Source organism: candidate division WOR-3 bacterium (assembly GCA_039803925.1).
Classification (GTDB): domain Bacteria; phylum Hydrothermota; class Hydrothermia; order Hydrothermales; family JAJRUZ01; genus JBCNVI01.
In genome coordinates this window covers 1-57671 of sequence record JBDRZL010000009.1, presented here as the reverse complement: position 1 = coordinate 57671, position 57671 = coordinate 1, and the positions used below count along the sequence as shown (strand labels likewise).

At 29.4% G+C, this 57671-nt stretch carries 52 protein-coding genes and 1 tRNA gene (1 of these 53 running past the window's edge); 36 read left to right on the top strand and 17 right to left on the bottom strand.

Annotated elements, in window-relative coordinates:
* A protein-coding gene (locus tag ABIN17_05255) for an amidophosphoribosyltransferase (GenBank protein ID MEO0284465.1) crosses the window boundary here: on the bottom strand, positions 1-578 show its beginning. Its footprint begins 757 nt before the window's first position; 578 of the gene's 1335 nt are visible here — the first part of the coding sequence; its start codon is at positions 576-578; the stop codon falls past the left edge of the window.
* A gap of 1 nt (position 579) precedes the next feature.
* Complete coding sequence (locus ABIN17_05250; protein ID MEO0284464.1) at positions 580-1599, bottom strand: GntG family PLP-dependent aldolase; 1020 nt, start codon at positions 1597-1599, stop codon at positions 580-582.
* A 38-nt stretch (positions 1600-1637) separates the two neighbouring features.
* On the opposite strand from ABIN17_05250, the gene ABIN17_05245 reads away from it, so the two are divergent.
* Genes ABIN17_05245 through ABIN17_05200 form a run of 10 tightly spaced genes read left to right on the top strand, consistent with a single transcriptional unit; the run spans position 1638 to position 11055 of the window.
* A complete protein-coding gene (locus ABIN17_05245) occupies positions 1638-2384 on the top strand; it encodes a ribonuclease Z (protein ID MEO0284463.1) in 747 nt (248 codons plus the stop codon).
* Positions 2385-2416: 32 nt separating this feature from the next.
* Positions 2417-3268: a DUF4388 domain-containing protein gene (locus ABIN17_05240; GenBank protein ID MEO0284462.1), complete on the top strand. Its 852-nt coding sequence runs from the start codon at positions 2417-2419 to the stop codon at positions 3266-3268.
* A complete protein-coding gene (locus tag ABIN17_05235) occupies positions 3265-4020 on the top strand; it encodes a hypothetical protein (GenBank protein ID MEO0284461.1) in 756 nt (251 codons plus the stop codon). The genes ABIN17_05240 and ABIN17_05235 overlap by 4 nt, the downstream gene beginning before the upstream one ends.
* Positions 4020-4592, top strand: coding sequence for a hypothetical protein (locus ABIN17_05230; protein MEO0284460.1), 573 nt, complete (start codon positions 4020-4022; stop codon positions 4590-4592). Before ABIN17_05235 ends, ABIN17_05230 begins: the two co-directional genes overlap by 1 nt.
* On the top strand, positions 4583-5596 hold the full coding sequence (gene ruvB, locus ABIN17_05225; protein MEO0284459.1) for a Holliday junction branch migration DNA helicase RuvB: 1014 nt from the start codon (positions 4583-4585) through the stop codon (positions 5594-5596). Before ABIN17_05230 ends, ruvB begins: the two co-directional genes overlap by 10 nt.
* Complete coding sequence (locus ABIN17_05220) at positions 5593-7269, top strand: methyl-accepting chemotaxis protein (protein ID MEO0284458.1); 1677 nt, start codon at positions 5593-5595, stop codon at positions 7267-7269. The genes ruvB and ABIN17_05220 overlap by 4 nt, the downstream gene beginning before the upstream one ends.
* Positions 7232-7834, top strand: a complete 603-nt coding sequence (locus tag ABIN17_05215; GenBank protein MEO0284457.1) for a hypothetical protein — start codon at positions 7232-7234, stop codon at positions 7832-7834. The genes ABIN17_05220 and ABIN17_05215 overlap by 38 nt, the downstream gene beginning before the upstream one ends.
* A complete protein-coding gene (gcvT, locus tag ABIN17_05210) occupies positions 7816-8928 on the top strand; it encodes a glycine cleavage system aminomethyltransferase GcvT (GenBank protein ID MEO0284456.1) in 1113 nt (370 codons plus the stop codon). Before ABIN17_05215 ends, gcvT begins: the two co-directional genes overlap by 19 nt.
* Positions 8925-9707 carry a regulatory iron-sulfur-containing complex subunit RicT gene (gene ricT, locus ABIN17_05205; protein ID MEO0284455.1) on the top strand — a complete coding sequence of 261 codons (783 nt, stop codon included), beginning with the start codon at positions 8925-8927 and terminating at the stop codon, positions 9705-9707. Before gcvT ends, ricT begins: the two co-directional genes overlap by 4 nt.
* Positions 9708-9720: 13 nt before the next feature.
* Positions 9721-11055, top strand: coding sequence for an acetyl ornithine aminotransferase family protein (locus ABIN17_05200; protein MEO0284454.1), 1335 nt, complete (start codon positions 9721-9723; stop codon positions 11053-11055).
* On the opposite strand, the gene ABIN17_05195 is transcribed toward ABIN17_05200, so the two are convergent.
* The 8 genes from ABIN17_05195 to secD are packed head-to-tail and all read right to left on the bottom strand — an operon-like array spanning position 11052 to position 21871.
* Complete coding sequence (locus tag ABIN17_05195; GenBank protein MEO0284453.1) at positions 11052-12566, bottom strand: BatA domain-containing protein; 1515 nt, start codon at positions 12564-12566, stop codon at positions 11052-11054. The two genes, ABIN17_05200 and ABIN17_05195, sit on opposite strands and share 4 nt — an antisense overlap.
* On the bottom strand, positions 12563-13423 hold the full coding sequence (locus tag ABIN17_05190) for a DUF58 domain-containing protein (GenBank protein MEO0284452.1): 861 nt from the start codon (positions 13421-13423) through the stop codon (positions 12563-12565). Before ABIN17_05190 ends, ABIN17_05195 begins: the two co-directional genes overlap by 4 nt.
* Positions 13420-14445 carry a chemotaxis response regulator protein-glutamate methylesterase gene (locus tag ABIN17_05185; GenBank protein MEO0284451.1) on the bottom strand — a complete coding sequence of 342 codons (1026 nt, stop codon included), beginning with the start codon at positions 14443-14445 and terminating at the stop codon, positions 13420-13422. Before ABIN17_05185 ends, ABIN17_05190 begins: the two co-directional genes overlap by 4 nt.
* Positions 14432-14917: a chemotaxis protein CheD gene (locus ABIN17_05180; GenBank protein ID MEO0284450.1), complete on the bottom strand. Its 486-nt coding sequence runs from the start codon at positions 14915-14917 to the stop codon at positions 14432-14434. The genes ABIN17_05185 and ABIN17_05180 overlap by 14 nt, the downstream gene beginning before the upstream one ends.
* Positions 14918-14924: 7 nt before the next feature.
* Complete coding sequence (locus tag ABIN17_05175; protein ID MEO0284449.1) at positions 14925-16070, bottom strand: tetratricopeptide repeat protein; 1146 nt, start codon at positions 16068-16070, stop codon at positions 14925-14927.
* Positions 16071-16097: 27 nt separating this feature from the next.
* Entirely contained in the window at positions 16098-19436 is a 3339-nt protein-coding gene (locus ABIN17_05170; GenBank protein MEO0284448.1) for a hypothetical protein, read from the bottom strand.
* Between the two features lie 3 nt (positions 19437-19439).
* Complete coding sequence (gene secF, locus ABIN17_05165; GenBank protein MEO0284447.1) at positions 19440-20321, bottom strand: protein translocase subunit SecF; 882 nt, start codon at positions 20319-20321, stop codon at positions 19440-19442.
* Positions 20322-20332: 11 nt separating this feature from the next.
* On the bottom strand, positions 20333-21871 hold the full coding sequence (gene secD / locus ABIN17_05160) for a protein translocase subunit SecD (GenBank protein ID MEO0284446.1): 1539 nt from the start codon (positions 21869-21871) through the stop codon (positions 20333-20335).
* A gap of 198 nt (positions 21872-22069) precedes the next feature.
* Between secD and ABIN17_05155 the strand changes: the two genes are divergently transcribed.
* The 6 genes from ABIN17_05155 (at position 22070) to ABIN17_05130 (ending at position 27768) form a co-directional block, all read left to right on the top strand.
* Complete coding sequence (locus ABIN17_05155; GenBank protein MEO0284445.1) at positions 22070-22627, top strand: 2-oxoacid:acceptor oxidoreductase family protein; 558 nt, start codon at positions 22070-22072, stop codon at positions 22625-22627.
* A gap of 12 nt (positions 22628-22639) precedes the next feature.
* A complete protein-coding gene (locus ABIN17_05150; GenBank protein MEO0284444.1) occupies positions 22640-24304 on the top strand; it encodes an NAD(P)-binding protein in 1665 nt (554 codons plus the stop codon).
* A gap of 19 nt (positions 24305-24323) precedes the next feature.
* The gene (gene porA, locus ABIN17_05145; GenBank protein ID MEO0284443.1) at positions 24324-25523 is read left to right on the top strand and encodes a pyruvate ferredoxin oxidoreductase; all 1200 of its coding nucleotides are present in this window, start codon (positions 24324-24326) and stop codon (positions 25521-25523) included.
* An 11-nt stretch (positions 25524-25534) separates the two neighbouring features.
* A complete protein-coding gene (locus ABIN17_05140; protein ID MEO0284442.1) occupies positions 25535-26461 on the top strand; it encodes a thiamine pyrophosphate-dependent enzyme in 927 nt (308 codons plus the stop codon).
* Between the two features lie 265 nt (positions 26462-26726).
* Positions 26727-26801, top strand: a tRNA-Pro gene (locus tag ABIN17_05135).
* Between the two features lie 520 nt (positions 26802-27321).
* Positions 27322-27768, top strand: a complete 447-nt coding sequence (locus ABIN17_05130) for a hypothetical protein (protein MEO0284441.1) — start codon at positions 27322-27324, stop codon at positions 27766-27768.
* An 8-nt stretch (positions 27769-27776) separates the two neighbouring features.
* Here the strand turns inward: ABIN17_05130 and ABIN17_05125 are convergent, their stop codons facing one another.
* Entirely contained in the window at positions 27777-28304 is a 528-nt protein-coding gene (locus ABIN17_05125) for an NTPase (GenBank protein MEO0284440.1), read from the bottom strand.
* 47 nt (positions 28305-28351) lie between these two features.
* Between ABIN17_05125 and ABIN17_05120 the strand changes: the two genes are divergently transcribed.
* Genes ABIN17_05120 through accC form a run of 6 tightly spaced genes read left to right on the top strand, consistent with a single transcriptional unit; the run spans position 28352 to position 36298 of the window.
* Positions 28352-28915: an STAS domain-containing protein gene (locus ABIN17_05120; GenBank protein ID MEO0284439.1), complete on the top strand. Its 564-nt coding sequence runs from the start codon at positions 28352-28354 to the stop codon at positions 28913-28915.
* Position 28916: 1 nt separating this feature from the next.
* Positions 28917-30356, top strand: coding sequence for a SpoIIE family protein phosphatase (locus ABIN17_05115; protein MEO0284438.1), 1440 nt, complete (start codon positions 28917-28919; stop codon positions 30354-30356).
* Positions 30353-31336 (top strand): tetratricopeptide repeat protein, encoded by a 984-nt coding sequence (locus ABIN17_05110; GenBank protein ID MEO0284437.1) that lies wholly within the window; start codon positions 30353-30355, stop codon positions 31334-31336. Before ABIN17_05115 ends, ABIN17_05110 begins: the two co-directional genes overlap by 4 nt.
* Positions 31333-32439, top strand: coding sequence for a hypothetical protein (locus ABIN17_05105; GenBank protein MEO0284436.1), 1107 nt, complete (start codon positions 31333-31335; stop codon positions 32437-32439). Before ABIN17_05110 ends, ABIN17_05105 begins: the two co-directional genes overlap by 4 nt.
* Entirely contained in the window at positions 32436-34952 is a 2517-nt protein-coding gene (locus ABIN17_05100) for a S8 family peptidase (protein ID MEO0284435.1), read from the top strand. Before ABIN17_05105 ends, ABIN17_05100 begins: the two co-directional genes overlap by 4 nt.
* Complete coding sequence (gene accC, locus ABIN17_05095) at positions 34949-36298, top strand: acetyl-CoA carboxylase biotin carboxylase subunit (GenBank protein MEO0284434.1); 1350 nt, start codon at positions 34949-34951, stop codon at positions 36296-36298. The genes ABIN17_05100 and accC overlap by 4 nt, the downstream gene beginning before the upstream one ends.
* Here the strand turns inward: accC and ABIN17_05090 are convergent.
* From ABIN17_05090 to ABIN17_05065, 6 genes are all read right to left on the bottom strand, one after another.
* Complete coding sequence (locus tag ABIN17_05090; protein ID MEO0284433.1) at positions 36295-38019, bottom strand: diguanylate cyclase; 1725 nt, start codon at positions 38017-38019, stop codon at positions 36295-36297. The genes accC and ABIN17_05090 overlap by 4 nt on opposite strands.
* A 256-nt stretch (positions 38020-38275) precedes the next feature.
* Complete coding sequence (locus ABIN17_05085; protein MEO0284432.1) at positions 38276-39490, bottom strand: SpoIID/LytB domain-containing protein; 1215 nt, start codon at positions 39488-39490, stop codon at positions 38276-38278.
* Positions 39487-40488 (bottom strand): dephospho-CoA kinase, encoded by a 1002-nt coding sequence (gene coaE, locus ABIN17_05080; GenBank protein MEO0284431.1) that lies wholly within the window; start codon positions 40486-40488, stop codon positions 39487-39489. The genes ABIN17_05085 and coaE overlap by 4 nt, the downstream gene beginning before the upstream one ends.
* A complete protein-coding gene (locus ABIN17_05075) occupies positions 40485-42128 on the bottom strand; it encodes a tetratricopeptide repeat protein (GenBank protein ID MEO0284430.1) in 1644 nt (547 codons plus the stop codon). The genes coaE and ABIN17_05075 overlap by 4 nt, the downstream gene beginning before the upstream one ends.
* 12 nt (positions 42129-42140) lie before the next feature.
* Positions 42141-42920, bottom strand: coding sequence for a zinc ribbon domain-containing protein (locus ABIN17_05070; protein MEO0284429.1), 780 nt, complete (start codon positions 42918-42920; stop codon positions 42141-42143).
* The gene (locus ABIN17_05065; protein ID MEO0284428.1) at positions 42898-43668 is read right to left on the bottom strand and encodes a hypothetical protein; all 771 of its coding nucleotides are present in this window, start codon (positions 43666-43668) and stop codon (positions 42898-42900) included. The genes ABIN17_05070 and ABIN17_05065 overlap by 23 nt, the downstream gene beginning before the upstream one ends.
* A gap of 60 nt (positions 43669-43728) precedes the next feature.
* Between ABIN17_05065 and ABIN17_05060 the strand changes: the two genes are divergently transcribed.
* The 14 genes from ABIN17_05060 to nuoF are packed head-to-tail and all read left to right on the top strand — an operon-like array spanning position 43729 to position 57480.
* Entirely contained in the window at positions 43729-43902 is a 174-nt protein-coding gene (locus tag ABIN17_05060; GenBank protein ID MEO0284427.1) for a Trm112 family protein, read from the top strand.
* Positions 43899-47621, top strand: a complete 3723-nt coding sequence (locus ABIN17_05055) for a C25 family cysteine peptidase (GenBank protein ID MEO0284426.1) — start codon at positions 43899-43901, stop codon at positions 47619-47621. Before ABIN17_05060 ends, ABIN17_05055 begins: the two co-directional genes overlap by 4 nt.
* The gene (locus ABIN17_05050) at positions 47608-47835 is read left to right on the top strand and encodes a hypothetical protein (GenBank protein MEO0284425.1); all 228 of its coding nucleotides are present in this window, start codon (positions 47608-47610) and stop codon (positions 47833-47835) included. The genes ABIN17_05055 and ABIN17_05050 overlap by 14 nt, the downstream gene beginning before the upstream one ends.
* A 1-nt stretch (position 47836) precedes the next feature.
* On the top strand, positions 47837-48340 hold the full coding sequence (nuoI, locus tag ABIN17_05045) for an NADH-quinone oxidoreductase subunit NuoI (GenBank protein MEO0284424.1): 504 nt from the start codon (positions 47837-47839) through the stop codon (positions 48338-48340).
* Positions 48337-48786 (top strand): NADH-quinone oxidoreductase subunit J, encoded by a 450-nt coding sequence (locus ABIN17_05040; protein MEO0284423.1) that lies wholly within the window; start codon positions 48337-48339, stop codon positions 48784-48786. The genes nuoI and ABIN17_05040 overlap by 4 nt, the downstream gene beginning before the upstream one ends.
* Positions 48776-49048 (top strand): NADH-quinone oxidoreductase subunit K, encoded by a 273-nt coding sequence (locus ABIN17_05035; GenBank protein MEO0284422.1) that lies wholly within the window; start codon positions 48776-48778, stop codon positions 49046-49048. The genes ABIN17_05040 and ABIN17_05035 overlap by 11 nt, the downstream gene beginning before the upstream one ends.
* The gene (locus tag ABIN17_05030) at positions 49038-50807 is read left to right on the top strand and encodes an NADH-quinone oxidoreductase subunit L (protein MEO0284421.1); all 1770 of its coding nucleotides are present in this window, start codon (positions 49038-49040) and stop codon (positions 50805-50807) included. The genes ABIN17_05035 and ABIN17_05030 overlap by 11 nt, the downstream gene beginning before the upstream one ends.
* Before the next feature lie 36 nt (positions 50808-50843).
* Entirely contained in the window at positions 50844-52595 is a 1752-nt protein-coding gene (locus tag ABIN17_05025; protein MEO0284420.1) for a tetratricopeptide repeat protein, read from the top strand.
* Positions 52522-53637, top strand: coding sequence for an aminopeptidase P family protein (locus ABIN17_05020; protein ID MEO0284419.1), 1116 nt, complete (start codon positions 52522-52524; stop codon positions 53635-53637). Before ABIN17_05025 ends, ABIN17_05020 begins: the two co-directional genes overlap by 74 nt.
* A gap of 46 nt (positions 53638-53683) precedes the next feature.
* Complete coding sequence (efp, locus tag ABIN17_05015) at positions 53684-54232, top strand: elongation factor P (GenBank protein ID MEO0284418.1); 549 nt, start codon at positions 53684-53686, stop codon at positions 54230-54232.
* Positions 54229-54699 (top strand): acetyl-CoA carboxylase biotin carboxyl carrier protein, encoded by a 471-nt coding sequence (gene accB, locus ABIN17_05010; protein MEO0284417.1) that lies wholly within the window; start codon positions 54229-54231, stop codon positions 54697-54699. Before efp ends, accB begins: the two co-directional genes overlap by 4 nt.
* A 1-nt stretch (position 54700) precedes the next feature.
* Positions 54701-55816: a PilT/PilU family type 4a pilus ATPase gene (locus ABIN17_05005; protein ID MEO0284416.1), complete on the top strand. Its 1116-nt coding sequence runs from the start codon at positions 54701-54703 to the stop codon at positions 55814-55816.
* Positions 55809-56246, top strand: a complete 438-nt coding sequence (locus tag ABIN17_05000) for an NAD(P)H-dependent oxidoreductase subunit E (GenBank protein MEO0284415.1) — start codon at positions 55809-55811, stop codon at positions 56244-56246. The genes ABIN17_05005 and ABIN17_05000 overlap by 8 nt, the downstream gene beginning before the upstream one ends.
* Positions 56233-57480, top strand: coding sequence for an NADH-quinone oxidoreductase subunit NuoF (gene nuoF / locus ABIN17_04995; protein ID MEO0284414.1), 1248 nt, complete (start codon positions 56233-56235; stop codon positions 57478-57480). Before ABIN17_05000 ends, nuoF begins: the two co-directional genes overlap by 14 nt.
* The last annotated feature ends 191 nt before the right edge of the window (positions 57481-57671 follow it).

The window sequence follows — 57671 nt, the reverse complement described above, 5'->3', positions numbered from 1 at the left end:
CCAAGTTTTTCAAGAACAATTGTTTCAGAAGTGATAGCTATTCTATTTTCATCATAGGAATAAAAAAGTGGTCTTATGCCGTAGGGGTCCCTTAAGGCAAATAAATATTTATCTTTAAAAATTCCAAGAAGAGAATAGCCACCTTTTAAATTTTTTAAAGAGCTTTCTGAAAATTTTAAAATATCCTTTTCCTTTTTAAATATTGAAAAAAAAGCAATAATATCTATTCCTGATTCAAAACCTGGGTTTCCAAATTTTTCAATAATTTCCGAAACATTATAAATATGGCCATTATGAACCATAGCAAGGGATTCATATTCAATTGGCTGAGCTTCTTCTTTTGTTTTTGTAGTTGGATACCTTGTCTGCCCTATAAAACCCCTTCCCTCTATACTCTTTATAACTTCCCTCCTAAAAACCTGGTCAACTGAACCTTGCCCCTTTATTAAATTCCCTTCAAAAGTATATATACCTGCTGCATCCTGACCTCTGTGCTGAAGCATTTCAAGGGAAATATAAGCAACTTCGCCTAAATCCTTTCTTTCTTTTTTTTCTAAATAACCTATTATTCCACACATATCAAATACTCCTTATAACTGAAAGGGCATACTCAATATCAGAGGAAGAAACATCCTTGTGAGTCACAAATCTTATTCTGTTTTTACCAAAGGGAAGAGCTAAAACACCTTTTTCTCTCATTCTTTTACATATTTCTTCCTCATTTCTTTCTGTATTAACAATAACAATATTGGTTTCAACATCTTCTGGATTTATCTTTATCCAGGATATTTCTGCAAGACCTTCAGCAAGCTTTTTTGCATTTTTATGGTCTTCTTCAAGTCTATCTATCATTTTATTTAAGGCAACTATTCCACAAGCAGCAATTATTCCCACCTGCCTCATTCCACCACCTAAAAGTTTTCTTACTCTCCTTGCCTTTTCTATAAATTCCTTACTACCACAGAGGACAGAACCAATGGGACAGGAAAGACCCTTAGAAAGACAGAACATCAAGGAATCAATATATTTAGTAAATTCCTTAACATCCCTTTTTAAAAAAACTGCCGCATTAAAGATTCTTGCACCATCAAGGTGGACGGGTATTTTATAATTTTCAGCAATTTCCTTTACTTCTTCTAAATACTCAGGGGTCAAAACCTTTCCACCCCAGTAGTTATGGGTATTTTCAAGACAGATAAGGGAAGTTCCAGGTGTATGCAATCCTTCCTTTTTTATGTTTCTTTTAATATCATCAGGATCAATGTAGCCTCTTTTGCTTTTTAAAGGTCTTGGAAGAACTCTTGAAATTTCAGCAAGATGAGCCACTTCAAAGTTATATATGTGGCACATTTCCTCTAATATTACCTCACTTCCTTCCTTTGTCCATACCTTACAGGCTATAGCATTTCCCATTGTGCCTGAAGGGACAAAAAGAGCGGATTCAAAACCTGTTTTCTCTGCTGCAAGTTTTTCAAGTTCCTTAACTGTGGGGTCATCTGATAAAACATCATCTCCAAGTGGAGCATTCTTAATTGCCTCATACATTTCAGGGGTTGGTTTTGTTACAGTATCGCTTCTTAAATCAACTATTTTATTCATAGTTTAAAAATAATAAGGTATTCAAGTATCATAAATAAATGAGAATAATATTTCTTGGAACTGGAACGGGTATTCCAGAAAAAAATAACTCTCCAAGTTCTTTATTTGTTGAATATAAAAATACAAAAATTATTTTTGATTTTGGTGAAGGAATAATGAAAAATCTTATAAGAAAAAATATAAGGATAAATGATATAGATGCAATTTTCCTCACCCATTTTCATATAGACCACATAATAGGTATTATTCCTCTTTTATTTGCCTTCAGGTACGAAGCAGACCCAAGGAAAAAAGAATTTTTTCTTTTTGGACCATCTGGATTTAAAGGATTAATGGAAGATATTTTTAAATTATTTGAAAAACAACTTGAACCCAAAAGCTATAAATTAAAAATTGAGGAATTAAAACCCGGAAAAGAATTTAAATTTAAAAACATAAAAATAGAAACTTTCAAAACAAAACACAGGGCTGAGAGTATTGGCTATATTTTAAATTTAAAGGGTAAAAAAATTGTTTATACAGGTGATACTGATTATGATAAAACCTATAGGGATATTATGAAAAAAGTTGATATTTTAATAACAGAATGCTCTGTACCCATTGATATTGAAAACCACATGAATCCTCAAAAAGTTTTAAAATTAATAAATGATATTTATCCTCATAAAACATACTTAATTCATCTTTATCCTGTTATGGATAGAAAAAAATTAAAAAAATACTTCCAAAATAATACGGATAAAAAAGTAATTATCCCGTTTTTATTTCATGAAATAAAAATTTGATTTTTTAAAGGTTTTTTACATATTCTTAAAATATGGAAAAGGCATTAGAGTGTGATTTAAAATATTTTTCATTAAGTGAAATTTTACAATTAATGGAAAAATTTAAAAAAACAGGCAAGATAGAGATATCTTACAGGGATAAAAAAGGAGAAATATTTTTAGAAGAAGGAAGATGTGTGCACTCCTATTTTAGTAATAAGGAGGGTATTGATGCCCTTTATGAAATGGCTCAATTTATTGAAGGTAAATTAATATTTCTCCCTTCTCTACTTTCAGATAAAAAAACAATATCAGCACCTTTTACAGTATTAAAGGATGAAATTGAAAAAAGAAGTTACGAAATAAGGGGTTTAAAAGAAAAATTGCCAGATCTTGATACTCGTATGGTAAAAAGTGATAAATCTCCTTCTCCAGAACTTACACTCAGAAAAACTGATTGGAAAATACTAACATTAATGGACGGGAAAAAAACTTTAAGGGAAATAATTGAGCAAAGTTCTCTTGGTTTGCTTGAAAGTTATAAAAGCTTAGTTTATCTAAAAGAAAAGGGGCTTATTGTTGATCCTGAAGAAAGTAAAAAAGCAAGAGAAAATTTAACAAAATTTCTAAATGAATGGTTAAAAGAATTGTCGGGAGAAATAGAAAGTGAAATTAATAAACAAAGTGAATTTATAATTGAAACAATTAAAAAAACAAATCCTGAAATAGGAAATTCAATAAACTTTAAAAAGGAATTTAAAATATCTGAAAATATTAATCTATCCTTTAAAGATATAGAGGAAATAAAAAGAAAACTTGATGAGATATTTTTGGGAAAACTTGAAGAAATATTTGGTAAAATCCTTGCAAGAAAAAAATATGAAACATTAAAGAAAAAATTATGAAGGAATTAATTGAAAAATTGAAAAAAGAAATTAATAATTTAAAAGGAATTGTAATATGTGATCTTAATAAAGAAGAAATTATTGAAAGAGAAGGAAAAACAGAACTCTTTGAGGAAGGAATACTTTTGATAGGTTCAACTGCAAAACTTGCGCTTGAGAAAAACATAGGAATGAATAAGTTTGATATAATTGAAATAGAACTTAAAACAGGAGAAAAAATTAACTTATTCATGAAGGAGAACCTTTTAACAGGTGTTATTGGTGAAGAACTTGATTTAAATAAAATAAAAGAAGTGATTACAAAATTTGAAACCCTTAAAGAAATAAAGGAGGAGAAAAAACCTGAAGAGGAAATAAGAGAAGAAAAACCGGAAGAAAAAGTTCCAGAAACAGAAATAAAGGAGGAAATTAAAGAATATATTCCCACACCTGAAGAAAAAATAGCCTTAAATAAAGTGGAGCAGATAAATGAATTAATAAAAGAATTTGCTCCTGGTGATGAAATAAGGTGGGCAAAAGTGGCAATTGCTAAAATAAAAGATACTTCCCCTGAACTTGCTCAGGTTATTTCTCAGGAGGAGAAAGAAATTAAAATAAATCTCCCCTTTAAAGAAAAAATAAATGAAGAGGAAATTAATAAGGCTTTCAGGGCTGTAATTGATATAATATGGAAAATGGCTGTCTCTAAATACGGGGTTGAAGAAGCAAGAAAAAAGGTAAAAAAAGTTGCTGAAAAATTAAAATTAATATAATGGAAAATTTAAAATTTGCTTCAATCCTTGAAAAAGGTAATTTAACTCCTTTAAGAGGAGAGTTAAAAGAAGAATATAGAAGAATTATAATTGCATTAAAAGAAGCCTGGGATTTTTCAGGACTTACAATCCAGAATTTAAAAATAGTTTTCAATGATGAAACATTAATTTTTAAGGAAGAAAATATGGATAAAATTCTTATTCTTTTCGGTAAAGGGGAGATTGATGTGGAAAGTGTAGAAAAAGAACTAATGGAGAAGGTAAAGGAACAAAAATTTACAGCAAAAGAAGTTCCCGAAAAAGCTCCTGAGAAAAAGGAAGTAGAGATTATTGAAAAACCACTTAATGAAGAAATTTTTGACAATGCTTTTGAAATTACAGTCAAACATTTATCCTTATTTGGCGAAATGGTCTTTGAAAATATCTTGAAGGAAATGAAAATAGATAAAAAAAATTGTACACCCCGGGTTTTTAAAAGGTTTTTAAAAAAGCTTGAAGAGTCAGCTCAGATGATTGTTGGTCCTTCAAAGGCTAAGGAAATGTCAAAGGAAATTGAGTCTCTATTAAAATGAAAATTCTTAACCCAAATTTAATTGAAGAGGATATATCCCTAAGCGAACTTTTAAGGCCAAGGAAACTAAAGGAATTTATAGGAAAAGAAAAAATTAAAGAAAATTTAAAAGTATTTATTGAGGCGGCAAAAAAAAGAAATGAACCACTTGACCATGTTATTTTTACCGGTCCTCCGGGACTCGGAAAAACAACTTTATCTCATATAATATCTTATGAAATGGGAACAAATATAAAGCTCGTATCAGGACCTGTTATTGAAAGACCTTTTGATCTTGCAGGAATTTTAACAAATTTAAATAAAGGTGATATTCTCTTTATAGATGAGATTCACAGATTACCAAGAAATGTTGAGGAGTATCTTTATTCTGCTATGGAAAACTATGAAATTGAGATAATGGTTGATAAGGGTCCAAATGCAAAATCAATAAAATTAAAATTAAAACCCTTTACTCTTATAGGTGCAACAACAAGAATGGGGCTTTTAACAAGTCCTTTGCAATCAAGATTTGGAATTCAGATAAGGATTGATTACTATGAGGTGGAAGAATTAAAAGAGATAGTTAAAAGATCTGCTAAAATTTTAAATATAAAAATTGAAGAAGATGCTGCCTTTGAAATTGCAAGGAGAGGAAGGGGAACACCAAGAATTGTTAATAGACTTTTGAAAAGAGTTAGAGATTTTGCTGATTATAAATTGAGGGAAAAAATTGATCTTGAAATTACAAAATATGCCTTACAAAAACTTGAAGTTGATGAACTTGGACTTAATGAAATGGATAAAAAAATCCTCTACTGTATTTATGAAAAATTTGGTGGTGGACCTGTTGGTCTTAAAACAATATCTCAAGCTGTAGGAGAAGATGTAGGAACAATTGAAGAGGTTTATGAACCTTTTCTTTTAAGAGAGGGATTAATAGAAAGAACTCCAAGAGGTAGAAAATTAACAAAAAGAGCATTAAAACACTTAAATATAAAAGAAAATACAATATTTGAAAGATTATGAAGGAAAAAATTTTAAAAAACTTTTTTTATGGATTTAGAAAAAAATTATTTTTAACCTTTTTCCCATACACCCTTATTATAATAATTTCCTTTGCTCTGTTTTTCCTATTTTATATGCGAGATACAGCAAGAAAAAATATTATAAATTATTCTGATACCCTTGCAAAAATTACAATTGAAAGAATAAAACTCTCCCTTTTATTTGAGGATTCACTTCTTATAAAAAACATTTTAAATGAACTCATTAAAAATGAAAATATAATATACATAGCAGTTTATTCAGGAGATTCTTTAAAAAAATTTTATGAAATAGGAGAAGAACCTAAAAAAACACACTTTGAAGGGCAAATGGGTAAGAATTGTGTCTCCTGTCACAGAAAAAAAGAAAAAAATGTATTCTCAGAAAAAGAAAAATATCTTGATATGATATATCCAATAATCCCACCTGAGGATAAATCTCCTATAGGATTTTTAAGACTCGTAACAAGCAAAAAAGATATTGTAGAAGCAGAAAAAAGAGCTAGTTTCGCAGCTTTTATCTTTTCAATCATTTTCCTTATGGTTGGCGGATTAATTTCCTTTATCCTTTCAATGATACTTATAAATCCAATCAACATATTTAAAAACAAATTGAAAGAAATTGCTGAAGGTGAAGCAGACTTAAGAGTTACAATTAAACTTGACGGGAAAGATGAATTTTCTGAAATGGCAATTTTCTTCAATGAATTCATAAACAAATTAAGGATTAATGTATCAAAAACTCTTGAAACATCAGAAAAGATTAGAGAATTTTCAGAAAACATTTCAAGTGCAGCTCAAGAATTGACAGCATCATCAAATGAGGTAACAGATACAGTTCAAAAATTGGCCTCCCTCGCTTCAGAAACTGCATCAAGTGTTATAGATGCTTCAAAATCCGTTAAAGAGATTTTAGAGCTCTCTCTTTCAACATCCGAAGAATCAAGGGAAATGGAGGAATTGGAAAAAGACGCACTTCTTTTTACAAGAAAGGGGAGAGAAGTTTCAGAAATGGTTATGCAGAAATTAACTGAAATGCAAAATGATATAACATCTTTAAGAAATAATATTGAAACCTTATCGCAAATGTTAAGGGGCGTAAGAGAAATAACTGAAAGTATTCAAGGGTTTATGAAAAGGACAAATCTTTTATCTTTGAATGCTTACATAGAAGCTGCAAGGGCTGGAGAATATGGAAAAGGTTTTGCCATAGTGGCTCAGGAGATAAGAAAATTGGCTGAAGATTCAAGAACTTCTTCTATAAAAATTCAGGAAATAGTGGAAAACATAAATCAGGGTATGCAAGAAACTTTGAATGCAATGAAAAAGGTAAATGAAACCCTTTTAAGTTCAAGAGATATTATATTTGAAGCAGTTTCTCAACTTAAAAAAATAGCTGACCAGACTGAGGAAACAATGGAAAGAACAAGCAAAATTGCTAAACTTTCACAAAAGGAAAGGGAAGAGATTGAGAAACTTGCTAAATTTATGGATAGAGTTGGGGAAATGTCGGAGAGTGTATCTGTATCCTCTGAGCAGATAGCTGCAAGTATGGAAGAACAACTTGCATCAATGGAAGAGATAACTGCAACGGTTTCGGAACTCGGGAAACTCGGTGATGAACTTAAACTTCTTCTCGGTAAATTCAAAGTTTAAAAAAATCCTTTTGCTTTTTACTATTTTTATCTCATGTAAAAAAGGAATATTAGAGAATTTTTATTTTGAATATTATGACCTTGAAGGTAAAGCTGAGTATTTAAATGAAAGGGGAGAAATTGGATTAATTTACCCAATAAAGGACACATTAAAAGCAGAGGAAAAGTTTAAAAAATTTATTTTTCTTGATGAAACAAAAATTTTAAAAAGAAAGGAAAATTTATTATATGAATTAAAAAAAGTAAAATTCTATTTTCAGGATATTGTAGTTGATGAATTTATAGTCCCATTTCTTGATATTTTACCGATTGAAGGAGAAAAAATTAATTTTAATTTCAGCAAAAAATATTTAATGGGAAGTGATACACTTATATATAAATTTGACAGGTTAATAAGAATAGAAAAAGAAGAAGAAAATTTTACAGCATATCTTTTTGATACTGAAATAAGTATTTTTGAAAATAACACCACAATAAAAAAGGACTCTTTTTCTCTCACACTTGAAGCTCAAAAACTTCCTAAAACAATAAAAAAAGGAGGGAAAACATGGAAGAGAAAAAATTAAGAAGAACTCCCTTCTATGAATTTCATATAGAAAGTAAAGCCAAAATGATTCCATTTGCAGGATATGAGATGCCGCTTCAGTATGAGGGAATAATAAAAGAAGCAATCCATACAAGAAGGGTTTTATCAATATTTGATGTATCTCACATGGGAGAAATTGAAGTTGAGGGAAAAGATGCTCTTAATTTTTTATACTATATAACTTCAAATGACCCCTCAAAATTAAAATACGGAAAAGTCCAGTATTCTATACTTTTAACTGAAAGGGGAACTTGTGTAGATGACCTTTTAATTTACAGGATGGAGGATAAATTTCTATGTGTGGTAAATGCAGCAAATAGATTTAAAGATTTTGAGTATATGAAAGAAATGAGTAAGAATTTTAAAGATGTTGTAATAAAGGATAGATCAGAGGAAATTTTCCAGCTTGCAATCCAGGGGCCAAGAGCCCAACCCTTTGTTGAAGAATTTTTTGATAGGTCCTTTTCTGACGTTAAATTTTATAATTTCCTTGAAATAAATTTTATGAATAAAAAACTGATTTTATCAAGAACAGGTTATACAGGTGAGGATGGTTTTGAGATATATGGTGAAAAAAAATTTGCCCTTGATTTTTTAGAGGAAATAATAAAAAAGGGAGCAAAGTTTAACTTAAAACCAGCAGGACTTGGAGCAAGAGATATATTGAGATTGGAAATGGGTTATTCTTTATACGGAAATGAGCTAACAGAAGATATAACACCCGTAGAAGCAGGTCTTGAGAAATTCATAAAAATTGAAAAGGATAAATTCCTTGGAAAAGAAATTCTTTTAAATCAAATGCAGGGTAATATTGAGAAAAAATTAATAGGTCTTGTTTCTGATGAGATGAAAGGTGTTCCACGAAAAGGTGCTGAGGTATTTTATAAATCTGAAAAAGCTGGTTTTATAACTTCAGGAGCTTATTCCCCATTCTTAGATAAAAATATAGCACTATCTTATATTAAAAAAGAGTTTTTAAATTTTTCAGAGTTTGATCTTTTGATAAGAGATAAAAAAATAAGATTTGTAAAAGAAAGTTTACCTTTTGTTAAAGTTACCTCAATCAAAAGATGAAATTTTTTAAAAAGAAAGAAGATATAAAATCACTTGAAGTATCAATAATAGGAGGTCCTTTAGCAAGATATAGCATTCCAAAGGATATGGAAATAGATAAAAATTTAAAATTTGCTCTTATAAAAATTGAAGGAGAAGAAAAAACAATTTATGTAAAAGTAAGAGGAATTTCAGAAAAGGAATCAAAAATCAAACTGATAAGCATTTCTCCCTGTGAGGATAAAGAATTAATCAAACTTTTTAGAAATATGGCTTACGGAATTCTATTTGAAGAAAAAATAAGAGACATAAGAATAGTTGATATTGAACTGGATAAAGAAAAAGGTATTATAAAATTTACCTTCACAGCTGATAAAAGATATGACCTATCTAAAATTGCTCCAATTATAGCAAAAAAATTACATTTACATACTGAATTCAAACAGAAGGGAACAAGGGATTATGCAAGGGAACTTGGAGGAATAGGAAGGTGCGGAAGAATTTTATGTTGTGAAACATGGCTTAAGGAAATACCTCCAATAACAATTGATATGGCGAGGAAACAGTATATTTTCACTGCACCTGAAAATTTAACTGGAATCTGTGGTAGGCTTCTGTGCTGTCTTAGATTTGAACTTAATGTATATGAGGAACTTTCGAAAGGAATGCCAGAAATAGGAAGAGAAATCTTTACAGAAAAAGGTATGGCAAGGGTCTCAGATATTAATATTTTTAAAAGAGAGTATAAACTAAGCTTTGAAGATGGTTCAGAGGAATGGGTTAAAATTGAAGAACCTTAAAAAGGAGGTAAAAATGAAACCAGAAATAAAAGGTGAACTGCCAGGTAAAAATGCCAAAAAATGGCTTACAAAGGATAAAAAATTTATTTCCCCTTCTTATACAAGAGTTTATCCCTTAGTTGTTGAAAGGGGAGAAGGGGTATGGGTCTATGATGTTGATGGAAATAAATTTTTAGACTTTAACGCAGGAGTCGCAGTCTTAACGCTCGGACATTCCCATCCTGAGGTTGTAGAAACTGCAATTAATCAGATGAAAAAACTTATACACTATTCTGGAACAGATTTTTACTATTCTTCTGAAATTAAACTTGCTGAAAAACTCGCTGAAATTGCACCAGGAGCTAAAAACAGAAAAATATTTTTTTCCAATTCAGGAGCAGAATCAGTTGAAGCTGCAATTAAACTTGCAAGATACTATACAAATAGACCTTATATACTTGCCTTTTACGGTGGATTTCACGGAAGAACAATGGGAGCTCTCTCTGCAACTGCAAGTAAAACAATACATAGAAAAAGATTCTTCACTTTATTCTATGGAACAGTTCACGCACCTTATCCTTATTGTTTCAGATGCCCCTTTAACCTTAAATACCCGGATTGCAATTTTGCATGTATAAGTTTTATTGAAGAAAACATTTTTTCAAGACTTGTAGACCCTGAAGAAGTCGCTGCTTTTATTATTGAACCAATTCAGGGAGAAGGTGGTTATATTCCTGCTCCAGAAAGCTATTTTAAAGAACTAAAAAAATTAATGGATAAGTACGAAATACTTCTAATTGTTGATGAGGTTCAAAGTGGAATGGGTAGAACCGGAAAATTTTTCGCAATAGAACACTATGATATAGTGCCAGATATTATAACCCTTGCAAAAGGAATAGCTTCAGGATTCCCCCTTGGAGCCTGTATTGCAAAAAGTGGTATTATGAACTGGCCACCAGGAACTCATGCCTCAACCTTTGGGGGAAACCCTGTATCCTGTGAAGTAGCTTTAAAAGTTATTGAAAAACTGGAAAATGGCCTATTGGAACATGTGAGCTCCCTTGGAGATAAAGTTTTAAAAGACCTTGAAAAATGGAAGGAAAAATACGAAATTATCGGTGATGTGAGAGGAAAGGGATTGATGATAGGTCTTGAAATTGTAAGTGATAAAAAAACACTTAAAAAGGATAAGACAAAAAGAGATCTTATAGTTCAGGAATGTTTTAAAAAGGGACTTTTAATCTTACCAGCTGGTGAAAATGTTTTAAGAATATGCCCACCCCTTATAATAAAAGAAGAAGAGCTATATACTGGAATTGAAATACTTGAAAATGTTATTAAGGAAGTCTCGTATAAACAAAAAAGTTAAATAAGACATAATAAAACCTCTAATAAAAAAAGAAAAATTGAAACAAAAAGGAAATTTTTTTTAAGATTTATTGAAAAAAACTCTTTTTTATCCTTTATAGAAATAAAATTACTATTCATTTCATTTATTTCTGAAATTGAAGGAAGTGAAGGTGGATTTACCTCAAGTATAATTTCTTTGTTTTTACCTCTAAGATAATAAATACCCCTTGATAGTGGTTTTAAAAAAATTTTTCTACCCTCATAATCAAAAATTCTTTCTCCCTTTGAAGTATAAAGAGAATATTTATCTTCATCTAAATTTAAAACTAAAAAACTACTTTCAGGAATTGAAAATTTTTTTGTTACAAAAAAATTTACAACCTCATAAAGAAGTGCAGCAAAATCAGGATAATATACAAAATTTGTATACTCTTCTTCAGGATAAAAACCTGCTAAACACAGATTATAAGTAAGGGAAAAAATATTATAATTAAAATCCTTTATCTTAAAATTTTTATCACCTGATATAACAAAAAATTTTTTGAAATATATTTTTTGATTTAAACTTTTAACATTATTTAATTTACCTTTCAAAATTATTCCTTTCTTTTCCAATAATAATTCCAATTCATAAATTAAAGTATCAGGGAAAATTATTAGGTTTTTATTTTCTGAAATGAGTTTTTCAATAAGTTTTATATCTTTAATTCCAATCACAATAAAAACTTCCTCTTCTCCTTTTTTCATTGCCTCAGAAAAAGCAGTTATGTATTTATTATCACCTATAATTTTTATTTTTGCTCCTTTATTTTTTTTACCGTAAAAAAATTTTTCGTTATCATCAGGATAATCATCTTTGACATCAATTTTTATAAAAACTGGATTCCAGTCTGAAGTTAAATTGAAACTAAATAAATTGTCTCCCTTTTTAATATTAATTTCTTCTCTTAAAATCATATCCCTTTCGTGATAAATTTCAAGTGGAATATTTGAAGTATCAAAATCAGAAGAAATTACAATATAAATACCTTCATAGTCATCAATTATATCTTTTATTTTTATGTTTTTAACTTTTTTCTCTCCGATCAGATAAATTCTTTTATTCTCTAAAATTGAAAGTTTAATTAAAGCAGTATCAGGTAGAGGTCCTAAAAAATAAATATTTTTTACTTTTTTATCATTTAAAAGAGAATCAATTTTAGAAAAGGGAATTTTTTTAACATTAAAATCCTTTAACTTTTTTTTATAAAAGGGATGTTCAAAATAAACAATATGATCAAAAATTCCGTATTTCGATTTAATAATAGGCTCACTAAAAGAGAGTATAACAAAAAAAATTACAAGAATTCTTAGGATAAGAACTAAAATATCCTTTATTTTTCTTTTTTTTCTTATTTCCTTTTCTTTTTCAAAAATAAAAACCCAGGGATATAAAATTTTTGTTCTTCTTAACTGTAAAAGAAGATGAATTACAAGGGGAATTAAAGAAAAAGGTAAGAGTAAAAGTAAAAGAGGTTTTAAAAATATCATAAAGATTTAATAATCATTAATAAATTCTTTTCATAGGACTCAAAGGTATTTATATTAAAATTCTTTATACCTCTCCTTAAAATTTCTTCATTTAGATTTTTTTCAAACTCATATAATTTTTTTTTAAAATCTTCCCATAATTTTTTTTCATCAATAACAAGTTCATTTTCTGTTTCTAAATCCTTTAAAATAAAAGGGGGATTTTTATAAAGATTAAATTCTTCCTCTGAAACAAGTCTTATTGAGTAAACCTTGTTATTCTTTGCTTTTAAGTATTTTAAACCTTTCACAAATTCATAGGGTTTGTGGTAATAATCAGTAAAAAGAAAAATAATACTTCTCTTTTTAATTATCTCAATAAGATAAGGAAAAATTTCACCTGGTTCTGTTTTACCCTCTGCTTTCAATTTTTCAAGAACATCTCTAATTTTTTCCAAATTTCCTCTTTTTGTTGAAGGAGGTATAAAAAATTTCTCTCTATCAGAAAAAACAAAAAGTGAAGGTGCATCCCTTTGAAGATGAAAAAGATATGAAAGGGATAAAATTAAAACCTTTGCATATTCAATTTTAGTTGGCGCTCCATAATCCATTGATTTAGACGAATCAAGCAAAAAATAAACATTTGAATTTGTTTCCTCAGAAAATTTCTTTGTATATAATCTTTCTTTCCTTGCAAAAACCTTCCAGTCAACCATCCTTAAGTCATCACCCAGAGAATATTCTCTATGTTCAACAAATTCTGAGGAGTATCCATGCAGGGGACTTTTGTGAACACCAATTAAAATTCCTTCTAAAAGAGCTTTTACCTTTAATCTCAAGCTTTTTAAATTTTCAATTCTCTTTAACTCTTCTATCATAAAAATTCAGTAATTTTTTCAACAATCTCTTCTGGAGATAAAATAAAATCAGATATATCCTTCACTGCACATGGCATTCCATAAATAACAGATGTTTCCTTATTCTGAGATATTATTATTCCTCCATTTTCTTTAATTTTTTTTGCACCCTCACTTCCATCCTTTCCCATTCCTGTTAAAATTATTCCAATTGAATTTTCACCGTAAATTTCTGCAATAGCTGAAAGAATATAATCACCACTCGGTTTTACTCCCCACTTAGGTTCTTCATCAATTAAATCTATAAATATTTCTTCTTTTATCTTTTTTAAACTCATATGAATTCCACCTGGTGCAATATAAATGTATCCCTCTTTTACTTTTTCTTTATCCCTTGCTTCAAAAACTTTTTTTCCTGTGACAATTTTAAGTCTTTCAGCAAAAAGGGATGTAAAACTTTTTGGCATGTGCTGGACAATAAAAATTGGAACTTTAACCTTTGGAATATTTTTTAAAATAAATTCAATAACAGGGGGTCCACCTGTTGAAGAAACTATTCCAATTGCATTAACTTTTTTAACTTTTTCCTTTTCTTTTATTTCAACTTTTTTAAACTTAAATTTTAGTATATGAGGATTGACATTTTTAGCAAGTTTAATTTTTTCATAAAGCTCCATTTTTATCTTATCAATATCCATTGAAATAGAACCAGAAGGTTTTGTCACAAAATCAAAGGCACCCTTACTCAATGCAGAAAGTGTTAACTCTGCACCTTCTTTTGTATATGCAGAAAGCATTATACAGGGAATAGGGTTTTCTTTCATTATATGTTCGAGAACTTCAATCCCACTTAAACCTGGCATCTCATAATCAAGAGTAACAACATCTGGTTTTAATTTTTTAACAAGTTCAATTGCTTCTTTTCCGTCTTTCGCAGTTCCAACAACTTCTATATCACTAAAGGAAGATAAAATATCACTTATAAGTATTCGCATTAAATAGGAATCATCAACAACAAGAACCTTAATCTTATCTGAGGACAAGTTCTTTATCCTTCCTTCTCACAACAATTTTTCCCTCGCTTACATCAAATATAACAGATCTTCCTTCATTTCCACCAACATCTTCCTTTACAATTTTTATATCAAGTCTCATAAGAACATTTCTTGCCTCCAGAACATTTCTGGCACCAATTGACCAAGGAGAAGTGGAAATAGGAGAATCAAATATCGTTGCACCACCTATTAAATAGGCTTCTAAGTTTTCCTTTTTTGCTCCTATATGCTCCATTTCTTTAACAATCTGGGGAATTGCCTTATTAACATACCTGTAACCAGGCGTATTATCATCTAATCTTTTTGGAGCAGGAAGCATGGAATGCACAAATCCTCCAATTTTATTTTCTCTATCAAAAAGTATCAATACTATACAGGAACCAACTCCTATTGCTTTAAGCACACCCTCACCTTTTAAAACCTTCCCTTCACCTATCCCAATAAAATATTCGGGTTTCATATTTTTTCTAACTTAAAGGATTTATATACTTTTTAATAGCCTCCCTTGCTGGTTCAAAGTAAGGATTTATTTCTATTATTCTTTCAAATACTTTCTTAGCCTCATCAATTTCACCCTTTCTTATAAGAGCTAAGCCATAAAGATAAAGAATATCTTCTGAATCAGGTGATTTTTCCTTGGCTTTTTCTAAGAAGGAAATAGCACTTTCATATTCTCCTCTTTCAAATAGAACTCTTGCTATACCTGATAAGACTTCAGGAACTTCAGGGTGAGTTTCCATATATTTTTTTAAATAAATTTCTGCCTCTTCAAAATTCCTATTGCCAATAAGAACTAAACCAAGCAAAAGATAAGCTTCTTCAATTTCATAGGTTTTTAATATTTCCTTCAATATCTTTTCCGCCTCTTTATATTCTCCCCTTAAATAAAAGGATTTTGCAGTTTCAAATTTTCTCAAATTCTCCTCCCTTTTAACTACCTCTTCCATTTTTTCCTTATAAGAAATAACTCCCTCAGTAAATTCTTTCATCTTTAAAAAGAGTTCATTAAGTACTTCACGTTCCTTATCTAAATTACTCATTAATTCAGATATTTTACTTTCTGACAATTTAGTTATCTCTTCAAATTTTTGTTTTTCTGAATCAAGAATTTTTGTTAAGGCTGACTCAAAATATTTCATAAATTCATTCCTTTCCTTAACAGATTCTTCTAAAATTTTTTTAAAATTTTCATAGTTATTATTTAAAATTTCATGAAAGTAGACCTTAAAATCCTCTAACCTTTTACTTTCTTCCTCTTTTGAACTTTTAATGTAATTAACTATATCCTCTGAAAATTTATATAAAATTTTTGCAAGATTCAACTGCATAGTATTAAATTTTTCTTCAATTGAAAAAAATTTTTTAATTCCCTCTTCCCTTGTTTCTTTTATAAGATCATATAAAGCCTTCATATTCTCATTTACATTAAGAGTAAATTCATAGATATTTTCTTTTAAAACTGTATAATTAAAATCAAAAGCAACACCGCATCTTCCATCCCTGAAAAGGAAACATTTTTCTTTTTGACAAGGAACTTCCTTTAATTTTAAAATTTCTTCACCGTTTTCCTTCCTTTCCCAGATTGAACTTGACAAAAAGGGACATATTTCCATTACTTTCCTCCTTCCATAGGTATAATTTTAAGGCTCTAAAAGGGGTAAGGGAAAATTTCTCCTCCTTTTTAAAAATCTAAAAAATATTTTAGGGTCCCTTAAAAAAATCAAATTAAAATAAGATTCACCTAAAGTTTCTTTTTTCTTTTCATCCTTAAAGTATTTATTCCATAAATTATCAAGAATATCAAATCTTTTATTTTCAGAAATAACCTTAACAAACTCCTTCCATATATAAGAGAGCTCCTCTTTTTTAAAAACAATTAATTTTTCAATTAAATCCTTAAAGTAGTCAAGATTTTTTTCTTTCATTGAAAGCTCCTTTAAAACAAAAATTTCTGTGTCAATATCCTTTATTCTCTGCGCACAGGTATTTATAAGCTCATAAAGCTCTCTATCGTAATCAAAAACTTTTATCCCCTCCTTTATTATTGCATAAAAAGTTCCCTCAAGTTTAAGTTCCATTATATTTTTCAATTCTTCCTTAAATTTCTCTAAGTCTCTAAACTTTATTGAAAGAATAAGGGATAACCCTTTTCCTTCAGGTATAAATTTCTCCCATTTATTTCTTCTTTCTTCAACTTCTTCAGGATACTTTTCAAGTGCTTCCTGATAAAGGTATATTGAGCCTTTATCACTCTTATCAGCGAGAAAATCTGCATAGGTAAAAATAAAATCCTTTTCCCTTACTCCCTTTAAAAAAGCATCACGCATTACATCATAGGATTCCTTTGGGAATTTTTCAATAAACTCTTTCTCTTTAAGTAGTTTAAAAAATTTGTTAAAATCTCTAAATTCTCTTTTAAGAATAAAAAATAAAAGTTTCGCCTTTGCTTCATCATTTTTGATTCTTTCATAGGAGAAATTTTTTATCTCTTCCAAAAGATCATAGAGTCTCTCATTCAATGCAAGTTCATAACTTTTTATTAATTCTTCTTCAAATTCTTTCCCCTCTTCATAATTTAGTTTTGCTAAATAATATAATAGATAGGGGTCTTTCTGTGTATCAGGATAAATGTTCAAGAAAAACTTAAATTCATCCTTTAACTCAGGGTTATCTTCAAAAAATTTAAGGAGTAAATCTCTATTTTTCTCTTTTTCCAGTAAATTTAATGAAAATTTATAAAAATCAATTTCAGGAAAATAGGGAAATTTTGTCTCAATTGTTAAATATATATCTTTTATTTTGCTTATTAGTTTTGGTGAACTCAAAGCAAGCATAAAATAGTATCTTACTGCTTCAAGAGGCTTTGAAAGTAAAAGAGCAAGTGAACCGAGAGTTTGATAAATAAAAGGGGACTTATCAGTTTTTTCCTCTTCTTTGAGAAATTCGTAAAGAAAATAGGGGTCAAATTTTTTCTTTTCCTTTAATAAAATTTTAATAATTTCCCTTGCTTTATCTTTCTCACCCCTTTTATAAAGTATAATGGATTCAAGAGAAATAACATTATTCAACATCTTTTCATCCTTTATTTCTTCCTTTAAAATACTTATAAACCTTATAGCCTCCTCAAATTTGTTCCAGAATAAAAGGGTATTTACATATATAAAAATTAAGTTGGGGTCTTTTTTTTCTTTCATCTTTTCTGTAACAACTTTAGAAATTTCAGGAAGAAGTTTTTTATCAATCATTGCTTTTTTTAAATATTTTGAACTCTCTTCAAATTTACCCATTTCAAGAAGTATTGCTCCTTTTAAAAAATTGTATTCAGGTATATCATCCCTGTATATTCTTTCAACTATATCCTTTACAAATTTTTCTCCCTCTACATAGGCTTTATAAAGTTTTATTACTCCTTCTTTTAAATTTTTACTTCTAATCAGGGATAATCCCTCAACAACAAAATATTTTTTTGAAAATTTATCCTTTTCTTTTTTTAAAAAATCAATTATTTTATGATTAAAATCTTTATGTATTTCTCCTAACTCATCAAGTAAAAGCAAAGCATAATCTGAATAATTTGGAAATTTTTCCAAAAGATTTTTTATTGAATCAAAAAATTCTTCATTCTTTTCTTGCATTTTTATTTCAGCATCAAAGAGTAACCCTTCTGGTATATTTAAAAGAGAGTCCCTTTTCCTTTTAAATTCTTCTAAAATTAATTCTTTATTAAAATTTTTTCTCAAAAGATACCTTAAAATATTAATTCCATCTTTATACTCACCATTTCTAACAAGAGAAGAGCCAAGGGAAAAAAGAAAAAACTCTGATCTTATATTTCTTTCTTCAGAAAAATCTTTCAATATATTCAAAACATCGATGTCACTTAAATAATCAGGGTTATTTTCGTATAAAAATTTTAAATTCTCTTCAATTTTCTCTTCCTCCATTTCAAGTAAAATTCTAAAAGCTCTTGCTGAAAAGGATTTTAAAAGGGTTTCCCTTAAAGTTATGATGCTTTCACCTTTTTTAACTCTTGTCTTAAGAAATTCTGCTGCATCTTCTGTCTTACCAAGTTCTTTTAAAATATCAGAAACAACAGAAACTTCTTCATCATCTAAGTTTTCCCTTTTTATATCCTTAACAATGTTATAGGCATAATTTAAATCTATGTTCTCTTTATTTTTAAGTGATTCTCTTAAAAAAATAAGTCCTCTTTTCCTTTCCCCTTTAAGAATTAAAAGGTTAGAAAAAAGAAGTTTAAAATAAGGGTTTTTGGGATTTCTTTTTTCAAACTCGCTTATTAAATAAGAGAAAAAAAATTCGTCCTCTAAAAGGTCATCAATGTATTCTAAAGCTTTATCTTCATTTCCTTCTGAATAATTTATAAGAAAATTTGTGAAACTGGCATACTTTCTAATAAAGCCCATATTCTGAATCCTCAAAATTTCTTTTCTTAAAAAATCTTCTTTATCTTTAAATTTTTTATATATTTCAAAAAGTTTTAAAGAAGCATCAATGTATTTTTTTGAATAAAATAAAAGAGAATAAATAAATACTTGAGAGACAAATTCATCTTTTTCAGAATGTTTTTCAAAAAAATGGTTTTTATCTTTTTCAGGGATAAGGGGGAATAAATTTTCAATCCTTTCAAGTTCACCTTCTGAAATAAATTCAAGTAAAACTTGTTCCCTTAATAATATTTTATCCTTTTCCTCACCACCAAAATGTGAAACCATATGTTCAAGAACTCTTTTTTTTCTATCAGGTAAATTTTTTATAAGTAAAAAATAACCCACTGCTTCTTTATAATTTTTCAAAAGAAGAGCAAGTTCAAGACTTACCTCAAGAAGATCAGGGTCTCTTGGTGAAGTTTTTAAAGCCTTTTTACATAAAGAATAGCCCCTCTCCCATTTACCCTCTTCCATCAATCTTTTTGCTTCAGAAGCTGTTTTTTTAGGGTCTAAAGCAAAAAAGGGAAGCATACCTTATCTTTTTCTAGCTCTTTTCATCTTCATTTCCTCATATTCTGTAACAAGTGCAGCAACAATAAAAATTGATGAATAAGTTCCAACAATTATACCTATTAAAAGGGCAAGAGCAAAATCAAAAAGAAGTGGACCTCCAAGGAATAAAAGGACAATCAAAACAAGAAGTGTAGTTCCCCCTGTTATAATTGTTCTTGAAAGCGTTTCATTTAAACTTCTATTTGCAATGTCAATAAATCTACCCTGTCTTTTTTTTAAATTTTCCCTTATTCTATCAGAAATTACAATTGAATCATTTATAGAATAACCAACAATTGTTAAAAAGGCAGCTATTACAGGAACAGTTATTTCTCTTGAAAATAAAACAAAAACACCAAGAGTTATCATCACATCATGGAAAAGAGCTATAATAGAACTCACCCCGAAGGGAAGATTAAATCGGAAAGCTATATAGATAAGCATCAAAACCATTCCTATTAAAACAGCATAAATTGCTCTTAATCTCAATTCAAATCCAACTCTAGGACCCACTTTCTCTGCTCTTTCTATTTCTATATTAAGCTTAAGTTTTTTATTTAGAAATTTAATAAGGGAATCTGCTTCTATATTTTCATAATATTTAATTATATGCTCCTTTAAAGTTATTTCTTGTATTTCAGCTCTTGCAAGGTTTATCTCTGAAAGAGCATTTCTCAAATCAGAAGTCCTTATATCTCTATCAGTATGAATATGTAGTAGAGTTCCACCGAGAAAATCTATACCGTATTTGGGTCCTTTAATAAAAAGAAGTAAAATAGATGAAAGAACAAGAAAACCTGAAATTGCAAGAAATATTCTTCTTTTTGAAAGAAAATCTATATTGGGTGTTTTAAATAATTCCATTTAGTACCTCCTTATATAGGTAAGCTTTTTACTTTTTTAACAAGAACAAAGTAATCAAAAATTGTTCTTGCAACAAAAACAGCTGTAAAGAAAGAGGTTGCAATCCCAAGAGTAAGAACAAGACCAAATCCTCTTATTGGACCTGTTCCAAACCATATAAGCACAAGTGCTGAAAAGATTGTTGTAAGGTTTGAGTCAAGTATTGTAATAAGTGCCCTTGAAAAACCTGCATCAACTGCAGCTTTAAAGGATTTACCAAGTCTTAATTCTTCCCTTATCCTTTCATAGATTAAAACATTTGCATCAACTGACATACCAATTGTAAGAATAAGACCTGCTATTCCAGGTAAAGTAAGGGTTCCTTTAAAAAGGGAAAGAAGAGAGAGGATTATTATTAAATTTAAGATAAGAGCAAAATCAGCAACGGCTCCTGCAAACAGGTAATAAATAGCCATAAAAATCATTACAAGAAGACCACCAAGAATAGCACTCTGAACCCCCCTTCTTATTGAATCCTTTCCAAGTAATGGACCAATTGACCTTTCTTCTTCTATTTCCACAGGAGCTGGTAAGGCACCTGCCCTTAAAATAACTGCAAGGTCTTTGGCTTCATCCATTGACTCAATTCCCGTAATCTGGGCATTACCTGTCGGTATCTTCTGGGCAATTCTTGGAGCAGATTGAACAATTGAATCAAGAACTATTGCAAGTCTTCTTCCCACATTCTCACCTGTAACTCTTGCAAAATCTATTGTTCCCCTTCTATCAAAGGAGATATTTACAACTGGTGTGTTCTGAAGAGCCGGGTCAGTTCCCTGATAAACTGATTGCCTTGCATCCTTTATATATTCACCCTTAACATCTGGATTTTTATTTAACAAAAAAATTGACCTTAACTTTTTTCCTTCAACCTCAAAAGATTTACCAAAAAGAAAAATTTTATCTTTTGGAATTAATTTTTTAACCTCCTCCCTTTTTATTATTTTTTTAATTGAATCAAGATAGATCTCTTCAAAAACTATATCCCCCCTGTATAAAAATAAAAGTGGTTTTAAAGGTGAATTTTTATTTTCACCCTTTATTTCTAAAAGAGATTTATCAATATTATCAAGAGCTCTCTTAGCAATTTCAATATCTTCAACTAAATGGAAAGTTAAAACTGCCGTTTTTCCAATTATTTCCCTTGCTCTATCTCTATCCATTACACCCGGCAACTGAACCATAATCCTATCTTCACCTATAGGCTGAATAATTGGCTCAAAAACACCCCACTGGTCTATTCTGTTTCTTATTATCTCAAGGACTCTATCCCTTGCTTCCTTAATTTTTTCCTTTTCCGATGGATTTACTTTTAAAACAAGATACATACCACCAATAAGGTCAAGTCCAAGCGAAAGAGTTCTTCTTAAAAGTTTTCTTATCTCTTCTTTTGGCTTTTTTTCAAGTTCGGATTTTGGTATTGAATAATATTGTATTGTAGGGAAAAGAGAAATAACAGAAAAAAGAAACACTCCCAAAATAATTAAAAATTTAAACCTAATAGTTTTCACTTTTTTTTTAAAATTATTTTTTGGGGATGGAACCCTTAAGAATATAGTTTTAATTAAGAATAAAATTATAATAGAAAAACTAAAGCTTTATCAATATTTAAACTTGAAAAAAATTAAATAAAATCATATAATTTTAAAAAATTTCACCCTTAGGGTTCAAATCCGGATTTAAATTTGAAAAAAAGGAGGGATTTTAAAATGATTGAAATTAGATTTCATGGGAGGGGAGGTCAGGGGGCAGTAGTAGCTTCAAAGGTAAGTGCAATAGCGGCTTTTAAAGGAGGCTACTATCCCCTTGCCTTTCCCCAGTTTGGAGTTGAACGTAGAGGAGCACCTGTAACAGCTTTTTTAAGAGTCTTTAATCCTGATGAAAAACTTTTTTTAAGATGTAATATATATAGCCCTGATATTATTGTAATTCTTGATACATCACTTCTTGAAATGATAGATGTTACAGAGGGTTTAAAAGAAAATGGTAAAATAATAATAAATTCACCTAAAAATCCAGAAGATTTTAATTTTAAAGGAAATTTTAAGGTTTATACAGTTGATGCCACAGAAATTGCTGTTAAGTACAAGCTTGGGTCAAGAACTCAACCAATTGTGAATACCTCAATTTTGGGAGCCCTTGCAAAGGTAAGCAAAATTTTTGGGCTTGAAGAATTAAAATATGCGATAGAAGAAGAAGTTTCTGTTAAGAAAGAAGAAAATATTAAAGCTGCTGAAGAAGCCTTTCAAAGTGTAAAAGGATTATAAAGGAGGTGAAAAATGGATAAAAGAATTTCTTATAAAGATATCAATGAATTACCAGAGATTGCTCTTTCAACTGGTTCTACAAGGGTTTTAAAAACAGGTTCATGGAAAAATTTAAAACCTGTAATAGAAGATAAAGCTGCCCCTTGTTCAAAAGCATGCCCTATAAGTACAAAAATTCCTCAGTATTTTTTCCATATTATTGAAAAAAACCTGGATAGAGCAGCTGATATTTTACTTGAAAAAAACCCCTTTCCAGCTATAACAGGAAGAGTTTGCCCTGCATTTTGCCAGATCGGATGTAACAGAAAAAGGTTTGATGAAAGAATTTCAATAAGAGAATTGGAAAGATTCGTAGGTGATTATATCCTTAATAGGGGATATAAAGTTAAGGAAATTCCTTCGGATACAGGTAAAAAGATATTAGTGATAGGTTCTGGACCAGCTGGAATGGCTGCTTCTTACTTTTTAAGGAGAAAGGGACACTCTGTTTTAATTTATGAAAGAGAATCTCTTCCTGGTGGAGTATTAAGGTATGGAATACCTTCTTACAGATTACCTAAGGATATTTTGGATAGAGAGTTTGATATGCTTTATAAAATGGGAATAAAAATTGAAACAAATAAAGCACTCGGAAAAGACTTTTCCATAGATGAACTTAGGGATAAATTTGATGCTATCTTTATTGCTATTGGAGCATGGGTGGAAAAGAAAATGAAAATTGAGGGTGAGGATTTAATGCTCTCAGGATTACATTTTTTAAAGGAAGTTAATGAAGGGAAAGATATCTCAAAATTCATAGGCAAAAAAGTAGCCTGTATAGGAGCAGGTAATGTAGCAATGGATGTTGTGAGAACACTAAAAAGAATTAAGGCAAATCCTGAAATACTTTACAGGAGAACTGAAGCAGAAATGCCAGCTCTTGAAGAAGAAAGAGAAAAAGCAAAAAGCGATGGGATTCCATTTCATCTTTTAGTTCTTCCGATAAAAGCTCAGAAGAAGAATGATAAAATAGTTTTAACTCTTCAAAAGATGCAACTTGGAGAACCTGATTCTTCAGGAAGAAGAAGACCAATTCCCATTGATGGCGCAGTTTATGAAGAGGAGTATGATTTTGTAATAAAAGCAATAGGTGAGGAGGCTGATAGAAGCGCTTTACCTTCCGAATATCTTGGTGATGATGGGTGGCCTTTTGCTGATAAAAAGACAGGAGCTATGAAAGTTAAAGGTGTTTTTGCTGGTGGAGATTTTATTCAGGGTCCTTCAACAGTTGTTGAGGCTGAATCCTGGGCTCAAAAAGCTGCTGAAAGTATTGATAGATTTCTAAAAGGTGAAGATATAAATGTAAGGGAGGTTCCGCCAAAAACTGTTTCCTTTATGCTAATAAACACTGAATACTTTGATAAAGAAAAAGCAGTTCATCCTGTTGAGCTATCTGTAGAAGAAAGAATACAAACCTTTGATGAGGAAGTAAAAACTTTACAAGAAGAAATGGCTATAAAGGAAGCAAAAAGGTGTTTCTCCTGTGGTTATTGTAATTCCTGTGGAAATTGTTTTGTTTACTGTCCTGATATGTCAATATTATGGATGGATAACAGACCCTCTGTAGATTATGATTTTTGTAAAGGTTGTGGTATTTGTGCAAGAGAGTGTCCAAGGGGAATAATTCAGATGGTTTAAAAAAGAAAGGGGATTAAAAATGGAAAAATTAAAAATTGAGAAGAAAACAAAAAAAGTTTTATATGGCAATCATGCAGTTTCTTATGGTGTTAAGTTATCAAGGGTAGAGGTTATATCAGCCTATCCAATAACACCACAAACTCAGGTTGTGGAACTTCTCTCAGAAATGTGTGGTAAAAAGGAATTAAATGCAACTTTTGTGAATGTTGAATCAGAACATTCAGCAATGGCTGTTTGCATCGGTGCAAGTATAACTGGAGCAAGAACTTTCACAGCAACCTCTTCACAGGGATTACTTTTAATGCATGAACTTTTACACTGGGCAGCAGGTGATAGATTGCCAATTGTCATGGCAGCAATTAATAGAGCTGTTGGGGCTCCATGGTCAATATGGTCTGATCAGAACGATACAATTTCCCAGAGAGATACAGGTTGGATGCAGATTTACTGTGAATCCAACCAAGAAGTTCTTGATTCTGTTATACTTGCCTACAAGGTTTCAGAAAGAGTTTTTCTTCCTACAATGATTGTTCTTGATGCCTTTATTTTGTCCCATACTGCTGAACCAGTTGAAATACCTGCTCAGGAAGAAGTGGATGAATTTTTGCCACCTCTTAATTTGCCCTGGGCACTTTCTACTGAAAATCCCTTTGCAATAGGTGCAGTTGTTTCTCCTTCAGGTCCCTATATGGAATTTCGCTATAAAATTCAAAAAGCTATGGAAATGGCACTTTATGAAATTGAAAAAGCCGGTGAAGAATTTGAAGAAAAATTCGGAAGGAGATGGGGACTTGTTGAGGAATTTATGATGGATGATGCTGAAATCGTAATTGTGAGTTCTGGAGCAATTTCCTCAACTGTTAAATATACTGTAAATGAAATAAGAAAAAATGAAAATAAAAAAATCGGTGTATTGAGAATAAGAGTTTTAAGACCCTTCCCCTTCCATAAAGTAAGAGAACTCCTTGAAGGAAGAAAAAAAGTTATTGTTCTGGATAGAAATATATCCTTTGGGCTTGGTGGTGTTTTCTTTAATGAAATAAGGTCTTCCCTTTACACATCAAGAAAAAAACCAAAACTCATTGGATATATTGTAGGTCTTGGAGGAAGGGATATAACACCTTCTGATGTTTATGGGATAATAAAAGATGCAGAAAAAAGAAAAACTTCCGAGGATATTATTTTCTGGGGATTAAAGGAAGAAAATATAAACTTATAAGGAGGGAAAAAATGGCTTTTGAATGGAAAGAACTTTTACAGGAAGAAGTTTTAAATCCCGGTGTTTTATCATGCCAGGGTTGTGGTGCAGTTATAATAATGAGGCATGTTTTAAGAGCTTTGGGTAAAAATACTATTACTACTATTCCAGCTTGCTGTTGGACAATAATTGATGGACCTTATCCATACCACTCTCTTAATGTTCCAGTTTTTCATACTGCCTTTGAAACAGCAGCAGCAACTGCAACCGGAATAAGAGCAGGACTAAATATTAGAGGTAAGACTGATATAAATGTCCTTGCCTTCGCAGGTGATGGAGGAACTTTTGATATTGGGCTTCAGGCATTATCTGGAGCAGCGGAAAGAAATGAAGACATTCTTTATATTTGTTACGATAATGAGGCTTACATGAATACAGGTATTCAGAGGTCAGGGGCAACTCCTTATAAAGCATGGACAACCACAACACCTTTTGAAAGTCCTAATCCAAGACCTAAAAAGAATATAGTTGAGATTATGAGAGCACATAGAATTCCCTATATTGCGACAGCAACAGTTGCCTTTCCCCTTGACCTTTATAATAAGGTAAAAAAAGCTAAAGAAATAAAAGGAACAAGATTCATACATGTTCTTGCTCCATGCCCTCCTGGATGGAGAATGGATTCTGAACTTACAATAAAGGCATCAAGACTTGCAGTTGAAACGAAATTTTTCCCCTTATATGAAGTAGAAGATGGTGATAAAGTTAAAATAAATTATATGCCAAAGGGGCTCCCTTTAAAGGAATATTTTCAGATTCAAGGAAGATTCAAACATTTAAAGGAAGAAGAAATAAATGAAATCCAGAAAATAGTAGATTCATATTTTGAAAAATTGCTCGAAGAACATAAAAGAACTTTTGGAACAACAGATAATATAAAAAGGGGAGTTTATAGATAAATTTAATGTAACTTAAAATACACAAAATTTTGCAAAATTCAAATTATTTTAGTACATATAAGAGAAAAATTTTCGTAAAAAGGGCTCCAAAAGAAAAAAAGGAATGTTTATTGCATTATTTTAAATGATGGGAAAAAAAAGGCTAATAAAAATTTAAGGGAAAAAATGAAAGGTTTCAGTATATTTCTTGAACTTGAAAATAATTCATTTTCCTTACAAAAGCAAATAGAGAATTTATTATACAGGATATAATAAAATAAAAAGACGGGGAGTAGCGCAGACCGGTTAGCGCGCCTGGTTCGGGACCAGGAGGTCAGGGGTTCAAATCCCCTCTCCCCGATTTTGTAATAAGGGGGAAAGAGAGATTATATCTTATAAAGAGGGAAATCCTGTTTATGTTTCTTATAAGATAGATAAAAAAGGGGTAATTACCTATAATGTTAAAAATTATAACTATAAATCAAATTTAGTTATAGACCCGCCCCTTGGACTTATATGGGCTACTTATTATGAAAAAAGTAGATATGATTTAGGCTATTCAATAACAAAAGATGTATATGGTAATGTTTTTGTAACAGGATGGACTTCTTCAACTGATTTTTCAAAACAAGATCCAGGTGGTGGTGCTTATTATCAGGGAACATATTTAGGATATAAATATGCATTCATTTTAAAGTTTGAAAGCAGTATCTCAGTTAAGGAAAATTTAAATTCTCCCAAGAAAAAAATAACCTTTATGTATTAAGAAGCTCAAAATCCCTTGTTTTAGTTTTTGATATAAAAGAAGGATCTTCTCAAGGGGTATAAAACTCTGCTCCTTTAATTTGATTTTATATAAATCTTCATTTTAAAATTAAAATATGACAACTGAAACAGTGAATATTCTTGCACTTATTTTAGGAGTTCTTGCTTTAATTCAACCCCTTATCCTTTCTTATTTTACAAATAAACTCATACAAAAGGAAGATGAAAGAGCAAAAAAGATGATTGAAGCAACTCAAAAAATGATTGAAGCAACCCAAAGGATGATTGATGAAAGCAAAAAAGATACAGAAAAAATGATTGATGAAAGCAAAAAAGATACAGAAAAAATGATTGAAGAAAGCAGAAAAAACACAGAAAAAATGATTGAAGAAAGCAGAAAAAACACAGAAAAAATGATTGAAGAAAGCAGAAAAAACACAGAAAAAATGATTGAAGAAGGAAATAAAAGACTAGAAAAATTTATAATGGAAACACAGAGAATGATTGATGAAGGAAATAAAAGACTTGAAATACTTCTATCAGAAGTTATTAAAAGAGTTTAATTTTAATATCAAATTTTTAATTCCGCGAAACAAATTTCTTTTATCCTTTTAAAAATATACTCTCTTTTATTTTCATTAATTTCAAAAATCTTAACATCCTCTCTTTTTTTGATTTCCTTTATAAAGGGATGAGGAGAAATTGAAATTGTGGCAATTATATCTATACCTGAATTAAAAGCCTTTTCAACAAGTTCCTGAAAATTTTCTGAAAGAAGCTCCATTTTACCTATTTCATCTATCATAAGAAAAGATTTTTCTTCTATAGCCTTAATTATCTCAGGAAGACCTATTTTAAGAAGTGCATTAATATTAACTCCATATTTTGAAACCTTCAAAGGAAAATCAAAATCCTTATGGGCAAAAATTTTCCTTTTACCTTCAAAGTTTTCTATAAAAAAACCGATTCTTTCGCCCTTTTCCCTTATCTCACCTGTAAAAAAGCCTCTTACTTTAACATAATTTTTAAGCTCTTCATAAATTCTTTTTAAAAGAGTTGTTTTACCTGAACCAGGTTTTCCTGTAATCAGAATCTTCATAATAAAATTTAAGAGAAAAAAATTTAAATTTTCATTTATAATATAATATGAAAATTTTTGAAGCAAAAATATTTAAGGAAAATAAAAGAGTTTATGTAAACTTAAAAGGTAAAATAGATACAAGAACAGTTAGTGAATTCAAAGAAATACTTGAAAGGGCAAAAAGGGAAGGTGAAAAAGAAATAGTTATAAATTATAGAGATATCGACTATGTTTCCAGCGCAGGTTACGGAGCCCTTTTAAAATTCTGTGTGTATTCAAAAAAAGATAACATAAATGTAATAGTTACAGGTATGAAACCTGAAATAAAAAGCATTTTTGACATTATGGAACTACACAGATTTATTGATTATAGGGAAAAATATGATATTCCAGTATTTGAAGAGAAAATAGAAGAAAAAGCTGAAGAAACCTTTAACCTTGAAAATTGGATTGAGGAAAAAATAATTGAAAATCCATTAATTGAACCCAGCGAATTAATAAAGGAGTGTCCATCAAAAAATAAAATATCCGAAAAAGAATTTAAAGAAATACTCAAAAAAAAGAATCTTTTAACAAGAGAAGAAAGACTCTTCTTTGCCTATAAGAAATTGAAGGAAAAACTTAAATAAAATGAGTTTTAAAGTAAAAATAAGTATTCTTTTTTCTCTTTTATTCATATTCTTTTCCTATTTAATATACGATAATCTAACTCAAAGAGGCGAAAAATATATAATTGAAGAAATAAAAGAAAGGGGAAATTCTTTATCTTCATCTCTTGCAAGATTTGCAAAGGAACCTATCCTTGATAACAACCTTGCTGAACTTTCAAGATTAACTTACTCTTTAAAAAAAGAAGAAAACCTTTCCTTTGTTTACATAGTAGATAAACAGGGTAAAATAAAAGGTTCTCCAGATTATGAAGATATTGATAAAAATATAAAAGAAATATTACCTTTTTATGAAGCAAGGGAAAATTTACTTATATTTGAAAAAGATATAATAATGGGGGGTATAAATATAGGAAAAGTCTATCTTGGACTTTCTCTTTCAGTTCTCGAAAAAGCTAAAAGTGATTTTAGAAAATCTGCTTTTTTAATTTTCTCTTTATCTTTAATTTTAGGAACCCTTTTGATATTCCTTTTTTCTCATTTATCCCTGAAACCTTTAAACTATATAATTGAAGCCTTAAGAAAAATTGGAGAAGGAAGACTTGATGAAAATATTAAAATCGTATCAAAGGATGAATTCGGTAAAATTGCAAAAGCTGCGGAAGAAATGAGAATTAAACTTATTGAATACAGAAAGGAATTAACAGAAAAGGAAAGGCTTAAAAGGGATGCAGAACTGGCACAGGAAATTCAGAAAATGCTTTTACCTGAAAGATTACCTGAAATTAATGAATATGATATAACTTACTATTATGAACCAGCTTTTTATGTAGGAGGAGATTATGTGGATGTGCTTAAAACAATAAGTCATGTTATATGTGTAATTGGTGATGTTTCCGGAAAAGGAGCTTCCTCTTCCCTTATTATGGCAATGACAAAATCTTTTATATATTCCAATTATAAAACCTCAAGAAGTCCTTCAGCTTTTGCCTCTAACATCCATACTTTTTTAAGATATAAAATACCTGATGATATGTTTCTAACACTTTTCCTTCTTTATTTAGAGGAAAGGGGTAATTATTTTTATTCTTCCTGTGGACATACACCTCCTCTTCTTTTTATATCAAATTTAAAAAAACTGGAAAGGTTCAAAACAAATGGTGTTCCAATTGGTTTTTCCTTCATTTTACCAGATGAGTATCCATCACTCATTCAAAAAGGAAACGGTAAACTGGAAAGTGGTGATATTCTTTTCCTTTATACTGACGGCCTTTTGGATATTAGAAATGAAAAGGGTGAAATTTTGGGTGAAGAAAAACTTTATAACTTTCTTTCAGAAATCTTAACAAGGGAAAAAGAAGTGGAAAGAATTAAAGAAGAATTAATTAAAAAATTAAAAGAATATAAGGGTGGAGCTGAACCTGAAGATGATATAACTTTTTTAATTATAAAAAAGAGATGATACATTTTTTACTTATATTGCCTCTTTTAAAGGGATCCACAGGGGTTTCTTACCCTGTTGATTTCCTTGACCGATATATTACTTCCTCCTTTACAAAACCTGAAGAAAAATTTGGATTCTTTTATGAAATTCCTACACAGATAAAATTTATTTCCCTTATTTACAGAAATTTTTCCTTTGAATCTGATGGAAATACCTTTTTTGGCTTTTCTTCAGGAACATATGCTGAAAAAGCTTCTCTTTCTTTAAGGGGAAAATTAATATTTTTAAATAAGACTTATGAGGGATTTGGAACTGGTATCGGTTATCTCCAGGCACCCCTTAATTTCTTATCTATTGGCTTTTTTGCAGAAGGAATTTATAACAGTAAAGAGAACAAAACAAGTGTATTTGCTCAATCAGGAATTTCTTTTCATAAAAAAGGATTTGCAATTAATCTTGAACCATCCTTTACAACAGATTCAATAGGTTTTAAAGGAGGATTAACTTACCTTTTTAACTTAAAAAATTCCTTCTTTAATTCAGTGAAAATTTATACAGGTTTACAGATTTTCAAAAATAAAATTTTCTCATTTGGGATAGGATTTAGTAAAGATAATATGAAATTTCTAATAGGGAGTTATAACAAAAAATTTTACTTTGGATTTGTTCTTGACTTTAAAAAAAGAGTTGTTATAAAGGAGATAGTAAAAGAAGTGGAAATACCAGTTTATGTAGAAAAAAAAGAAGAAAAAAAAGAAGTAAAACAACCTGTTAAAAAGAAAGAGGAAAAACCTAAGGAGGAAACCTTAACTATCTCAGAGGAAGAACTGGAATACTATTATAAAAAGGGAATAGAATTTTACAAAATGGAAATGCTTGAAGAGGCAATAAAATCCTGGGAATTCATAATAAAAGTTAAGCCTGATTACAAGGACACAAAAAAATTGTATGAATTAGCCAAAGATAGATACGAAAAACTCAAAAGAATATCAGAATGAAAGGTTTTGGAACATCTTCACATATAAAAGCTGGAGAAAAAACATACTATATAGAAACAAGTCTTCTTTCTGCTCAGAGGGAAATATTAACAAAAGTAACAAGAGAAGGAAAAATAGTTTTAGTAAAAAGGATGGAGATACATGAAGAAATAGGAGAAAAGGAAATTTTTGAAACTTTAAAAAATTTCCACGAGAGTGTAGTTAATGAAATAAAAACATGGCTTAGCTTAAAGGAAAAAGTAAAAGATGAACCTCTTGATATTTATATTAATTTAGCTGAAAAAATGTTAAAAATGGGACTTTTAGAAGAAGCAAGAGAAATTCTTGAGGATAAAATAAAAATAAATGAAAATTATGCTCCCTTAAATTTTGTTCTTGGGAAAATTTATTTTTATTTAAAGGAATACGAAAAATCAAGTTTATTTTTTGAAAAGGCTTTACAGGATAAAGAATATCCCAATTACTTACTCTGGGCTGCAAGAACTTATAGATTCATGAAAGAATATACAAGAAGTGTATCCTATTTAAAAAGAGCCTTGGAACAGAATCCCTCTTATGCTGAAGCCCACTTTGAGATGGGTCTTTCCCTTTTAGAGCTTGTTTTAAATTCTGGAACCACAATTCCTTTTAAAACAATAATTCTCTCCTTTAAAAGTGCGGAAATTCTTGACCCGAGATTTAAAAATGAAAAATTTAAAAAAGGTTTAAATTTACTTGAAAAAGGTGAAGTAATTGAAGCTAAAAAACTCTTTGATGAATTTTTTAACATTTTAAAGCCCCATGATGTTCACGAGATTCTTGAAGAATTTACTATTCTTTCAAAATACTCTGATAAGGAAAATTTAAAACAAATAATTGATGACTATATTTTAAAATTAAAGGAAATAAGAGAGGAACACCCTGAATATGCAGATGTTAGATTCAATCTTGCCCTTGCAATTTTTTTTAAGATTAAAACACTATTTGAGGAAGCCCAAATAGAACTTGAAAATGCCCTTTCAATTAACCCACATTATAAAAATGCAAAAAAAGTTCTTGAACTTTTAAAAAATGAAACTGAAGGTTATGCACTATTTTTGAAAACCATAGGGAGGTTAAAATGATTTTTCTTTTAATCTTTTTTTTAAATCAAAATATAAGAGAAAGTCTTGAAAGTAAAGGATACTTGAATCTATGGATAAACTCAAAAAGCCTTTCAAGAATAACGAGTTTACTTGAAAATCAGGGATTTAGATTAAGAGCAATTTCAAGATGGGAAAATTATATATCAGGTTACTTTCCAAAGTATTTGATTAAATCTAAAAAACTTTTAAACCTTATAAAGGATCATAAAATTGTTCTTAAAGGGAAAAAATTTACTGAAATTAAACCTATGTCTTTTTCTCCCTCAGATTACGGGGATTCTTATGAAGCCTTAAATTTTTTAAAAATTCCAGAGGTCCACAAAAAAGGGTTTATAGGACAAAATGTAACAATAAGTTTATTTGACACAGGTTTTGATCTTAATCATCCAGCTCTTCTTCATATAAGGGAAGGAAAAAGGGTTAAATTTTCCTATGATTTTAACAGCGGTGATTCTCTTTTTCTTTTATATAATAGTCAAAGATACAGAATCCCTCATATAAGAGCAATTGGTTATATTGGTAAAACTACATTAACAGGAAATCCTGATACTGTATATATTTTTTATAATTTTCTTAATGAAAGGGATAATATAAAAAATAAATGGAAAATATATGGAAGCTTATTCACAAATGGTTTCTTTATACCTTCAAATGAGCCAAAACTTTTAAGTCCTGACACTATAAATCTTTTACCTTCATCACTTTATTTAAATGGTAAAATATATCTTGTAAGTAAATTATCCTTTCAAAATTACGATGCAATTTACATAAAATTTTTAAATAAATTGTTAAGGGAAGATTCAACAAAAATTATTTTACAGAATCCATTTATTTATGAACTTGAAATTTTCAATTTAAAAAATAAGATAAATGTTATATACACTGATTCTCATTCAATAAATATTACTGATCTAAATGGAAACATAATTTTTTCAAGAAACAAAGAAATACTTAATTTTTCTATTAATAAAATAAATGATACTCTTTTAGTTTTATATGAAAAAGGACTCGAAAATCCTCTAATAGGAATAATGTTTTTAGATACCCTTTATAATGTTATTAAAGATACATTAATCTCAAGGGGACATTCTGCTTCACTTTTTGTAAAAAATGATACATTAAAAATTATTCTTATATCAGGTAACATCACAGATACACTCTATGAATTGAAGTTTGTTGGAAATGTAAATTTGATTGAAAGAAAAATAATTGATACAGGTTTTTTCATAAAGTCTCCCATTTATCATCAGAATAGAATCTATTATTCAAAAAATGGAATAATTTATTTTTATTCACAAGGTGCCATTGATTCAACCTTTGAATATTTTGTTGACGATATAAATAGTTATGAAAATTTCCTTATTTATAGGAGAAGAGGTGATAAAAATGTAAATATTGACCCCTTAACAGATTTTACTGACCCACTTTCAGGAATATATCATGGAACAAGGATGCTTGGAATAATAAGTGGTTTTGCACCTGGTAAACTTATAGGAACAGCACCTGGCGCAGATTTTTTACTTTTTAAAACAGAAAGAACCAACACCCTTGAAGGGGGTAATTTTGAAAACATAATTGAAGAAGATTTTTGGGTAGAAGCCCTTGAACTTTCAAAGAGATTTGGTGCAAAAATTGTTTCCTCTTCCCTTGGATATATTGACTTTTATTCAAAAAAGGATATGGACGGTAAAACTGCAATATCTTCAAGAGCAGCTTCAAAAGCTCTTTCAAAGGGAATACTTGTTTTTACAGCAGCTGGAAATGTTTCACATTCTGATACAACAAAAGCTGATACAACAATTGTTGCTCCAGGTGATGCTGATTCAGTTATAACAGTAGGAGGAATAAAAATTGATGGGAAAATATGGAGAGGTTCTGCTTATGGACCAAGTGCTGATGGAAGAATTAAACCTGATATTGTTTCTCCCTTTAAAAGTATTGCTCCTTTTTTAGAAATCACATCTCAAGGTGATTCAATTTATTCTTACTCTGAATCACAGGGAACATCTGTTTCAACAGCTTTAATGTCAGGTTTTGCCGCATCAATCCTATCAGCTCATCCTGACTGGTCAGCCAAAAAACTATACGAGGCAATTATTAAAACTTCTTCAAAATATCTTAATCCTGATAATATTTACGGTTATGGTGTTCCTAATGCCCTCTCAGCTCTTAATTTTGAAAAAATAAAGGTTCCATCAAAAGAAGGTGAAAAATCAAGAATAATTTCTCTATATCCCAACCCTGTAAAAGGAAAGGAAATTAAAATTGAATACATAGTGAATGAAGCTTTAACACCTCTTTCTATTAAAATATTTACCCCATCAGGTAAAAAAGTTTTCGAAAAGAGTTATTTTACTTTACCCCTTGGAAGATATAAGGAAAAGATTGATTTAATAAATGAAAAGGGTAAAAAATTAAAACCAGGTTTTTATATACTTGTTCTTGAAACATCTGAAAGTAAGGATTATATAAAATTGATAATTGAGGAATGAAAATAAAAAGAATTTTAATAGCAAATAGAGGTGAAATTGCAGTTAGAATAATTTATGCCTGTAAAGAACTTGGTATAGAATCAGTTGCTGTTTATTCAGAAGCAGATAAAGATTCACTGCATGTTTTCCTTGCAGATCAATCGGTTTGTATTGGTCCTCCCCCATCTTCTGAAAGTTATTTAAATATTCCAAGAATAATTTCAGCAGCAGAAATCACAGGTTGTGATGCAATTCACCCTGGCTACGGATTTTTAGCAGAAAATGCTGAATTTGCAGAAATAGTTAAATCTTCTGGTTTTATATTTATAGGTCCTGAACCAGAACACATATCTAAAATGGGAGATAAAGCAATAGCAAGGAAAATAATGAAAGAAGCAGGTGTCCCTGTAATTCCCGGTTCAGAAGGTGTTATTGAAAATATTGATGAAGGAATAGAAATAGCAAGAGAAATAGGTTACCCTCTAATTTTAAAAGCTGCAGCAGGGGGAGGAGGAAAGGGAATGAGAATTGTTAGAAACGAAAGAGATTTTGAAATAAGTTTTAAAACCGCTCAGGCTGAGGCTCAAGCTGCTTTTGGTGATAAAAGATTGTACATAGAAAAATTTATAGAAAAACCGAAACACATTGAAGTTCAGGTTCTTGGTGATGGAAAGGGAAAAATTTTAACGCTTTTTGAAAGAGAATGCACTATACAAAGGAAACATCAAAAAATTCTTGAAGAGGCACCCTCCCCTTCAATTGATGAAAAATTAAGAAAAAGATTGATGGACTATGCTAAAAAGGGAGCAAAAGCAATAAATTATAAATCAGCAGGAACCCTTGAATTTCTTATGGATAGTGATAAAAATTTATATTTCATTGAAATGAATACAAGGATACAGGTAGAGCATCCGGTAACAGAATTCATAACAGGTATTGACTTAATAAAAGAGCAGATTTTACTTGAAGAAAATGGAAATCTTAATTTTGATGAAAAAACTATAGAAATGAGGGGACACGCAATTGAAGTAAGAATTAATGCAGAAGATCCTGAAAGGGGATTTATGCCTTCACCTGGTAAAATAAAAACTCTTCATCTCCCTGGTGGACCCGGAGTAAGAGTGGATTCTTTTATATATGCAGGTTATGAAGTTAAGCCCTATTATGACTCTTTGATTGTAAAACTTATAGTACATGAAAGGAAAAGAGAATATGCAATAAGAAGACTAAAAAGGGCACTTGAGGAAACAATAATTGATGGAATTAAAACTACCATTCCCCTGCACAAAAAAATAATTGAAAGTAGAGAATTTATTGAAGGAAATTTTGATACTCATTTTTTAGAAGATTTTATAAAAAAAATCTAAAATAGTCCCATCTCTTCTTGTGCCCAAGATATTACTCTATTCCTCCCGCTTCTCTTTGCTATATATAGAGCTCTATCCGCCCTTTCAACTAATGAAGTCCTTTCCTTTGCATCAAGTGGAAAAGAAGCAAGACCAATACTTATTGTAACATATACTCTTTCACCATCATCAGTATAAAACTCTTCCTTTTCTATCTTTCTTCTTATTTCTTCAGCCCTGTATTGGGCATATTCTTTTGAACCCTCAATAATTAAAGCAAATTCCTCTCCACCATACCTTGCTGCCAATCCTATCCTTTCAGATTCCTCCTTTAAAATTTCTGCAATTTTAACAAGAACTTTATCTCCAAAGGGGTGTCCATAGGTATCATTTATTTTCTTAAAATGATCAACATCAATAAGAATTAAAGTAAAAGGTAGATTTCTTTTAACATATTCTGATACTTTTTCCTGAAAAATTCTGTGATTAAAGAGACCTGTTAAGGAATCTCTTATGGCAAGTTCAAGAGTTTTCTCAAATAAAATTGCCTTTTCAAGTGAAATCTGAGCCTGCTGAACTAAAAATTCAAAAATTTCCTTATCCTTATCATCATAATAATCAGGATACTTTGAAAAAAGCGAAAGAGCAAAATTCAACTTACCCTCAACCCTTATAGGAAAAGCAAGAATAGACTTTATATCAGGATTAATTTTACCAATCACGGGAACAGAACTCTTTATCCTTCCTGTATAAACAGGGAACCCACTTTTAAATAAAAGGGAAATTATTGAATCCTCCGAATGAACAAATTTTGAACCAACCTTTATCCATTCCTTCTCCTCGTTTATTGCTATACATCTTATTTCTTCTGATTTTTTTTCAAAAAGACATATAATATCACTATTTTTCAAAATTTCAGCAACATGAATAATCTTTTCTGCTACTTCCTTTAAACGGAGCTTTCCAGCTGTATCCTTAGCAAGCTCAAATAGAGCTCTAAACCTTGTTGCAAGTAAATGTTCATCCTTTAGGGAAATAAAAAATTTCAAAAAGAGACTTATCTCCTTTGAAAGATAATCAAGAAAATCAAGGTCTTTCTCTGAAAACCCTCTTATTTCCTCCTTATCAGCATAAATAAATCCATAAAGATCACCCTCTGAAAAAACAGGGACAATACAAACAGAACCAAGTTTTATATCTGATTCATAAAATAAGGTATCATAACCAGAACCTGTAAACTCTGGAAAATACACCCTTTCATTTCTCTGAGTTGCAAGTTTTATTAAAGGTGAATAAAGGGGAATAACTCCCTTGTTTTTAAAAAATTTTTTTCTTGAAAAAGAAGCTTCAATCCTGAATCCTTGAGCTGCAGAGTCATAAAATAAAAAAGCTAAGGAATTCGGAAAAATAATATCCTTATATACTTCCTTTAGATGATTTAAAGCAAACTTGAAAAGAGGAGCAGGCTTTTCAGGATACAGAGGAAATTTTAATTCTTTTATAACTTTCTCTTTTGGAACCTTTTCAATTTCAAAAAGCCTTAGCTTTGAAGAGATTTTATCAATTTCTTCATACAATTCCTTGCTTTTTCTTTTTTCAAAAAATGATAAAAAGAATATTAAAAGAACATACAAGGGAAAAATAAGAAGTAAATTCGGAGAGTAATTAAAAATTATATAAGATGGAAACAAGGAGAAAAACAAAATAGAATAGGGAGAATCAAAAAATAAGAGAATAAACAAAAAGGAAAAATAAGAAAAATAAAAAGCGTATAAGAAGGAAAAAAAATTAAAAAGGGAAAACAAAAAAAATTTAAAAGTAATTCTTTTAATTCCAAAAGAAAAAGGTGAGAATATTAAAAAAATAAGAAGAGACAGCAGGAAAAGAATTATGATTGAAATAATATTTGAAAGCGCTAAGTTTATCTTTGAAGTAAACAAAGATAAAAATAAAAATAAAAAAGAAAGACCTATTAAAAAAGAATCCTTTTTATTTTCTTTAATAAATCTTTTGAATTTTTGTACCCTGATAATAAAATTTGAGAATACGGTCATAACCTACTCCTTTTTTAGCAAGTGATAAAGCACCGTATTGACACAATCCAACTCCATGTCCAAAACCTCTACCTATTATTATAACTCTATTACCCTGATTTTTTAAAAAGAAAAAATTTGAAGGTAAAAAACCATCCTTTTTCAACAATTTCCTTATATCATAGCCTTTAAAGGTAAAAGTGCCTTTTTTGGTTTTTACCTTAACTTCCCTTACTCTTCCTGTAGAAGATCTATCTGAAATACTGAAATCAATAATATCTCTTCCTGAAAGAGAAATCCCTAAAAGATTTGAAATATTCCCTGCGAGGTTTTCCATAAAATCACTAATAGAAAACTCTTTCTTCCACCTGTAATAAGGAGAATTAGAGCATAAATCCTTACCCTGAAAGTTACATCTTACTGATTTTAAATAGGGAATAAAACTTTCATTTGGGAAAGCTTCATCATAATAAGAAGTAGTGCCCCCACAGGTAGAGTGAAATAAAGTTAAAGCAACTTCATTTTCATACATAAGAACTTCACCCCTTGTCATCTGAATTGCAAGATCTGTTATTTCATTTTCCTTATCTTTACCACCATATACCTGATCCTTTATATCTGCGTAAAGATGAAAAAAACTCTCCTTCTTTTCTAAATATTTTCTCATAGCATAACTTCTTGCACAAACAGCCTGAGCTTTTAGTGCTTCAAAATTTGAAAGAAAGGGACTACCTATTTCAAGAGGAACAACTGATCTTAGATAATCTTCCACTTTAACAAGGTTTATAACCCTTAAATACTCGTCAATTTCTATTTTCCCTCTATACCTTTTTCCTTGAATTTTTAAAAAATAATTTTCATCTGTATAAAAAACAAGAGGAAGAGAAAGATTTGTTTTTTTACCATCAAGGTATAAAAGAGGCTCCTCTGATTTTTTCTCAATTTTTAAAATATTATCTGCAAAAAATTTATATCTTTTACCTTGAGAATCTACAGCATAATAAATACCTGTCCCTGAAATATAAAGGGGATTCTCATTCTCATAAAGTAATATTCTTAAAAAAGGTTCATAAGATTTAACTTTTTTTTTCTTTTGAATATAATATTTTTTAACTTCCCCTTTAATGTATTCTCTTTTAGCACAGGAAAATAAAATTAAAAAAACCAAAATTTTTTTCATTTAATCAGATCTTTTATATGATTTTCAAAATAAAAATAATGTGAACCCTTCCAGTATATTTTTTCACAGTTAGAACATATATAAAATTTTTCCTGGGTCTTATAAGTATAGTATGGAACCCTGTTTTTTACTTTACTTTTTTCTATTTCCTCGATAGGATTATTGCACAAAGGACATCTTGAAAAAATAGAAATTTTATCCTTTAAACCAAAAAAATCTATTATCCTTTTCATTCTTATATTAAATTTTCCTTCTGGAACTTTAAAAATTTTCCATTCAGGAAAAAGATACCCTCCTTTTTTTCTTGTAAGCAAAAACCTTTTTTCTTCAAATATACCCTTTTTAAAATCTTTTAAAAATTTTGCATTAACTGTATCAAAGCCCAATAGTCTTAACCATCTTGATTCCCTTAAACAGGTTGAGTCACATAAAAATTTCGGAGTAAAATTTTTAATTTTGATAAAAATTTCCTCTGCCTTTTTTTTAAGTTCAAAAATATCATTTTCATTTTCAATAACAAAATTTGCTCTTTCTTCTTTATCCTTTAACTTATTTTGAGATTCTATAATTTTTCTTATCATATCTTCACTAATCCCCTTTTTCTTTGCCCTTTCAATTAAAACCTCTTCCCTTGCCTTTAAAAATATAACAAAATCCATAAATTTATCAACACCTGCTTCAAAGATAAGAGCACCTTCAACAAAATAATACCCTTCCTTCCCTTCATTTATTATTTTTTTCACTTCTCTCATAATCTCCCTATGAATCCACCTTTCATACTCTCTCTTTTTTTCCTCATCCTTAAAAATTATTTCTGCAATTTCTCTTCTTCCCAAATAATCACCAAAAATTTTCTTTATTTTTTCTTTTTTTTCTTCAATTATTTTATGACCAATTTTATCTGCATCAATAATAAAAACGCCCTTTTCCTTTAAAAGTTCACAGAAAGTGCTTTTACCTGATGATATATTACCGGTAATACCGACTAAAAGCTTCAAATACCTGAGTTTTTATATTTTTCAATCTTTTTTTTGAGATTTTTATTAAGTGGTTCAAGTTTTAAAGCCTCCTGCCAGTAATTTATAGCCTTATCAATTTGATTTAGTTTTAAATAAACATCTCCAAGATGTTCAACAATAACAGGATCATCAGGAACAAATTCCACTGCTCTTTTTAAATAAACAAAAGCAGAATCATACTTCCCCATCATATAATAAACCCAACCCATTGAATCAAGATAGTAACCGTTATCAGGTTCAAACTCTAATGCTTTCTCAACAAGTATCTTTGCTGTATCAAGCTTTAAACCCCTTTCTGCTAACATATAACCCCAGTAATTGTAAGATTCTGAAAGAGTGCTATCAAGTTTAACAGATTTTCTGAAGGCTTTTTCAGCTTTTTTTATATCGTTTATTTCCTCATAAAGAGCACCTGCTTCAAACCACTTTTTTGCATCAAGAGAATCAAGTTTTAATGATTTTTCATAAAAAAATAAAGCCCTTTTATAATTTCTCTTCTGTTTTTCAAGAAATCCAGTTAAATAAAAGTAAGAAGCATTATTCTTATCAGGTATTTCTTTAAGCAAATCTTCTGCTTCTTTTAATTTTCTTTCACTTATTAAAAGAAATGAGTAATAAATATAATACTCATAATTTTTAGGATTTATTTCTATTGCCTTTTTTATATGATAAAAAGCCTTGTCCATTAACTTTTCTCTGTAAAATATTCTTGAAAGATAATAATGGGCTAAATCATCCCTATTATTTAAACTCAAGGCAATTGAAAAATACTTCATAGCTTCCTTAAATTCATTTTTCATATATTTTATAAATCCATACTGATGAATAAAATCAACATCATAGAAAAAACTATCTATTTTCCCCTTTAGGAGAGTATCAGCCAGTTCATAATTGCCTAAAAAAATTGATAAATTCAAAACCTTTTTCAATAAATTCTGACTTGCTATTTTTTTACTTAAAAGTAATTTTCTATAAATTTTCAAAGCTTCTCTATAATCATTCAAACCTTCCAAACAGATTGCCTTTTCAATCAAAAGTTCAGGAAAAATTTCACTTTCTTCCAATTTATTTATTATAGATAATGCAGACTTATAATCTCTTTTCATTGATAAAACTCTTGCCTTATCAATTAGATATTTTTTACTGTTTAAAGAATCATTTTTAATAAGTTCATCTAAAAGGGATATTGCCTTATCAAAATCACCTACAGCTTGATATAACACAGAAATTAAATATAAAAGATCTTTATCCTTATTAAACTTCTCTCTGAATTTCTTTTGATATTTTTCAAAATTTTTGAAATCTCTTGTAAAAATACAGGCTGAAAGAAAAGGATAGGTAAGGGTAGAATCAAGCTCAAAATTTTTTTCAAATTCAAAGAAAACTTTTTTTAGTTTATTATAATCCTTTATATTGTAAAGTAAAAAAATGTAATCCCTAAAATATTCTCTTTCTTTCTTTATCTTTAAAAGCCTTTCAATAAGTTTCCGTGCCTCTTTATATTCTCCCTTTTCCACCTTACTTGAATATAACATGTATAAAAAGAGAGGATCTTCTTTCTCTCTTGAAAAGTAACAGGAAATAAAAATAAAAGTTATTAAAAAATAATATATTCTCATCCTTTAAATTTTTTATTCAAGTTCAATTATAAGCTCGGCTCCGCAATTTTCACAAAACCAGGAATCAGGAGAATTCTTATAACCACACTTTTTACATATAACTTCCCCCCTTTCCTCAGTTTTACTTTCCTTACCGAGATCTTCAAGCAATTTTTCATTAACACTTACCTCATAAGCTTCTTTTTCCTCAGATTTTTCAGCCTCAACTTCCTCAAGAATTTCTTCTATTTCCATTAATTCCTCTTCTACATCAGTTTCTGTCTTCTCAGCAACTTTTAATTCATTTTCAAGAGCTTCTTCAAGTTCTGTAATTTCTTCCGTTTCCGCCTCCACCTCAATTTCTTCCTCAACTTTCTCTTTAGGTTTTTCTTCTTTTTTAAGTAGAGAAGCAATTTCATTAATTTCTTTTTCAACTGCTATAAATTTTTCTTTAATCCTTTTTAATTCCGAATTTTTCTCATCCATCAAGGACTTATATTTTCCCTCATCATATTCGCCTATGGAATATCTGAGTTTAATTTCTTCAATTTCATCCTCGATTTTCAATTTGACTTTTTCCACTTCCTTTCTTGTTGTATATAGTGATTCTAAGTATTCTTTTATAGCATCTTTTCTTTTTTCCAGTTCCTCCTCAATTTTTTTTAATTTTTCTTCATATTCTCCAAAAACCTTTTTGAATATATGGGGTTTTGTTTCCTTTTCCTTCTCCTTCAATTTTCGCATCTTCTCAAGAAATTCCCTTCTCTTTATTTCAAGTTTTTTTATTTCTTCAATATTTATTTCTTTTTTCATAAATCCTCCTTAAAATTTGTTTCATTTCCAGTTCAAAGTCATAGTTAACTCTTCTATTATAAAGCAAAGGTTCATAAACTTTCCAAATATATTCATGGGGAATTACACCCTTTCTGATAAGTGAAATGACAATATTAATTACTGCTTGAGAATCGTAATTCCTTAGCTCCTTTTCTTCTTTTTTCAAAAATTCTTCAACATTTGCACCAAGTTCTACAAGATTAACTAAATTATTAAGCTTTGTAAGTTCTCCCACCCTTTCTTTTACTATTGACATTAATAATAAATCAGAAACATTTTTACCCCTCAATTTTATTTCTTTTTTAAACCATTTAAAAGCAGTCTCAATATCAACTCTTGGAAAATGAACATAGATTCCTTTTTCAACTTCGCTTAAAACCCTGTTCTTTTCAAAATTCTTTCTATCACTGAATACAAAAACAAAAGGAGATTCAGTTTCAACATCAAAGAAATTTTTATTAAATTTAATATCTTCAGCATCGTAAATAACATTTAAAAACTTCTCCTTTTTAAAAATAGATATATTTTTCTCTTCTTTTCTAATCTCATTAATATTAAATTCTCGCCCAATAAAAACCCTTTTTTTCTCAATTTCCATAATACTCATAAGAGAAAGAATGGCTCTTGATAAAAGGAAAGGTTCTTCAAAGGTAAAAAAGAAAAATCTTTCTTTTTTAAAATTTAAAATATTCTTAAAAAAACTTCTGTAATCATCAATAAAAAACATATAAATATTGTAAATTATTCTAAATTTAGTTTACAATAGAAAGGTAAAAGGAGGAAAAATATGGCACTGGATAAGGAACTTCTTGATATAATTGCTTGTCCAAAATGCAAAGGTGATTTAATTTATAAAGAAGAGGAAAATGTTTTAATATGTAAAAATTGTAAATTAAAATACAAAATAGAAGATGATATTCCAATTCTTTTAATAGAAGAAGCTATTCCCCTTGAAGAATGATTTTTATACTTTTACTCAATTTAGAGATAAAGATAACTTACAGGCCTTTAGTTAAAGCTGAAACATTAGAAAATATTATAAGATTTAGTGGAAAAAGGGTAGAAAAATTTGAACCAGGTTTACCCGATTTACCCTCTTACTTAGTTCCTATTGAGGTGAATCCTGAATTTGAATATGAAGTGGATTACAGAATAATAAGTAAGGAAATAATAAAAGGTAATTATGAAATTGAGAGGGTAAAAGAAATAAAGGAGGATGGACTTTCATTAAAGGAATTAAAAAAGGACTATAAAATCCCCTTTCCAGATAATATAATTTTAAATAAGGGCTTATCCTTTATAAGATATAAACCTATCCTTTCAATTATACTATTTCCTGTAAGAATAAAAGAAGAAGGTATAGAGATAATAAAGGAAATTGAGATTATTTTAAAAGAAAAGGTTAAAAGTAAATTAAAAACAAGGGAAATTCCTGAAGATAAAAAAATAAAAGATTTTTATAAAAAAGTTCTTTTTAAGACAACAGAAAAAGAATTTTTACCCTTGCAAAGTAAAATAAATAATTTTTTTGAAAAAACAAACCTATGGTTAAAAATTATTATAAACCAAAATGGAATATACTATCTAACTTACGAAGATATAAAAAATAATCTAAATATTTCTCCGGAAAATCTTGATATTAAAAAAATAGCAATCTTTACAAGATTAAAAGCATTAAGTGATTCACCTGATTCAGCTGAAATAACTCCCCAAAAAGTTCCTTTTTTATTTATAGATAGAGCTGAAGAAAATATTTTTGATGAAAAGGACACACTATTTTTCTTTGCCTTTACCGGAACAGGTTATAGAGTAAATAATGGAAAAATTGAATATTACTTTAATCCATATCAAGATGCCTCTATATATTTTATTTCCTTTGAAGGTGATTCAGGAAAATTTATGGAATCAATTGATGGTTCACCCTTATATAACTTAAAAATTGAAAAAGGGATTAGTGTTACAAGACATGAAAATAACTTTATAAATCTTGCAAGAGCAGGTTTAAGATGGGTTGGGGAAACTTTAAAGAATGATTCTTTAATTTTCAATCTTTTAAAATTTAAAAATCCCTTACCTGAAACTGCAAATTTAAAATTCAGTCTTGTTATAAGGGAAAGGGAAAGTATAAATCAGCCTCCTTACCTTTTAAAACTTTTTATGAATAATAATGTAATATTCCAGAAAAATTATTATCCACCCTCAGCACCCTATGGAGAAGAGATAAAAATAAAAACCCTTCTGAATCTAAACCCCCTATTTAAAGTTAAAATTCAGGGAACAATAAATGTTGATTATCTTGAACTTAAATACAATTCAGAACTTAAAAATTTAAGGGATAATTTTGAATTCTATTTTCCTCCCACAAATGAAAAAGACATTTCCTTTAATGGCACATTTAGGAAAAAAGGGAAATTATTTAAAATTTTAAATCCTTATAATGGATATAATATTACCAATTTTTCTTTTACTAATAACTCAATAATTTTTAATCCAGGGATTGAAAATGATACTTTTATGATTATGTATTCTGAAACTCCTTTTCATCCACTAATTAAAAAATTTGAAGGAACAGAATTAAGAAAAATTTCAGGTGCTGATATGCTTATTATAGCTCCTAAGGAATTTAAAAATATTTTTTCTAAGTTTATCCTTCACAGAAAAGAAAACTTTTACATTGATACATTGAAAATAGTAAATCCAGTAATTGAATTTGTAAACATAAATGATATTTTTGAAGAGTTCGGGTTTGGAATAAAAGATCCGGTAGCAATAAGAAACTATCTGAAATATACATATATAAATTACAATCCACGTCCTTTTTATGTCCTTTTAGCAGGTAAGGGTACATATGATTATAAAAACTATGAAGGTTCAGCTTCACTTAATTTAGTTCCTCCCTACGAATGGGGTTACGGAGTTGATATAAATAACCCACCCTATACCTATGATAACTTTTTTGTTGAATTTGATGGAGGTGCCTTTGATCCTGATATGGTTATTGGAAGAATACCTGCAAAAAGCTCTTCTGAACTCTATGAATTTCTTGAAAGGATCATCTTCTATGAAACTGGAAATTTTGAAAGTATGTTTAAAAACACTGTAATTGGTGTTGCAGATGATACAACGGGTGCAAGTGGAAATTTTGATCCCATAAATCATACAACACAGGTAACAAGAGTTCTTAATAAACTCAAAAATTCTATTGATAAAATCGCCTTTTATATGATTGATTATCCCTTTGTTCAGGGAAGAAAACCATCTGCTACAAAGGACTTGCTTAAATATATTGAAAAGGGAGCCGGATTTTTCTTTTTCTTTATACATGGAAATCCAAATCAGCTTGCTCATGAAGAATTGTTAAAGCTTGATGATATTGATTTTATAAGTTATAACAAAAAGCCCTCTTTTATTATTCTTGGTTCCTGTAAAACAATGAATTTTGATAGACCAAGTGGTGCAATTGGAGAAAAATGGCTCATGAAAAATGGAATAGGTGCCCTTGGTTCAACCTATTTAACTTTCCCCAGTGAAAATGAGTATGTAATTGATAACTTTTTTAATAAATTATCAGATTATAAAAAACATACCTTTGGTTTTATTTCATACCTTGTAACAATGGGAAATAAAGATTATGTATTTCTTGGAGACCCTTCTACTTTTTATTCTTTACCTCCAAAAAGTGGAACTTTCCTCTATATTCCTGATACGATACATTTTTCCTATTTTTCTGATACTCTATTTAAATTTTATGGGGAATCTGATTCTCTTAAAGTTAGATTTACAGAAAATTCTGAAATAAGTATTATGAAAATTGAAGGGACAGCAAAAATTGAAAGTTTATATGTTCATAACAATATTTTATATCCTCTTTATAGAAAAGGAAAACTTCTTTTCCAGGGAATATCAAGAAACAAAAATCTTGAAAGTAAATTTTATTTTGCCATCCCCTATATTAATTCTAATCTGTTAAAAGTTACAGTTTTAAATACCTCTCCTCAGGGAGAAATTTCTTACAGGGATTCAATACCTGCAAAAATTTCTAAAAAAGAGAAAGTTGATTTAAATCCACCTGAAATTAAAATCTCTGTGAATGGAAGGGAACTTAAAGATGGGGATACACTTCCACCAAATTTCAGCCTATTTATAGAAATAAAGGATGAAAGTGGTATAAATTTAGCAGTGGATACAATAGCTTTAAGAATTGGTTCCTTTAAGGAAGCATTAAATGACTTTTTTTATTACAAACCTAATAGCTTTAATGAAGGTTTTATAAACTATCAAGTTAAAAACCTACCAAGTGGTAAAACAATTTTAACTCTTTCAGCCTATGACCTTTTTCATAACAGGAAAAGTTTATCAAGAAATATATTTATTGAAACAGAAAGTACTTCAGAACTAAAAATTAGTGATATTATTCCATATCCAAATCCTGCTTCAGATTTTGTATTTATAGGATTTAAAAACAATAAAAGGGGAGTTTTTAAATTAAAAATATATACTATGAGAGGAGTAAAAATTTTTGAGACAGAAGAATTATTTTTTTCAGAGGGTTTCAATTCAATAAAATGGAAAATAGATGAAAAACTTACAAATGGACTTTACCTTTTTGTTCTTGAAGCAAGGGAGATTGAAGGTGGTAAAAAAATAAGAAAAAGGGGGAAAATAATTGTTTTTAGGTAAATTTTTAAAATTTATTTTTTTGTTTTTTTTCATATCAATACCAGTAAAATTTCCTGAAAAAAATTTATTTGAAAGACCCAAAGTTTTAAAGAGAATTAAAAATAGAAAATTGAAAAAAAGGGGGACAATTCTTCTTACAGAAAGGGAAACTTTTTTAATAAGAGAAAATCCACTTTTTGAAAATAATCTATTAAGGGGTATAAAATTAAACTGAAATGTTAAAACCTTTAATCCTTGTTTTTAAGCATTTATTTAAAAAGAAAAAAACAATTGAGTATCCCGAAAAGAAGAAGGAAATGTATTTTAGAACAAGATGGAAACACAGATTGCAGAGATGGGAAAACGGACTTGAAAGATGCATAGGATGTATGTTATGTGCAGGAGCTTGCCCTACTGATGCCATTTATATTGAAGCTGAAGAAAATGATCCAGAAAATCCTATATCCCATGCTGAAAGATATGCAAGAGTTTACGAAATAGATTATGGAAGATGTATTTTATGTGGATTTTGTGTAGAAGCCTGTCCTACAGAAGCTCTTGTTATGGATAAATTTTTTGAACTCGCTGGAACTTCAAGGAGAGGAATGGTCCTTACAAAGGATGAACTTTTGGATCCTCCCCAAACTCCTGCAAAGAGAGCATGGTTATCTTTTGAGAGGAGGGGTGATCCAAAGGGTGGAGCTATTATTATTCCAAAAGAGGAAACTCCACAAAAATGAAAATTTTATTTTTACTTTTACCTCTTACCACCTTTTTAATTTTAATTTCTAAAAAATTATCCCGTCTTCTTTTTTATTTTTTCCTAAATTCGTTAATAACAGGAATTCTATATTTTTACTTGAATAATCCCTTATTTGGCCTTTTGATAATTTTTCTCTATATAGGGACAATCCTTGTAATTTTTGTTTTTATTTTACCCTTAATCAAAATTGAAAAAACTTTGAGGGAAGGGAAATTTAATCTTTTTATTTATCTTATATTATCCTATATTCTTATTTTTATTTCCTTTAATATTTCAAATTATTTTGATAGAAAAACAATTTATTTTAACATCAAAAAACTTAGCAATTTTCTTATAAAGGATTACATAGGTTTTGAGCTTGTTTCAGTTTTACTTTTAGTTGCTATTGTAGGTTCATTTTTGCTTATTAGGGATGAATCTTGAAAGTTTTGCAGTAATCTTTTCTTTTTTCCTTTCTCTTTTAATAATTCTATTCAAAAGAAGTTTTGTTTATTTTTTAATTGGAGTTGAAATAGCTTTTAACTCTCTACTTCTTCTTTTTGTTATGAATATAACAAAAAAAGGTTTTGAAAATGCTCCCTTTTTCCTTTACATACTTGCCATAATTGCAGGTGAAACAGCAATAGGACTTTCTATTTTACTTAATTTAACAAAGGAAAGGGAAGAAGATAACTATGACATATAAAATAATTTTCCTTTTCCTTATTATTTCTCCACTTATTGGCTCTCTTTTACAGGGTATCCTCGGGTTTAAAAACGCAAAAAAAAGTGGTTTTTTAGCAACCTTTTTTGTTTTCCTTTCTTTCATTTTGCATTTTAAATTCATAGGTTTTGAAGGGGAATACTTTTACATTCCTTTTATCACCTTTTCTGATATAGATGTTAATTTTTCTTTTTTAATTGATAGACTAAATTTTTTAATGGGTTTAATGGTCACACTTGTTTCAGGTTTAATTCACCTTTATTCAACTGGTTATATGAAAAAAGATGATTCCCCTTACAGATATTTTGCCTTTTTAAATTTATTTGTTTTTTTCATGCTCCTTATAGTTTATTCAGGAAATTTTCTTCTCATGTTTATAGGATGGGAAGGGGTTGGACTTTGTTCTTATTTACTAATTTCCTATGAATCATGGAGAAAAGAAGCAAAAGATGCTGGGACAAAAGCTTTTCTTATAACGAGATTCGCGGATTTTGGTTTCATTTTATTTCTTTTAATTTATTACAAAATATTTAATACCTTTGAGATAAGTGCACTTTTAGAAGAACCTTCTAATCCTTTAATACCCCTTCTTTTAATTTCCGGAATTTTGGCAGCCTGTGGAAAGTCAGCTCAGTTTCCCTTTTATGTATGGTTACCTGATGCTATGGAAGGTCCAACTCCTGTTTCTGCACTTATTCATGCAGCTACAATGGTAACAGCAGGAGTTTTTTTGCTTATAAAAATTTTCCCACTGTTAAGTTTGTATCCACAAATTTTAAATATAATAATTTTTTTATCTACTTTAACCTTTTTATTATCAGGAATTATAGCAATTTTTGAAAGGGATTTAAAGAGAATTTTAGCTTATTCTACAATATCTCAGATTGGTTATATGTTTTTTGCAATAGGCATATCCTATCCACTTCTTGCCTTTCTTCACCTTTTAACCCATGCCTTTTTTAAAGCTCTTCTATTTTTATCCTCTGGAAATGTTATGCATATTATTCATAAAAAGATAGATATATTTGAAACAAGAGGAATGAGAAAAATTCATCCTTTTACTTCCTATACCTTTCTTTTAGGTTCCCTTGCACTTTCAGGTTTTCCTTTAACAGGCGGATTTATAAGTAAAGAACTTATAATAAATGCTTCTTTTAAAAATTTATTTTTATTTTATCTTGCTTCTATAGGTGCTTTTTTAACAAGTTTTTACATAATGAGGGGTTATGTATTATGTTTTGAGGGAGAATTAAAGATAAATCCTCAGGAAAAAATTGAAGGTGTGATGAATTTGTCCCTTTTAGTTTTATCAATTTTTGTTATTCTAACAGGTCTTAATATTTTTGAGGAATTTTATTTTAAAAATTTTGGAGAGGAAATTACTTTTTATAATCCTATTTTATATCAATTTTTTCCCTTGTTTTTATCAATAACAGGGATTTATCTTGCTCTTAAAGTTTATTTAAAAAAGCCTATCCAATTTAATGAAAGAATTAGTAAAATTTTAAATTTTTATGACTTTTTTATCTCAAAAATTGTTTACGGAATTATAAATTTCCTTTCAAAATTTTTTTCAACAAAATTTGATAGGGGTCTTATAGACCTTTTAATTGTAGAAGGTATTGGAAAATTAACTATTTTATTAGGTAGATTAATTTTTAAACTTTTCAAAAGAAAACCTTCCTTTTATATAACCCTTTTAATTCTTGTATTTTTACTTATAATAATTTTTTCAATTTGATTTGAAATTTTTAACTTTTATATTTAAAATTAAATTATGAACAGCGAATTTAAAGAAATTGAAGAGTTATTTAATAAATGGGAGAAAGAAGGAAGAAAGTCAAGGACTTTTGCAGCACTTGCTGATGCTTATAGAAAAAGAAAAATGTATGATGAAGCACTTGCTGTGCTTGAAGAAGGATTAAAAATACATCCTGATTATCAGGTAGCACATTTTATAAAAGCAAAGGTTCACCTTGAAAGAAACGAGCTTGAACTTGCAAGGGAAAGTTTAAAAAGAGTTTTAGAAATAGATGAGAATCATCTTGTGGCTTTAAGACTTTTAGCAGAAACCTGTGAAAAATTAGGAAGAGAAGAAGAGGCTTTAGATTATTATAAAAAACTTTATGACCTTGACCCTTTAACTTCAGAGGTTGAAGATAAAATAAAGACTCTTGAAGAGAAATTAAAAGTTCAGGTTCCTCAATTTTCTGAAGAAAAGGTAGAAATAACCGAGGATTTTTTAAAAGAAGAACCTATTTTAAGTAAAGAAAAAATTGACGAAGAAGATCTTTTAAAGGAGGAAATCCCTATAACAGAGGAAAAATTAACTGAGAAATTCTTAGAAGAAGAACCTATTTTAGGTGAAGAAAAATTATTGAAAGAGGAAGAATTTTTAAAGGAAGAAACCCTTTTAGGGGAAGAGAAACTCATCGAAGAGAAAGAAGAAATTTTGAAAGAAGAAGTACTTTTAAGTGAGGAAAAAATTTTAGAAAGTGAAGATTTATTGAGAGAAGATATAACATTGACCGAGGAAAAACCCATAGAGACAGAAGAAATATTAAAAGAAGAAATACCTGTGATTGAAGAAAAAACTATAGCTAATGAAGAACTTTTAACTCCTCCTGATGAACCACTTCTTGATATTCTTGAAGAAAAGGAAGTATTAGGTACAGAATTAGAATTACCTGAAATTCCAGAAGAAGCAAAAGAAATTTTGAAAGAAATTGAAAAAGAAACAGAAACTATTGAAGAGGAAGAATTAAAAGATTTTAAGTTTGTCGAGGATATTCTTGAAAAGAAAAAGGAAGAAAAGTTTATTAGTATAGAAGATATAAAAAAAGAAGAAAAAAGCACTGAAGAATCAGAGTTTGAAACTACTGAGTTAAAGGAAAAATTTGATGTTGAAATTTTTGAAAAAAAAGAAGATATTTTACTGGAAAGAACTTTTTTTGAGGAAGAAAAAGAAGAAATAATAAAAGAAGCTGAAACTTTTGATATAAAGGAGATATTTGAAGAAAAAGAAGAAAAATTGAGTGGACATCCTTCTCAATTTTTAGAAGAAATTGAAAAGGAAGAAAAAATAGAAAAAAAAGAAGAATTAATAATTGGAGCTGAAGAAGAGGTTCCTTTAAGTGAAATTTTTAAAGAACCTGAAAGACCTTCTGAAAGTATAGAGGAAATTATTATAGAAAAATCAGAAGAAAAGGGACTTATAGAGTTAATTGAAGAGAAAAAGGAAGAGGTAAAATTTATTGAAGAAAAGAAAGAAATTACCGAAGAGGAGAAAAAGGAAGAAATTATAGGAAAGGAGCAAAAGCTTGAAATAAAAGAAGAAAAGGTTGAAGAAGCAGAATTACCAGAGGAAGTTTCAGAACTCTTTGAGGAATTTGAAGAAGAAAAAAAGGATATTGAACCAGAAAAATATGAGGAAAAACCCATAAAGGAGAAAACTGATGAAAAGGAAACGAGAGAAAAAAATTTCAGAAGTTTCATTGAGTGGATTAACCTCCTTAAAAAAGAGAGTTGATTTTTTAAAGAATTTATTAGAACTTAATGAGGCTGATGGTTTTTTTATTAACAATCTACAGAATGTGTTTTATCTTACAGGTTTTACAGGTTCTTCAGGTTATGTTCTGATAACAAAAAATAAAAATTATTTTTTAACTGATTTCAGGTATATGTTACAGTCAAAAAAAGAAATTTCAAAGCTTTTTAAAATTGTAATAATAAAGAAATTTGATGAAATTTTTGACCTTTTAAAAGAGGGAAAAACTCTGCTCTGTGAAAAGGAGAGTTTAACCCTTGATTTATATGAAGAATTAAAAAAGAAAAAATTAAAAATAAAACCTATAAGTTCACCTGTTCTGGATTTGAGAATTTATAAAAATGAGGAGGAAATTGAAAAAATTAAAAAAGCACAGAAATTTTCAGAAAAAGTATTGAAAAAAGCACTATCTATTTTAAAACCAGATAAAACAAAGGAAATTGAACTTGCCTTGGAAATTGAATATGAGATGAAAAAAAATGGATTTCAAGTTGCTTTTCCTACAATAGTCGCTTCAGGTAAAAATTCAGCTTTGCCACATGCAAAGCCAAGAAATGTTACAATTAAAAACAATTCTATACTCCTTATTGATATGGGAAGTGTTTACAAAGGATATCACTCGGATATGACAAGAACCTTCTGGGTTGGTAATAATCCTCCTGACTGGTTTAAAGAGATTTATGAAATAACTCTGAATGCTTTACTTAAAGTTGAGGAAGAAATTAAAGTAGGGATGAATGTTAGGGATGTGGATAATGTGGCAAGAGCTTATATAACTGAAAGAGGTTATGGAGAAAAATTTGGTCATGGTTTAGGGCATGGTGTAGGAATTGAAATTCATGAAAAACCTTCACTTTCTCCAAGAGGAAAAGAAATAATTGATAAAGGTATGGTTTTCACAATAGAGCCTGGAATATATCTTGAAAATAAAGGTGGAGTTAGGATTGAGGATTTAGCTTATATAAATAAAAAAGGAGAACTTGAAATTCTAACAGGTTTTACAAAAAGACTTAAAAAAATTTAAAATAATAACTTTAAGGTTCAAGTCCTTAAAAAAAATAAAATAGGAAATGCCTGAATTCAGACGTGGAATGGTTATAAAGTTAGAAGGAAAATTTTACGAGGTAATAGATTTTCAACATATAATGATGGGAAGAGGTCAAGCCCATGTAAAGACTAAATTAAAGAATGTGGAGACAGGACAGGTTCTTGAAAAAACATTAAGAGAGGCAGATTATTTTGAAGAAGTAGAATTGAGAGAAAGAGAAGCAACTTTTTCTTATGCAGAGGGGGATAATTTCATTTTTTATGATTCTGAAACCTATGAGGAAATTGTTTTAAATAAGGAGCAGATAAAAAATTATCTTTTATATCTTAAAGAAGGTCAGGAAGTAAGGGTTCAGTATATTAATGAAAAACCAGTTGGAATAGTTCTTCCGAGTGCAGTAGTTCTTGAGGTTGTTGAAACTGATCCAGGTGTGAGAGGAGATACTGCTTCAGGTGGTTCAAAACCTGCAAAGCTTGAAACAGGTCTTGTTGTAAAAGTTCCACTTTATATAAAGGTTGGTGAAAAAATAAAAGTTGATACAAGAACCGGGGAATATATAGAAAGAGCATGAAGGATAAAGATTTAGAGAAGATAGAAAAATTAATAGAATTAATGGACAAAAAAGGACTTACTGAGATTGAAATAAAAAAACCTTTTTTAAAAATCCATTTAAAGAGAGAAGAGAAAGTTAAATACAAAAAACCAAAATTAAAATTTCAGGAAATTGAATTAATTGAATCGAGAGGAGAGGAAGTTGAGGTAAAAGAAAAAGAAGAAATCAAAGAAAGGGAAGATAAATTTTATTATATAACTGCACCCATAGTCGGGACTTTTTATAGAGCCCCTGCACCCGATGCAGAGCCATATGTTGAAGTTGGAACTCATATAAAACCTGGACAGGTTGTTTGTATAATTGAAGCTATGAAAATTATGAATGAAATAGAATCAGAAGTAGGTGGTATTGTGAGGGAAATATTGGTTAAAAACGGTGAGCCCGTGGAATACGGGCAAAAATTATTTAAAATTGAATTAACTTAAAATGGCTGTTGATTTAAAATTTTTACTTAAAAAAATGATAGAAGAAGAAGCTTCAGATCTCCATTTAAAAGCAGGACTTCCCCCTATTTATAGAATTCATGGAAAACTTATAAGAACAAAGATGGAACCCCTAACTCCAAAAGATTTAACTGAAATAGTTAAGGTTATAATGACAGAAGAACAACAGAAAAGGTTCATATCAAGGAAGGAACTTGATTTTGCAATAGGTGTTCCAGGACTTGGAAGATTCAGAGTTAATTGTTTCATACAGAGGGGAAGTATAGCAATTGCAATGAGAGCTATTCCTACAAACATAAAAACCTTTGAAGAACTTAATTTACCCCCAGTTATAAAAGATATTTGTTTAAATCCAAGGGGACTCATTCTTGTTACAGGAACAACAGGAAGCGGAAAATCCACAACTCTTGCAGCAATGATAAATTATATTAACATGAACAGAGCAAAACACATAATCACAATTGAAGATCCAATTGAATTTTTATTTAAGGATGAAAAATCAATAATATCCCAAAGAGAAATAGGAAGTGATACCTATTCTTTTGCTTCAGCTTTAAAGTATATATTAAGACAGGACCCTGATGTTATACTGATTGGGGAAATTCGTGATAAGGCAACAATGGATACTGCTATAAAGGCAGCTGATACAGGACACCTTGTTATGTCTACCCTTCATACTTTAAATGCAACAGAAACAATTAACAGAATTATTTCCTTTTATCCCCCGCATCAACATCAGCATATAAGAATTATGCTCGCTTCAACTCTTGTTGCAGTTATTTCCCAGAGATTGATACCAAGAGCAGATGGAACAGGTAGAGTTCCTGCAGTTGAAATTCTTATTAACACACCAAGGATTAAAGAACTCATAATGGATGAAACAAGGCAGGTAGAAATACCGCAGGCAATTGAAGAAGGGCATTATGAATATAAGATGCAGACTTTTGACCAGTCAATTATGAAGTTATATAAGGAAGGTCTTATAACCCTTGAAGATGCTCTTGAAAATGTTACAAATCCTGATGAATTCAAACTCAAGCTTAAAGGTATAAAAACAGCTGCTGAAACCTGGGACGAACCCGAGCTTAAAATTGAGTGATTCAATTAAGGAAAAGTTTAAAGAAATTCTGGAATATTACGATAATAATCCTTTTTTATCATTAATTCCAATTTTAAATTTTATTCAAGATGAAGAAGGCTTTATATCAAAGGATAAAATAAAAGAAATATCAAAATTCCTTAACATTAAAGAAAATTTAATTTATGAAACATTAACTTTTTATCATTTTTTAAGTTTAGAAAAAAAGGAAAAAAAAACTCTTTACATTTGTAAAAATATTTCCTGTTTACTTGAAGGTGCAGAGGAAATTCTTGAATATCTGAGGGAAAACAAAGATAAGTTAAATTTTGATTTTAAGGAATGTGAATGTATAGGTTTATGTGATTTTGCACCTGCAGGTCTTTTAGATTTTAAACCCTTAAAAAATTTAAGTATTGAAAAAATAAAAGAATTAAATGAAAAAATCTGAAACTCTTTTGATCAAAAAAAAATATGCTGAAAACATTGATGAATACATACAAAAAGGTGGATTCTTATCTCTTAAAAAAGTTTTAGGTGATAGAATTCCACCTGAAAAAGTTATTGAGGAGGTTAAAAAAAGTGGATTAAGGGGAAGGGGTGGAGCTGGTTTTCCTACAGGTTTAAAATGGTCTTTTATACCGAAAGATGGAGAAAAAAAATTTTTGATATGTAATGCTGATGAAGGAGAACCAGGAACTTTTAAGGACAGAGAAATTTTACTCTATGCACCTTATCTTTTAATTGAGGGAATGATAATTTCCTCCTATGCAATTCAGGCTGAAGTCTCATATATATATTTAAGAAAAGAATATAAGTGGATTTATGATAGAATTTATAAGGCAATAAAGGAATCAGAAGAAATAGGATTTCTGGGAAAAAATATTTTAGGAAGTTCCTTCAATCATAGAATAAAAATTTTTGTAGGAGCAGGTGCTTATATATGTGGTGAAGAAACAGCACTTCTTGAGTCAATGGAAGGTAAAAAGGGCTTCCCAAGGTTAAAACCACCTTATCCTGCAAATTGTGGTCTTTTTGGTTATCCTACAGTAATTAACAATGTTGAGACTCTTTCTAATATACCAATAATAATTGAAATAGGAGGGGATAATTATTCAAAAATAGGGGTTCCAAAAAGCACAGGGACAAGGCTTATATCTTTAAGTGGTATTGTTAAAAAAAAGGGAGTTTATGAAATTGAACAGGGAAAAATCACTGTAAGGGAAATAATTGAAGATTTAGGCGAAGGCATAAAAGAAAATTATCATCTTCTTGGGGTTATACCAGGTGGAATATCTGCACCTCCTCTTTTACCTGATGAGATTGATATTACCTACGATTTTGAATCAATTATAGAAAAAGGTTCTATGTCGGGTTCAGGTGCAATAATTGTTTTTGGTTATAAGGAGGATAAAAAAAGAGAACTTTTAAAATTATTAAAGAGTGCAGTTAAATTTTTCAAGGAGGAATCTTGTGGGAAATGCACCCCTTGTCGCGAGGGAACATGGGCAATAAATGATATTTTAGAAAAGATTGAGAAAAGAGAAACTCAAATTGGAGAAGGAATAGAAATAATAGATGTTCTTCATAAAAGAATGAAGGGGCTATGTGCTTGTCCCTTAGGGGAATCCTGCGCAATTATAACTGAATCCTTTTTAAAAAAATATTCAGATGTTTTAAAGTAATTAATAATTTTTCATTTTTAGAACTTAGAACTTGACAAAAAATTTTTAAAACCTTATAATAAACAAAGAAGGAGGTAAAACGATGAGATTAAGTTTAATTTTTATGTTTTTTATAACTCCCCTAATAGGACAGACCTTAGATACAGTTCTAAGAGCAAAATTACAAGGGGTTCAGGTTCAGGAATTTTTAC

Excerpts from the sequence above, each read along its gene's own strand:
- ABIN17_05175 (MEO0284449.1), bottom strand. The coding sequence starts at position 16,070 with ATGGAAATATGTCCCTTTTTGTCAAGTTCAATCTGGGAAAGGAAGGAA.
- secF (MEO0284447.1), bottom strand. The coding sequence starts at position 20,321 with ATGGAATTATTTAAAACACCCAATATAGATTTTCTTTCAAAAAGAAGA.
- ABIN17_05220 (MEO0284458.1), top strand. The coding sequence starts at position 5,593 with ATGAAGGAAAAAATTTTAAAAAACTTTTTTTATGGATTTAGAAAAAAA.
- ABIN17_05235 (MEO0284461.1), top strand. The coding sequence starts at position 3,265 with ATGAAGGAATTAATTGAAAAATTGAAAAAAGAAATTAATAATTTAAAA.
- ABIN17_05065 (MEO0284428.1), bottom strand. The coding sequence starts at position 43,668 with ATGTTTTTTATTGATGATTACAGAAGTTTTTTTAAGAATATTTTAAAT.
- efp (MEO0284418.1), top strand. The coding sequence starts at position 53,684 with ATGCCTGAATTCAGACGTGGAATGGTTATAAAGTTAGAAGGAAAATTT.
- ABIN17_05230 (MEO0284460.1), top strand. The coding sequence starts at position 4,020 with ATGGAAAATTTAAAATTTGCTTCAATCCTTGAAAAAGGTAATTTAACT.
- ABIN17_05060 (MEO0284427.1), top strand. The coding sequence starts at position 43,729 with ATGGCACTGGATAAGGAACTTCTTGATATAATTGCTTGTCCAAAATGC.
- ABIN17_05005 (MEO0284416.1), top strand. The coding sequence starts at position 54,701 with ATGGCTGTTGATTTAAAATTTTTACTTAAAAAAATGATAGAAGAAGAA.
- ABIN17_05115 (MEO0284438.1), top strand. The coding sequence starts at position 28,917 with ATGAGTTTTAAAGTAAAAATAAGTATTCTTTTTTCTCTTTTATTCATA.
- ABIN17_05020 (MEO0284419.1), top strand. The coding sequence starts at position 52,522 with ATGAAAAGGAAACGAGAGAAAAAAATTTCAGAAGTTTCATTGAGTGGA.
- ABIN17_05245 (MEO0284463.1), top strand. The coding sequence starts at position 1,638 with ATGAGAATAATATTTCTTGGAACTGGAACGGGTATTCCAGAAAAAAAT.
- ABIN17_05130 (MEO0284441.1), top strand. The coding sequence starts at position 27,322 with ATGACAACTGAAACAGTGAATATTCTTGCACTTATTTTAGGAGTTCTT.
- ABIN17_05030 (MEO0284421.1), top strand. The coding sequence starts at position 49,038 with ATGACATATAAAATAATTTTCCTTTTCCTTATTATTTCTCCACTTATT.
- ABIN17_05195 (MEO0284453.1), bottom strand. The coding sequence starts at position 12,566 with ATGATATTTTTAAAACCTCTTTTACTTTTACTCTTACCTTTTTCTTTA.
- ABIN17_05250 (MEO0284464.1), bottom strand. The coding sequence starts at position 1,599 with ATGAATAAAATAGTTGATTTAAGAAGCGATACTGTAACAAAACCAACC.
- ABIN17_05100 (MEO0284435.1), top strand. The coding sequence starts at position 32,436 with ATGATTTTTCTTTTAATCTTTTTTTTAAATCAAAATATAAGAGAAAGT.
- ABIN17_05075 (MEO0284430.1), bottom strand. The coding sequence starts at position 42,128 with ATGAGAATATATTATTTTTTAATAACTTTTATTTTTATTTCCTGTTAC.
- ricT (MEO0284455.1), top strand. The coding sequence starts at position 8,925 with ATGAAATTTTTTAAAAAGAAAGAAGATATAAAATCACTTGAAGTATCA.
- nuoF (MEO0284414.1), top strand. The coding sequence starts at position 56,233 with ATGAAAAAATCTGAAACTCTTTTGATCAAAAAAAAATATGCTGAAAAC.
- ABIN17_05150 (MEO0284444.1), top strand. The coding sequence starts at position 22,640 with ATGGATAAAAGAATTTCTTATAAAGATATCAATGAATTACCAGAGATT.
- accC (MEO0284434.1), top strand. The coding sequence starts at position 34,949 with ATGAAAATAAAAAGAATTTTAATAGCAAATAGAGGTGAAATTGCAGTT.
- ABIN17_05200 (MEO0284454.1), top strand. The coding sequence starts at position 9,721 with ATGAAACCAGAAATAAAAGGTGAACTGCCAGGTAAAAATGCCAAAAAA.
- gcvT (MEO0284456.1), top strand. The coding sequence starts at position 7,816 with ATGGAAGAGAAAAAATTAAGAAGAACTCCCTTCTATGAATTTCATATA.
- ABIN17_05055 (MEO0284426.1), top strand. The coding sequence starts at position 43,899 with ATGATTTTTATACTTTTACTCAATTTAGAGATAAAGATAACTTACAGG.
- ABIN17_05105 (MEO0284436.1), top strand. The coding sequence starts at position 31,333 with ATGAAAGGTTTTGGAACATCTTCACATATAAAAGCTGGAGAAAAAACA.
- ABIN17_05070 (MEO0284429.1), bottom strand. The coding sequence starts at position 42,920 with ATGAAAAAAGAAATAAATATTGAAGAAATAAAAAAACTTGAAATAAAG.
- ABIN17_05240 (MEO0284462.1), top strand. The coding sequence starts at position 2,417 with ATGGAAAAGGCATTAGAGTGTGATTTAAAATATTTTTCATTAAGTGAA.
- ABIN17_05085 (MEO0284432.1), bottom strand. The coding sequence starts at position 39,490 with ATGAAAAAAATTTTGGTTTTTTTAATTTTATTTTCCTGTGCTAAAAGA.
- ABIN17_05140 (MEO0284442.1), top strand. The coding sequence starts at position 25,535 with ATGGCTTTTGAATGGAAAGAACTTTTACAGGAAGAAGTTTTAAATCCC.
- ABIN17_05110 (MEO0284437.1), top strand. The coding sequence starts at position 30,353 with ATGATACATTTTTTACTTATATTGCCTCTTTTAAAGGGATCCACAGGG.
- ABIN17_05180 (MEO0284450.1), bottom strand. The coding sequence starts at position 14,917 with ATGAAACCCGAATATTTTATTGGGATAGGTGAAGGGAAGGTTTTAAAA.
- ABIN17_05125 (MEO0284440.1), bottom strand. The coding sequence starts at position 28,304 with ATGAAGATTCTGATTACAGGAAAACCTGGTTCAGGTAAAACAACTCTT.
- ABIN17_05035 (MEO0284422.1), top strand. The coding sequence starts at position 48,776 with ATGAATCTTGAAAGTTTTGCAGTAATCTTTTCTTTTTTCCTTTCTCTT.
- ABIN17_05040 (MEO0284423.1), top strand. The coding sequence starts at position 48,337 with ATGAAAATTTTATTTTTACTTTTACCTCTTACCACCTTTTTAATTTTA.
- accB (MEO0284417.1), top strand. The coding sequence starts at position 54,229 with ATGAAGGATAAAGATTTAGAGAAGATAGAAAAATTAATAGAATTAATG.
- ABIN17_05170 (MEO0284448.1), bottom strand. The coding sequence starts at position 19,436 with ATGCTTCCCTTTTTTGCTTTAGACCCTAAAAAAACAGCTTCTGAAGCA.
- ABIN17_05120 (MEO0284439.1), top strand. The coding sequence starts at position 28,352 with ATGAAAATTTTTGAAGCAAAAATATTTAAGGAAAATAAAAGAGTTTAT.
- ABIN17_05215 (MEO0284457.1), top strand. The coding sequence starts at position 7,232 with ATGAACTTAAACTTCTTCTCGGTAAATTCAAAGTTTAAAAAAATCCTT.
- ABIN17_05025 (MEO0284420.1), top strand. The coding sequence starts at position 50,844 with ATGAACAGCGAATTTAAAGAAATTGAAGAGTTATTTAATAAATGGGAG.
- porA (MEO0284443.1), top strand. The coding sequence starts at position 24,324 with ATGGAAAAATTAAAAATTGAGAAGAAAACAAAAAAAGTTTTATATGGC.
- ABIN17_05155 (MEO0284445.1), top strand. The coding sequence starts at position 22,070 with ATGATTGAAATTAGATTTCATGGGAGGGGAGGTCAGGGGGCAGTAGTA.
- nuoI (MEO0284424.1), top strand. The coding sequence starts at position 47,837 with ATGTTAAAACCTTTAATCCTTGTTTTTAAGCATTTATTTAAAAAGAAA.
- ABIN17_05190 (MEO0284452.1), bottom strand. The coding sequence starts at position 13,423 with ATGATAGAAGAGTTAAAGAGAATTGAAAATTTAAAAAGCTTGAGATTA.